The 57303-nt window shown below is 64.0% G+C and carries 55 protein-coding genes and 1 tRNA gene (2 of these 56 only partly in view); 50 read left to right on the top strand and 6 right to left on the bottom strand.

Going from position 1 to position 57303, the window contains the following annotated elements:
• From VIM12_RS17200 to dnaG, 7 genes are all read left to right on the top strand, one after another.
• Positions 1 to 1005: the final stretch of a molybdopterin-dependent oxidoreductase gene (locus VIM12_RS17200; RefSeq protein WP_331942893.1), read on the top strand. The gene continues 1776 nt to the left of window position 1, outside the view; 1005 of the gene's 2781 nt are visible here — the last part of the coding sequence; the start codon falls outside the window, past its left edge; it ends in the stop codon at positions 1003 to 1005.
• Between the two features lie 48 nt (positions 1006 to 1053).
• Complete coding sequence (gene ybiB, locus VIM12_RS17205; protein ID WP_331942894.1) at positions 1054 to 2055, top strand: DNA-binding protein YbiB; 1002 nt, start codon at positions 1054 to 1056, stop codon at positions 2053 to 2055.
• On the top strand, positions 2030 to 2806 hold the full coding sequence (cobA, locus tag VIM12_RS17210; RefSeq protein WP_331942895.1) for a uroporphyrinogen-III C-methyltransferase: 777 nt from the start codon (positions 2030 to 2032) through the stop codon (positions 2804 to 2806). Before ybiB ends, cobA begins: the two co-directional genes overlap by 26 nt.
• A gap of 112 nt (positions 2807 to 2918) precedes the next feature.
• Positions 2919 to 4115 (top strand): NAD(P)/FAD-dependent oxidoreductase, encoded by a 1197-nt coding sequence (locus VIM12_RS17215; RefSeq protein ID WP_331942896.1) that lies wholly within the window; start codon positions 2919 to 2921, stop codon positions 4113 to 4115.
• A gap of 104 nt (positions 4116 to 4219) precedes the next feature.
• On the top strand, positions 4220 to 4432 hold the full coding sequence (gene rpsU, locus VIM12_RS17220) for a 30S ribosomal protein S21 (RefSeq protein ID WP_005665410.1): 213 nt from the start codon (positions 4220 to 4222) through the stop codon (positions 4430 to 4432).
• A 119-nt stretch (positions 4433 to 4551) separates the two neighbouring features.
• Positions 4552 to 5004 carry a GatB/YqeY domain-containing protein gene (locus VIM12_RS17225; protein WP_331942948.1) on the top strand — a complete coding sequence of 151 codons (453 nt, stop codon included), beginning with the start codon at positions 4552 to 4554 and terminating at the stop codon, positions 5002 to 5004.
• A gap of 138 nt (positions 5005 to 5142) precedes the next feature.
• Entirely contained in the window at positions 5143 to 6936 is a 1794-nt protein-coding gene (gene dnaG, locus VIM12_RS17230) for a DNA primase (protein ID WP_331942950.1), read from the top strand.
• 72 nt (positions 6937 to 7008) lie between these two features.
• Here dnaG and VIM12_RS17235 read toward each other — a convergent pair whose 3' ends face one another.
• Positions 7009 to 7401, bottom strand: coding sequence for a hypothetical protein (locus VIM12_RS17235; RefSeq protein ID WP_331942952.1), 393 nt, complete (start codon positions 7399 to 7401; stop codon positions 7009 to 7011).
• Positions 7402 to 7429: 28 nt separating this feature from the next.
• On the opposite strand from VIM12_RS17235, the gene rpoD reads away from it, so the two are divergent.
• From rpoD to VIM12_RS17280, 9 genes are all read left to right on the top strand, one after another.
• Positions 7430 to 9655 (top strand): RNA polymerase sigma factor RpoD, encoded by a 2226-nt coding sequence (gene rpoD, locus VIM12_RS17240; RefSeq protein WP_331942954.1) that lies wholly within the window; start codon positions 7430 to 7432, stop codon positions 9653 to 9655.
• A gap of 96 nt (positions 9656 to 9751) precedes the next feature.
• Positions 9752 to 9830 (top strand) — tRNA-Ile (locus tag VIM12_RS17245).
• Positions 9831 to 9927: 97 nt separating this feature from the next.
• A complete protein-coding gene (locus VIM12_RS17250; RefSeq protein ID WP_331942956.1) occupies positions 9928 to 11289 on the top strand; it encodes a UDP-glucose/GDP-mannose dehydrogenase family protein in 1362 nt (453 codons plus the stop codon).
• Complete coding sequence (locus VIM12_RS17255) at positions 11286 to 12275, top strand: NAD-dependent epimerase/dehydratase family protein (RefSeq protein ID WP_331942958.1); 990 nt, start codon at positions 11286 to 11288, stop codon at positions 12273 to 12275. Before VIM12_RS17250 ends, VIM12_RS17255 begins: the two co-directional genes overlap by 4 nt.
• An 85-nt stretch (positions 12276 to 12360) precedes the next feature.
• Positions 12361 to 13404, top strand: coding sequence for a polysialyltransferase family glycosyltransferase (locus VIM12_RS17260; protein ID WP_331942960.1), 1044 nt, complete (start codon positions 12361 to 12363; stop codon positions 13402 to 13404).
• Positions 13401 to 14618 (top strand): O-antigen ligase family protein, encoded by a 1218-nt coding sequence (locus tag VIM12_RS17265; RefSeq protein WP_331942962.1) that lies wholly within the window; start codon positions 13401 to 13403, stop codon positions 14616 to 14618. The genes VIM12_RS17260 and VIM12_RS17265 overlap by 4 nt, the downstream gene beginning before the upstream one ends.
• Positions 14615 to 15655 carry a glycosyltransferase family 9 protein gene (locus tag VIM12_RS17270; protein ID WP_331942964.1) on the top strand — a complete coding sequence of 347 codons (1041 nt, stop codon included), beginning with the start codon at positions 14615 to 14617 and terminating at the stop codon, positions 15653 to 15655. Before VIM12_RS17265 ends, VIM12_RS17270 begins: the two co-directional genes overlap by 4 nt.
• Positions 15652 to 16740: a glycosyltransferase gene (locus VIM12_RS17275; RefSeq protein WP_331942966.1), complete on the top strand. Its 1089-nt coding sequence runs from the start codon at positions 15652 to 15654 to the stop codon at positions 16738 to 16740. Before VIM12_RS17270 ends, VIM12_RS17275 begins: the two co-directional genes overlap by 4 nt.
• Positions 16741 to 16915: 175 nt before the next feature.
• Positions 16916 to 18346 carry a DEAD/DEAH box helicase gene (locus VIM12_RS17280; RefSeq protein WP_414691802.1) on the top strand — a complete coding sequence of 477 codons (1431 nt, stop codon included), beginning with the start codon at positions 16916 to 16918 and terminating at the stop codon, positions 18344 to 18346.
• Between the two features lie 40 nt (positions 18347 to 18386).
• Here the strand turns inward: VIM12_RS17280 and gluQRS are convergent, their stop codons facing one another.
• Positions 18387 to 19268, bottom strand: coding sequence for a tRNA glutamyl-Q(34) synthetase GluQRS (gene gluQRS, locus VIM12_RS17285; RefSeq protein ID WP_331942970.1), 882 nt, complete (start codon positions 19266 to 19268; stop codon positions 18387 to 18389).
• A gap of 89 nt (positions 19269 to 19357) precedes the next feature.
• On the opposite strand from gluQRS, the gene VIM12_RS17290 reads away from it, so the two are divergent.
• Both VIM12_RS17290 and VIM12_RS17295 read left to right on the top strand, forming a co-directional pair.
• Positions 19358 to 20053 (top strand): pirin family protein, encoded by a 696-nt coding sequence (locus tag VIM12_RS17290; RefSeq protein WP_331942972.1) that lies wholly within the window; start codon positions 19358 to 19360, stop codon positions 20051 to 20053.
• Positions 20054 to 20623: 570 nt separating this feature from the next.
• The gene (locus VIM12_RS17295; protein ID WP_331942974.1) at positions 20624 to 22090 is read left to right on the top strand and encodes a hypothetical protein; all 1467 of its coding nucleotides are present in this window, start codon (positions 20624 to 20626) and stop codon (positions 22088 to 22090) included.
• Positions 22091 to 22214: 124 nt separating this feature from the next.
• On the opposite strand, the gene VIM12_RS17300 is transcribed toward VIM12_RS17295, so the two are convergent.
• Positions 22215 to 23393: a glycosyltransferase gene (locus VIM12_RS17300; protein WP_331942976.1), complete on the bottom strand. Its 1179-nt coding sequence runs from the start codon at positions 23391 to 23393 to the stop codon at positions 22215 to 22217.
• Between the two features lie 292 nt (positions 23394 to 23685).
• Positions 23686 to 23910 (bottom strand): hypothetical protein, encoded by a 225-nt coding sequence (locus VIM12_RS17305; protein WP_331942978.1) that lies wholly within the window; start codon positions 23908 to 23910, stop codon positions 23686 to 23688.
• Between the two features lie 217 nt (positions 23911 to 24127).
• Between VIM12_RS17305 and rfbB the strand changes: the two genes are divergently transcribed.
• From rfbB to VIM12_RS17460, 31 genes are all read left to right on the top strand, one after another.
• Positions 24128 to 25204 (top strand): dTDP-glucose 4,6-dehydratase, encoded by a 1077-nt coding sequence (gene rfbB, locus VIM12_RS17310; protein ID WP_331942980.1) that lies wholly within the window; start codon positions 24128 to 24130, stop codon positions 25202 to 25204.
• Positions 25201 to 26109 (top strand): dTDP-4-dehydrorhamnose reductase, encoded by a 909-nt coding sequence (rfbD, locus tag VIM12_RS17315; RefSeq protein ID WP_331942982.1) that lies wholly within the window; start codon positions 25201 to 25203, stop codon positions 26107 to 26109. Before rfbB ends, rfbD begins: the two co-directional genes overlap by 4 nt.
• A complete protein-coding gene (rfbA, locus tag VIM12_RS17320) occupies positions 26106 to 26990 on the top strand; it encodes a glucose-1-phosphate thymidylyltransferase RfbA (protein ID WP_331942984.1) in 885 nt (294 codons plus the stop codon). The genes rfbD and rfbA overlap by 4 nt, the downstream gene beginning before the upstream one ends.
• Positions 26990 to 27535 carry a dTDP-4-dehydrorhamnose 3,5-epimerase gene (gene rfbC / locus VIM12_RS17325; RefSeq protein WP_331942986.1) on the top strand — a complete coding sequence of 182 codons (546 nt, stop codon included), beginning with the start codon at positions 26990 to 26992 and terminating at the stop codon, positions 27533 to 27535. Before rfbA ends, rfbC begins: the two co-directional genes overlap by 1 nt.
• Before the next feature lie 189 nt (positions 27536 to 27724).
• Positions 27725 to 28084, top strand: a complete 360-nt coding sequence (locus VIM12_RS17330) for a MarR family EPS-associated transcriptional regulator (RefSeq protein ID WP_331942988.1) — start codon at positions 27725 to 27727, stop codon at positions 28082 to 28084.
• Positions 28081 to 29376, top strand: a complete 1296-nt coding sequence (locus VIM12_RS17335; protein ID WP_331942990.1) for a nucleotide sugar dehydrogenase — start codon at positions 28081 to 28083, stop codon at positions 29374 to 29376. Before VIM12_RS17330 ends, VIM12_RS17335 begins: the two co-directional genes overlap by 4 nt.
• 18 nt (positions 29377 to 29394) lie before the next feature.
• A complete protein-coding gene (locus VIM12_RS17340) occupies positions 29395 to 30453 on the top strand; it encodes a Gfo/Idh/MocA family oxidoreductase (protein ID WP_331942992.1) in 1059 nt (352 codons plus the stop codon).
• Positions 30454 to 30505: 52 nt separating this feature from the next.
• The gene (locus VIM12_RS17345; protein WP_331942994.1) at positions 30506 to 31087 is read left to right on the top strand and encodes an acyltransferase; all 582 of its coding nucleotides are present in this window, start codon (positions 30506 to 30508) and stop codon (positions 31085 to 31087) included.
• On the top strand, positions 31087 to 32190 hold the full coding sequence (locus VIM12_RS17350) for a DegT/DnrJ/EryC1/StrS family aminotransferase (protein ID WP_331943868.1): 1104 nt from the start codon (positions 31087 to 31089) through the stop codon (positions 32188 to 32190). The genes VIM12_RS17345 and VIM12_RS17350 overlap by 1 nt, the downstream gene beginning before the upstream one ends.
• A complete protein-coding gene (locus VIM12_RS17355) occupies positions 32187 to 33476 on the top strand; it encodes a lipopolysaccharide biosynthesis protein (RefSeq protein ID WP_331942996.1) in 1290 nt (429 codons plus the stop codon). Before VIM12_RS17350 ends, VIM12_RS17355 begins: the two co-directional genes overlap by 4 nt.
• Positions 33477 to 33489: 13 nt before the next feature.
• Positions 33490 to 34470 (top strand): NAD-dependent 4,6-dehydratase LegB, encoded by a 981-nt coding sequence (locus VIM12_RS17360; protein WP_331942998.1) that lies wholly within the window; start codon positions 33490 to 33492, stop codon positions 34468 to 34470.
• Between the two features lie 8 nt (positions 34471 to 34478).
• Positions 34479 to 35630, top strand: a complete 1152-nt coding sequence (locus VIM12_RS17365) for a LegC family aminotransferase (RefSeq protein ID WP_331943000.1) — start codon at positions 34479 to 34481, stop codon at positions 35628 to 35630.
• Positions 35627 to 36790, top strand: a complete 1164-nt coding sequence (neuC, locus tag VIM12_RS17370) for a UDP-N-acetylglucosamine 2-epimerase (protein WP_331943002.1) — start codon at positions 35627 to 35629, stop codon at positions 36788 to 36790. The genes VIM12_RS17365 and neuC overlap by 4 nt, the downstream gene beginning before the upstream one ends.
• Complete coding sequence (gene neuB / locus VIM12_RS17375) at positions 36787 to 37875, top strand: N-acetylneuraminate synthase (protein WP_331943004.1); 1089 nt, start codon at positions 36787 to 36789, stop codon at positions 37873 to 37875. The genes neuC and neuB overlap by 4 nt, the downstream gene beginning before the upstream one ends.
• A complete protein-coding gene (locus VIM12_RS17380; RefSeq protein ID WP_331943006.1) occupies positions 37872 to 38531 on the top strand; it encodes an acetyltransferase in 660 nt (219 codons plus the stop codon). The genes neuB and VIM12_RS17380 overlap by 4 nt, the downstream gene beginning before the upstream one ends.
• A gap of 41 nt (positions 38532 to 38572) precedes the next feature.
• Positions 38573 to 39628 (top strand): nucleotidyltransferase family protein, encoded by a 1056-nt coding sequence (locus VIM12_RS17385; RefSeq protein WP_331943008.1) that lies wholly within the window; start codon positions 38573 to 38575, stop codon positions 39626 to 39628.
• 3 nt (positions 39629 to 39631) lie between these two features.
• Positions 39632 to 40786 (top strand): N-acetyl sugar amidotransferase, encoded by a 1155-nt coding sequence (locus VIM12_RS17390; protein ID WP_331943010.1) that lies wholly within the window; start codon positions 39632 to 39634, stop codon positions 40784 to 40786.
• A gap of 11 nt (positions 40787 to 40797) precedes the next feature.
• On the top strand, positions 40798 to 41565 hold the full coding sequence (locus VIM12_RS17395) for an imidazole glycerol phosphate synthase cyclase subunit (protein WP_331943012.1): 768 nt from the start codon (positions 40798 to 40800) through the stop codon (positions 41563 to 41565).
• On the top strand, positions 41555 to 42202 hold the full coding sequence (gene hisH / locus VIM12_RS17400; protein WP_331943014.1) for an imidazole glycerol phosphate synthase subunit HisH: 648 nt from the start codon (positions 41555 to 41557) through the stop codon (positions 42200 to 42202). Before VIM12_RS17395 ends, hisH (VIM12_RS17400) begins: the two co-directional genes overlap by 11 nt.
• Positions 42199 to 42912, top strand: coding sequence for an acylneuraminate cytidylyltransferase family protein (locus VIM12_RS17405; protein ID WP_331943016.1), 714 nt, complete (start codon positions 42199 to 42201; stop codon positions 42910 to 42912). The genes hisH (VIM12_RS17400) and VIM12_RS17405 overlap by 4 nt, the downstream gene beginning before the upstream one ends.
• The gene (locus tag VIM12_RS17410) at positions 42909 to 44348 is read left to right on the top strand and encodes a hypothetical protein (RefSeq protein WP_331943018.1); all 1440 of its coding nucleotides are present in this window, start codon (positions 42909 to 42911) and stop codon (positions 44346 to 44348) included. The genes VIM12_RS17405 and VIM12_RS17410 overlap by 4 nt, the downstream gene beginning before the upstream one ends.
• A gap of 48 nt (positions 44349 to 44396) precedes the next feature.
• Positions 44397 to 45005 (top strand): imidazole glycerol phosphate synthase subunit HisH, encoded by a 609-nt coding sequence (gene hisH / locus VIM12_RS17415; RefSeq protein ID WP_331943020.1) that lies wholly within the window; start codon positions 44397 to 44399, stop codon positions 45003 to 45005.
• Complete coding sequence (locus tag VIM12_RS17420; protein ID WP_331943022.1) at positions 45006 to 45767, top strand: AglZ/HisF2 family acetamidino modification protein; 762 nt, start codon at positions 45006 to 45008, stop codon at positions 45765 to 45767.
• A gap of 51 nt (positions 45768 to 45818) precedes the next feature.
• Positions 45819 to 46919, top strand: coding sequence for an N-acetyl sugar amidotransferase (locus VIM12_RS17425; RefSeq protein ID WP_331943024.1), 1101 nt, complete (start codon positions 45819 to 45821; stop codon positions 46917 to 46919).
• Between the two features lie 52 nt (positions 46920 to 46971).
• On the top strand, positions 46972 to 48063 hold the full coding sequence (locus VIM12_RS17430) for a hypothetical protein (RefSeq protein ID WP_331943026.1): 1092 nt from the start codon (positions 46972 to 46974) through the stop codon (positions 48061 to 48063).
• On the top strand, positions 48056 to 49306 hold the full coding sequence (locus tag VIM12_RS17435; RefSeq protein ID WP_331943028.1) for a glycosyltransferase family 4 protein: 1251 nt from the start codon (positions 48056 to 48058) through the stop codon (positions 49304 to 49306). The genes VIM12_RS17430 and VIM12_RS17435 overlap by 8 nt, the downstream gene beginning before the upstream one ends.
• A gap of 54 nt (positions 49307 to 49360) precedes the next feature.
• Positions 49361 to 50233, top strand: coding sequence for an SDR family oxidoreductase (locus VIM12_RS17440; RefSeq protein WP_331943030.1), 873 nt, complete (start codon positions 49361 to 49363; stop codon positions 50231 to 50233).
• A 27-nt stretch (positions 50234 to 50260) separates the two neighbouring features.
• Positions 50261 to 51271, top strand: coding sequence for a polysaccharide biosynthesis protein (locus VIM12_RS17445; RefSeq protein WP_331943032.1), 1011 nt, complete (start codon positions 50261 to 50263; stop codon positions 51269 to 51271).
• 4 nt (positions 51272 to 51275) lie between these two features.
• Entirely contained in the window at positions 51276 to 52388 is a 1113-nt protein-coding gene (gene wecB, locus VIM12_RS17450; protein ID WP_331943870.1) for a non-hydrolyzing UDP-N-acetylglucosamine 2-epimerase, read from the top strand.
• Between the two features lie 22 nt (positions 52389 to 52410).
• Entirely contained in the window at positions 52411 to 53607 is a 1197-nt protein-coding gene (locus VIM12_RS17455) for a glycosyltransferase family 4 protein (RefSeq protein ID WP_331943034.1), read from the top strand.
• Positions 53608 to 53641: 34 nt separating this feature from the next.
• Complete coding sequence (locus VIM12_RS17460; protein ID WP_331943036.1) at positions 53642 to 54136, top strand: WbuC family cupin fold metalloprotein; 495 nt, start codon at positions 53642 to 53644, stop codon at positions 54134 to 54136.
• 34 nt (positions 54137 to 54170) lie between these two features.
• On the opposite strand, the gene VIM12_RS17465 is transcribed toward VIM12_RS17460, so the two are convergent.
• Both VIM12_RS17465 and VIM12_RS17470 read right to left on the bottom strand, forming a co-directional pair.
• On the bottom strand, positions 54171 to 55058 hold the full coding sequence (locus tag VIM12_RS17465) for a hypothetical protein (RefSeq protein ID WP_331943038.1): 888 nt from the start codon (positions 55056 to 55058) through the stop codon (positions 54171 to 54173).
• Positions 55059 to 55173: 115 nt separating this feature from the next.
• A complete protein-coding gene (locus VIM12_RS17470; protein ID WP_331943040.1) occupies positions 55174 to 56037 on the bottom strand; it encodes a sulfurtransferase in 864 nt (287 codons plus the stop codon).
• 162 nt (positions 56038 to 56199) lie between these two features.
• Between VIM12_RS17470 and dnaE the strand changes: the two genes are divergently transcribed.
• Positions 56200 to 57303, top strand: partial view of a DNA polymerase III subunit alpha gene (dnaE, locus tag VIM12_RS17475; RefSeq protein WP_331943042.1) — the 5' portion only. 2349 nt of this gene lie beyond the right edge of the window; the window shows 1104 of its 3453 coding nt (coding positions 1-1104); the start codon lies at positions 56200 to 56202; its stop codon lies off the right edge, out of view.

The raw sequence follows: 57303 nt of genomic DNA on the forward strand, positions 1-57303 counted from the left end.
CTGACCACGGGCCGGCTGCGCGACCATTGGCACGGGATGAGCCGCACCGGCACCGTTGCCCAGCTGTTCTCGCATGCAGCCGAGCCGGCGGTCATGCTTTCCGCCGACGACATGGCGCGGCGTTTTCTCGCCAACGGCGATCTGGCCCATGTCACCACGCGCCGCGGCTCGCAGATCCTGCCGGTACGCGCCAGCGACGAGATCCGCAGCGGGCAGGCGTTCATCGGCATGCACTGGGGCGAAGAACATGTTTCAGGACGGGGCAGCGACGGCAATGGCAGCTTCGGCGTCAATACGCTGACGCTGGGAACGTTCTGCCCCGATTCAAGGCAGCCGGAGCTCAAGCATGCCGCGGCGAAGATCCTGAGGGCCGAACTGCCCTGGCGCTTGCTTGTCTTCGGCTGGGTCGACCCGGCGCAGGCGATCGCGCTGCAGTCCGCACTGCGGCCGGCGATGCGGAAATTCGCCTATGCGTCGTGCACGCTCTTCGGCAGGGAGCGGACCGGCGTGCTGTTCCGCGCCGCGGACGACTACCCGGCCGACGCGGGGCTGGTGCAGGACATCGAGCAGCGCTTCGGCATTTCCGGTGCGGACGTGCTGCGCTACGACGATCGGCGGCGCGGCAATGCCCGCCATATTCTCCTGCGCGACGGCAGGCTGGCGGCGGTGGCGCTGGCCGGCGACACTGCCGCCGAGCACTGGCTGAAGGAATACCTGGAAAACCAGCAGCCGGTGGCCGACCTCGGCCGGCTGCTGCTGATGCCGTCCGCACGGGCACCGCAGGGATTCAAGGCCCGCGGACGTGTCGTCTGCAACTGCTTCAACGTCAGCGAATCCGAGATTGGCGAGGCGCTCGCCCGGCACGACTGGCGCAGCGACGATTCGCCCGATGCCGCGGTGGCCGCGTTGCAGGCCGGGCTGAAGTGCGGCACGAACTGCGGATCCTGCGTGCCGGAGCTGAAGAAGATTGCCGTGCTGCAGCGACCGGCGCGCGCGGCTGCCTGAGGGCGAGGGCCTGCACCTGCCGGTCGCTTCGTAGTACCCTCTCACCCCATGACTGCACAGACACCCGAACCCTTCCTCGCGGCCCGCTTTATCAAGGAGATCGGACGCGGACGCAAAGGCGCGCGCAGCATGACGCGCGACGACGCCTTCCAGTTGTACAGCGCCATGCTCGACGGCCGGGTATCCGACCTCGAACTCGGCGGCATCCTGCTTGCCATGCGCATCAAGGGCGAATCGGTCGAAGAGATCGCCGGCTTCCTCGACGCCGCCGAACTGTCGTTCGAACGTTTGCATGCGCCCGCGGCCGCATGCGCGCCCATCGTCATCCCCAGTTACAACGGCTCGCGCCAGATGCCGAACCTGACGCCGCTGCTGGCGCTGCTGCTTGCCCGCCGTGGCGCCCCGGTGTTCATCCACGGCGTCGAATCCGACCCCGGCCGCGTCACGACAGCCGAGATCCTGCGCGAGCTCGGGCACGCGCCCGCGGCGGACGTGCGCCAGGCGGAACAGGCCATGGGCGAGGGCCGCCCGGTATTCATGCCGATTGCGGCGCTGGCGCCGCGCATGGCGCGCCTGCTCGGGCTGCGCCGGGTGCTCGGTGTCCGCAACTCCACACATACGCTGGTGAAGATGCTGCAGCCTTTTCATGGCCCCGCATTGCGGCTCACCTCCTACACGCATCCGGAATACCTGGAGATGTTGGGCGAGTACTTCGCCACCGCCGTGCCGGCAGGCCGCGGCGCCGCCTTCCTGATGCGCGGCACGGAAGGCGAGACGGTCGCCAACGCCAAGCGGGCACAGCAGATCGAATGGTTCCATGACCACCAGCGCACGGTCCTGGTGCAGAAGCAGGAGCCGGTGGATGAACTTCCCCCGCTGCCGCACGAAAGCGATGCACGCACCACCGCCCGCTGGATTGAACGCGCGCTGCTGGGGCAGGAACCGGTACCCGCACCGATCGCGCAGCAGGTGGAACACTGCTTGCATGTGGCAGGGCATCTACAGGCAAAGCAGGCGGCATCGCATGGAAGCGAAAACCGAGGCGGGTAAGGTATACCTGGTGGGCGCCGGCCCCGGCGATCCCGAACTCCTCACCATCAAGGCGGCCAGGGCCATCGGCGCCGCGGACGTGCTGCTGGTGGACGATCTCGTCAACCCGGAAGTCCTCGCCCACGCACGCGCCGGCGCCCGCATCGTCCACGTCGGCAAGCGCGGCGGCTGCCGTTCGACCCCGCAGGCATTCATTGAGCGGCTGATGGTCGCGGAAGCGCGTGCCGGGCGATGCGTGGTCCGCCTCAAGGGCGGCGATCCCTTCATCTTCGGACGCGGCGGCGAAGAGCGGGCCCACCTGATGGCGAAGGGAATCGCGGTCGACGTCATCAATGGCATCAGCAGCGGCCTGGCGGCGCCGTCGTCGATCGGGGTGCCGCTCACCCACCGGGACTGGAGCCAGGGCGCCGTGTTCGTCACCGGCCACGGCAAGAGCAGCGAAGCCGAACCCGACTGGCACACGCTGGCAAAACTGGACATGACGCTGGTGGTCTACATGGGTGTCGCACGCTGCGCGCACATCCAGGCTGCGCTGCTCGCGGGGGGGAAGGCGCCGTCGACGCCGGTCGCACTGGTGCGCGCGGCCACCTCGCCTGAGCAGGCACACCGGCTGACCACGCTGGGAGAACTCCCGCTTGCGCTGGCAGCCTCCGGCTTCGGCAGTCCCGCCATCATCGTGATCGGCGAGGTGGTGCGTTGCGCCTCGCCGGCCCTGCTGCTGGCATCTCCGGCGGCGGCGCAGCTGTCGTAACGAATGCATTTCTCTCCTCCGATCCCCAAGGGATTTTTCCGGCCGTCCGCGTGACGGCCGTTTTTTTTGGCCCAGCGCTTACAATCACGGCTTCCCAGGATTCAGGCAAGCCATGAACAATCAGTTTGACGTAGCGGTGATCGGTGCCGGCGCCGCCGGCATGATGTGCGCTGCAGTCGCCGGGCAGCGGGGCAGGAGCGTCGTGCTGATCGACCACGCGACCCGCCTCGCCGAAAAGATCCGCATCTCGGGCGGCGGACGCTGCAATTTCACCAACCTGCAGGCCGGCCCCCAGAACTACGTATCGCAGAACCCGCATTTCTGTCGCAGCGCGCTGTCGCGCTACACCGCGCAGGATTTTCTTGCGCTGGTGAAGCGCTACCGCATCGGCTGGCATGAAAAGCACAAGGGCCAGCTGTTCTGCGACCAGTCCGCCGAGCAGATCATCGACATGCTCAAGGCAGAATGCGACGCCGGCCGCGTGTCCTGGCGCATGCCCTGCAAGGTGGCCGCTGTGGGCAGGGAAGGCGAGCACTACAGGCTGGAGACCGACGGCGGCGTCATCTCCGCAAGAAGTGTCGTCGTTGCAACCGGCGGCCTGTCGATACCCAAGATCGGTGCTACCGACTTCGGCTTCCGCCTGGCGAAGCAGTTCGGCCTCAAGCTGGTCGAACCCCGGCCGGCACTGGTGCCGCTGACGTTCGACACCGCAGCCTGGGCGCCTTTCGTTCCGCTGGCCGGGATAGCGCTGGAAGTCGACATCGAAACCGGCGAGAAGAAGTCGAAAGCCCAGTTCCGGGAGGATCTGCTGTTCACCCACCGTGGCCTTTCCGGACCGGCGGTACTCCAGATTTCCAGTTTCTGGGAGCCGGGCGCATCGCTGGCCCTGGACCTGGTGCCTGAAACCGATGTGGCGTCCGTCTTGATCGAAGGCAAAGCCACGCTGAAGAAGAACCTTGCAAACCTGCTCTCGCAGTGGCTGCCGGCCCGGCTGGCAGAGGGTTGGCTGGCGGCCAACGGCTTCCGCGCCGATACCCGCATCGCTGACATGCCGGACAAGCAGTTGCGCAGGCTCGGCGAATCGCTCAACCGCTGGAGCATCGTGCCCAACGGCTCCGAGGGATACCGCAAGGCGGAAGTGACGCGGGGCGGCGTCGACACGAGGGAGTTGTCGCAGCAAACCATGATGGCTGCCAAGGCGCCGGGCCTGCACTTCATCGGCGAAGCCGTCGATGTCACCGGCTGGCTGGGCGGCTACAACTTCCAGTGGGCATGGTCGTCGGGCGTGGCGGCTGGCTTGTCGGTCTGATAATCCTGCCCGGCATTGGCAACAGGGCGCGGTGAAGCTTTGCTTTCACTTGACTTGCTGGTATACTCGTCGACTTTCCCTAAAAACCCCTCGGTTGAGTTTACATGACCACAATTCGCCTTAAAGAAAACGAGCCGTTCGAAGTCGCCATGCGTCGCTTCAAGCGCACCATCGAAAAAACCGGTTTGCTGACCGAATTGCGTGCGCGTGAGTTCTACGAGAAGCCGACTGCAGAGCGCAAGCGCAAGCTCGCCGCTGCCGTGAAGCGCCACTACAAGCGCATCCGCAGCCAGCAGCTGCCGAAAAAGCTCTACTGATTTGTCTGCTGCCGCACACAGCGTGCGGCAATATGCGAACCCGCTCCGGTCTGTCCCCGCAGCGGGTTTTGGCATTTGACGTACAGCTGCGGCCAACACCGTCAATCCTGGAGAAAAGAATGGGCCTGAAAGAGCAAATCACCGAAGACATGAAGGCTGCAATGCGCGCGAAGGACAGCGCCAGGCTGGGCACGATCCGCCTGCTGACCGCCGCCATGAAGCAGAAGGAAGTGGACGAACGCATCGAACTCACCGATACCCATGTACTGGCCATCATTGAAAAGATGATCAAGCAGCGCAAGGATTCCATTTCGCAATTCGAAGCGGGCGGACGCCAGGACCTGGCCGACATCGAGAAGGCCGAGCTCGACGTGCTGTCAGCCTACATGCCGGCTGCGCTTTCCACCGACGAGATCTCCGCCGCCGTGGCCGAGGCGGTGGCCGAGACCGGTGCCGCGGGCGCGCAGGACATGGGCAAGGTCATGGCCGTGCTCAAGCCGAAGCTGGCCGGACGCGCAGACATGACCACGGTTTCCGCCCTGGTCAAGCGTGCGCTTACCGCCCAGGCGTGACCGAAAGGCGACGCGGGCGGGCGAACCCGGGGTCGCCTCCAAGCCCGCGCGCGGAATCCGTGGTAGGGTTGTTCCCAACAGCAATGCTGCCATGGTTTCATCGTCCGCATCCCGGGTAATCCGTTTTCAAGCGCCGCCGTGATTCCACAATCATTCATCCAGGACCTGCTCAACCGCGTCGATATCGTTGATATCGTTGGACGCTATGTGCAGCTGAAGAAGGGCGGCGCCAATTTCATGGGGCTGTGCCCCTTTCACAACGAAAAGTCCCCCAGCTTCACCGTCAGCCCGACCAAGCAGTTCTACCATTGCTTCGGTTGCGGCGCGCACGGCACCGCCATCGGATTCCTGATCGAATATTCGGGCGTCGGCTTCGTCGAGGCCGTCAAGGACCTGGCGCAGGGCGTCGGCATGACGGTCCCGGAGCAGGAAGACCGCATTCCCCCCGCGCTGCGCGCCGAGGCGCAGGCAAAGAGCGTCGCCCTGTCCGACGTCATGAGCAAGGCCTGCGACTACTACCGCCAGCAGTTGCGCCAGGCGCAGGGCGCCGTGACCTACCTGAAGAAGCGTGGCCTGACCGGCGAGATCGCCGCCCGTTTCGGGCTGGGCTACGCGCCAGGCGGCTGGGACAATCTCCGGATGGTATTTCCGGACTACGGCAACAATGCCCTGGTCGAATCCGGCCTCGTGATCGACCGCAGCGAGGAGGAGGGTGGCGGCAAGCGCTATGACCGTTTCCGCGACCGCATCATGTTCCCGATCCGGAATACCAAGGGGCAGGTGATCGGCTTCGGCGGTCGGGTAATGGAGACCGGCGAACCGAAGTACTTGAACTCGCCGGAAACACCCTTATTTCAGAAGGGTCATGAGCTGTACGGACTGTTCGAGGCCCGCCAAGCGATACGCGAGGCCGGCTACGTGCTGGTGACCGAGGGCTACATGGACGTCGTCGCGCTGGCCCAGCTTGGATTTCCGCAGGCCGTGGCGACACTGGGTACGGCGTGCACGCCGACCCACGTGCAGAAGCTGCTGCGGCAGACCGATCACGTGATTTTCAGTTTCGACGGCGACGCCGCCGGACGCCGTGCGGCTCGCCGCGCGCTCGACGCCTGCCTGCCGCATGCCGGGGACAACAAGACGCTGAAGTTCCTGTTCCTCCCCGCCGAGCATGACCCGGACAGCTACGTGCGCGAGTACGGGGCGGCTGCCTTCGAGCAGCAGGTGCGCGACGCCATGCCCTTGTCGCAATTCCTGCTGAAGGAAGTGTCGCAGGACTGCGACCTTGCAACGCCGGAAGGCCGTGCGCGGGCGCAGTTCGAGGCCAAGCCGATGCTGCAGGCAATGCCGCCGTCGGCGCTGCGCCTGCAGATCGTGCGCGGCCTGGCGCAGCTGACGCAGTCGACACCGGCCGAAATCGAGGCGCTGTTCGACCTGGCACAGCCGGTCGCGCGGACCAAGGTGGCGCCGCCCAAGGCGCGACGCACGCCGCCAATGGGCCTGGAGCGGCAGATGATGCGCCTGCTGGTCGCGCATCCCTCGCTGGCCGCCATGCTGGACGAGACTGCCCTCGGCGCGGTTGCCCAGCTTGCCCCGGATAATGCGGCGATGCTGATGCAGCTGCTCGATGCCTGTCATGCCCTGGGCGAACAGGCTGGATTTGCGAATCTCGCCGAGCAGCTGCGGGCAGCGGGTTCGGACTTCGACACCCTCATCGCGGAGATCGCCGCGGACGCGGAGTCGGACCCGGAAGTCGCCCGGCTGGAGCTTGCCGGCGCGGTACGCCAAACTAGAATGCAAGTATTGAAGGCTGAACTGGACCGTTTGGCAACAACCGGCCTCGCCACCGAGGAAGCGCAGGCAAGGTACCGCGAGTTGATGCAGCAACAGGAGCAACTCCGGCGGCAAGCTGAGGTCGAAACAACGACGCGTTGAATGGAGCGGCGGCCTTTAAATTGGAGAAACCTTGCTTGCTGTGGTATCATTAAAAGCTTTTGATTCAAGGTCTTAGAGAATTTCGCGGCGCTTCTGGCGCAGCGGGAGAATCGGGAAAACATGTCGCGCGGGCGAATGCCGGACCGGCTTCAGGCCAGTCCAGAACAAGCTGAATTCACTCGGCGCACGAGAGCAATCCTTTGGTATTGATTCCATGGCAAACGCAATGAAAAAATCCGCGAAACCGACTGTTGCTGCAAAAAAAGCGGCACCGGCTGCAACTAAACCGGCTCCGGCAAAGTCGATGGCAAAGCCTGCCGTCAAGAAGACGGCAGCTGCTCCCGCAAGCAAGGCCAAGGCGCCAGCCAAGGTGGCAAGCAAGCCTGCGACGAAATCAGTTGACGCCGTAGTGCGGAAGACGGCCGAGCCGTCCGCTGCGAAACCTTCATCCCGAGTGGCTGCCAAGCCGGCTCCCGAGAAACCGAAAGCACCCGTGACCAACAAGAAAACCGAATCGAAGACTGCAACGAAGCCCAAGGCGGCGCCGGCCGACAACCGGGCCGACACCAAGGTGATGGCGGTCAGCCAGACCACCGACGCTGCCGCCCTGGCGGCGATCGACACTTCCGGCTATGTCCTGCCGGCGGTCAAGGTGCCTGGCCGCCGCGGTCGCAAGCCCAAGGATTTCCAGCCCGAGAACGATGAAGTCGCCGCACTGAACGCGGTCGAGCGCGCCGAGCTGAAAGCCGCCGACAAGGCCAAGGCAAAGGACCGCAAGGCCAAGGAGAAGGCGCTGCTGAAGGACGCCTTCTCGTCCGACACGGAAGCTTCGGAAGAGGAGCTCGAGCAGCGCCGCCAGAAGCTCAAGACACTGATCAAGCTCGGCAAGGACCGCGGGTTCCTTACCTACGCCGAAATCAACGACCACCTGCCGGAGAACATCGTCGATCCCGAAGCGATCGACGGCATCATCGGCACGTTCAACGACATGGGCATCGCGGTCTACGAGCAGGCCCCGGATGCCGAGACGCTGCTGCTGTCCGACAGCGTCGCCACTGCCTCCAATGACGACGACGACGCCGAGGCCGCTGCCGAAGCGGCGCTGTCGACGGTCGACTCCGACTTCGGCCGCACCACCGACCCGGTCCGGATGTACATGCGCGAGATGGGCTCCGTCGAGCTGCTGACGCGCGAAGGCGAGATCGAGATCGCCAAGCGGATCGAGGAGGGCCTGAAGGACATGATCCAGGCGATCTCCGCCTGCCCGACCACGATCGCCGAGATCCTTGCCGCCGCCGACCGCATCGAGCGCGACGAGGCCAAGGTGGACGAGATCGTCGACGGCCTGGTCGATCCGAACGCCACCGAGGAAGTCGGCGCGCCGGTCGCTGTTGCCGCTGCCGCGGACGACGACGAGGACGACGAGGACGGCGAGGAGGGCGAAGAAGAGGAAGAGGACGGCAACGCCAACGGCGGCGCAGCCGGATTCTCCGCCGAACAGCTGGAGCAGCTCAAGCGCGATTCGCTCGCCAAGTTCGCCGAGATCGCTTCGCAGTTCGACAAGATGCGCAAGGCCTACGAGAAGGAAGGCTACAACTCCAAGCCCTACGTCAAGGCCCAGGAGACCATCTCCAACGAACTCCTCAGCATCCGCTTTACTGCCAAGTTCGTCGAGAAGCTGTGCGATACCCTGCGCGGACAGGTCGACGAGGTGCGCCATATCGAGAAGCAGATCCTGGATGTCGCGGTCAATCGCTGCAACATGCCGCGCGCCCATTTCATCAAGGTCTTCCCGGGCAATGAAACCAATCTCGATTGGATCGACGCCGAAGTCGCAGGCAACCACACCTACAGCGCCGTCCTCGGCCGCAACGTCCCGGCGATCAAGGAACTGCAGCAGAAGCTGATTGACCTCCAGGCGCGGGTCGTCCTGCCGCTGCCGGACCTGCGCAACATCAACAAGAAGATGGCTGCGGGCGAGATGAAGGCACGCAAGGCGAAGCGCGAGATGACCGAGGCCAACCTGCGTCTCGTGATCTCCATCGCGAAGAAGTACACCAACCGCGGCCTGCAATTCCTCGACCTGATCCAGGAAGGCAACATCGGCCTGATGAAAGCGGTCGACAAGTTCGAATACCGCCGCGGCTACAAATTCTCGACCTATGCAACCTGGTGGATCCGGCAGGCGATCACCCGCTCGATCGCCGACCAGGCACGCACCATCCGCATCCCGGTGCACATGATCGAGACTATCAACAAGATGAACCGCATCTCCCGCCAGATCCTGCAGGAGACCGGTGCGGAGCCGGATCCGGCGACGCTGGCAATCAAGATGGAAATGCCGGAAGACAAGATCCGCAAGATCATGAAGATCGCGAAGGAGCCGATTTCCATGGAAACGCCGATCGGCGACGACGACGATTCCCATCTTGGCGACTTCATCGAGGACAACAACACGCTCGCACCGTCCGACGCTGCGCTGCATGCCTCCATGCGCGGCGTGGTCAAGGATGTGCTCGACTCGCTGACGCCGCGTGAAGCCAAGGTGCTGCGCATGCGCTTTGGCATCGAGATGTCGACCGACCATACGCTGGAGGAAGTCGGCAAGCAGTTCGACGTCACCCGTGAACGCATCCGCCAGATCGAGGCGAAAGCGCTGCGCAAGCTGCGCCACCCGTCCCGCTCGGACAAGCTGAAGAGCTTCCTCGAGGGCAGCTGATCCTGCAGAAGCCGCGTCCGGCCTGCCGCCGGATGTCACCCGGCGGCAGGAGCAGCGACAAACGATGCTCGCTTGGAATAAAATAGGCGGCTTATCGGGCCTCTAGCTCATGCTTGGTTAGAGCAGCGGACTCATAATCCGTTGGTGCCGTGTTCGACTCACGGGAGGCCCACCAAAACACGATGCGATAGAGGGTCCAGGCTTCGGCTTGCGACCCTTTATTTTTTGCGACCGGCCGCCGGCCGCTGCTGCAGCAGGAAGGAAATCGTCAGATGAAAGTTACCGTTATCGGCACCGGGTATGTCGGGCTTGTTTCGGGCGCATGTTTTGCGGAAGCCGGCAACAAGGTGATGTGCCTCGATCTCGACAGCGCGAAGATCGCCACGCTCAACGGCGGCGGCATACCGATTCATGAGCCCGGCCTGGACGCCGTGGTGGCGCGCAACCGGGAGGCGGGACGCCTGCTGTTCTCCGACAGTTACGACGCGGCGATCGACCATGGCGACGTGATCTTCCTCGCAGTCGGCACCCCGCCGGACGAAGATGGCAGCGCCGACCTGCGCCATATCCTTTCCGCCGCCCGCAGCATCGGCCAGCGCATCACCCGCAGTGTGGTGGTGGTCGACAAGTCGACGGTTCCGGTCGGCACCGCGGATGCGGTACGTGCGGCAATTGCAGAGGAGCTCGCGCGGCGCCGGGCGGAAGTCCCGTTCCATGTCGTCAGCAACCCGGAGTTCCTGAAAGAGGGTGCCGCCGTCAATGACTTCATGCGGCCGGACCGCATCGTCATCGGCAGCGACGATGCGGAGGCGACCGCGGTGATGCGGCAGCTCTACAAGCCTTTCAACCGCAACCACAACAAGCTGATCGAGATGGACGTGCGCAGCGCCGAGCTGACCAAGTATGCGGCGAACGCGATGCTCGCAACGCGCATCAGTTTCATGAACGAGCTGGCGAACCTGGCGGAGGATCTCGGCGCCGATATCGAGGCGGTGCGCCATGGCATCGGCTCCGACCCGCGCATCGGGCCGAGCTTCCTGTATGCCGGCGTGGGTTACGGCGGCTCCTGTTTCCCCAAGGATGTGAAGGCCCTGCTGAAGACGGCGCAGGACCGCGGCCGCGCGCTGCGCATCCTGGAAGCGGTGGAGCAGGCGAACGAGGCGCAGAAGTCGGTCCTGTTCGACAAGATCCAAGCCCACTTCGGCGGCGCGTTGCGCGGCTTGCGCATTGCGCTGTGGGGCCTGTCGTTCAAGCCCAATACCGACGACATGCGCGAAGCGCCGAGCCTGGTGCTGATCGGCCAGTTGCTGGCAGCCGGGTGCAGCGTGCAGGCGTATGACCCCGTGGCTTTGGCCGAGGCGCGGCGCATCCTGGCTGTCAGCCATGGAGATGCGCTTGCGTCGGGCGTGCTTGCCCTGGTGCCGAGCGCCCGGGACGCGCTCCAGGATGCCGATGCCCTGGCGCTGGTCACCGAGTGGCAGGAGTTCCGCTCGCCGGACTTCGACGCACTGGCTGCGACGCTGCGCCGGAAGGTGATCTTCGATGGCCGGAACCAGTACGAGCCGGCTGACGTGCAGCGCGCCGGCCTTGCCTACCACGGCATCGGCCGGGGCAACGCAACGACGGCCGAATGAACGCCACCGCCGCCACCATCCTGGTCACGGGCGCCGCCGGCTTCATTGGCAGCCACGTCGCCGCGCGGCTGGCCGGCCTCGGTCACGTCGTGCTGGGTTGCGACAACTTCAACGACTACTACGATCCGGCATTGAAGCATGAACGCGTAGCGGCACTGCTTGCCCCGCGCGGCGTTCGCTGCGAGACGGTCGAGATCGCCGACGCGGCGCGACTGCAGGCGCTGTTCGACCAATGCAAGCCTACGCATGTCGTCCATCTCGCCGCGCAGGCCGGCGTGCGATACTCGCTGAGCAATCCCCAGGCCTACATCCAGTCGAACCTTGCCGGCTTCGCCAATATCCTGGAAGCCTGTCGCAGCGCCCGGGTCCGGCACCTGCTGTACGCCAGCAGCAGCAGCGTCTACGGCGCAAACAGCCAGACGCCGTTCCGCGAGGATGACCGCACCGACGAGCCGGTGTCGCTGTACGCCGCGACCAAGAAATCCAATGAGCTGATGGCCTATTGCTACAGCCATCTCTATGGTTTTCCTGCGAGCGGGTTGCGCTTCTTCACCGTCTACGGGCCGTGGGGCCGGCCGGACATGGCTTATTTCAGCTTCGCGGAGAAAATGCTGCGCGGCGAACCGATTCCGGTCTTTGCCAACGGCGAACTGTATCGCGATTTCACCTATGTGGACGACATCGTCGAGGGAGTGGTGCGCCTGCTTTTCAAGCCGGTGGAAGCAAAGGAAGGAGGCGCACCGCACACGGTGTTCAACATCGGCAATCACCAACCGGTACGCGTGATGGATTTCGTTGCAACCCTGGAACGGGTGCTGGGCGTGAAGGCACGCATCGATTTTCAGCCGATGCAGCCGGGCGACGTCCCGGCGACCTTCGCCGATACGTGGCGCCTGCGGCAGCATGTCGGGTTTTCTCCTTCGACCGCCCTCGAAGCCGGCCTGGAACAATTCCGCGACTGGTATCTTGCCTGGAAGGACGCCTGACTCATCCCGGCGCCGCTGTCGGGAATGCTCATATGCAACCTCGCTCTGTTATCCTCTCGAACCTTCCGGTCTCCGAACTCGTCCCATGTCCCGTGCGTCCAGAGTAGCCGTCTATTTCGTCGCCTCGCCGCTGCAGTACCTCGCGGCGCGGCAGATTGCCGCCCATGTCGAGAAGGATGCGCGGCAGGTGCTCGTGTGGTACCAGCCGGGCGTCGCGGGTGCAGTGGTCGAAGCCGACTGGGATGCCGCTGCCTACATGCCCTGGCCCCGCCACAAGCCGCTGCCGGGCCGGTTCGGCCGGCACCGGCGCCTGCGCGAGAACATCCGGCTGGTCGCCGGGCTCGCCGGACCATGCGACGAACTGGTCCTGCACAGTGCGGTGTTCGATACCGAGGCGATCAATTATTTTCTCAATGCGCTGCCGGCGCTGTGCGGTGCCCGGCGCATGCATGCGCGCATCCTGCCTGACGGCCTGATCAGTATCCGGCGCTACCCCCTGAGTCCGGCGAAGCAGATGCTGCAGCGGCTGCGCAAGCTGCGGCGGCTGTTTGCTCCCGAATTGGACTACCGCTGTTTCAGCGGCGACCGCATCGGCTCGGACGCGCCGTTCTGCGACCGGATCTACGTGCTGCCCGGCCTGCCGAACGAATACCCGAAGGACAAGGTGCACGTCCTTCCGCCGCTGGTTGCGCGCAGCAGCGCGCTCCGGCCGGAGGCGCGGGCCGCGAAGCGCGCGCTGGTGGTCGGGCAGCCGCTCGCCGGCGCCGGCATGCTCAGTGCGGAGGATGCGGCAGCGGTGACGGCACAGGTCCGGGACTGGCTGGCCCGCAACGGGGTGTCGGAGGTCGACTACAAGGCGCATCCAAAGGACCCGGCGCATGAACTGCGGCACCCGGACTACCGCCTCATCGATCCCGGCGGGGTGCTCGAGTCCTACCTGGCGTCGACGGATTACGATATCGTCATCGGCGTACGGTCCTCGGCATTGCTGTTCGCACGTTTCATCTATCAGGACAAGGTTCGCATCCTTTCATTTGGATGGAATCGCGTACGTTTCAAATCGGAGAAGGAGAAGCAGGACATGACCGACGTATTCAACACTTGCGGAGTGGAGCTGGTCGGCGAATGAAGCAATCCGTAGTCCGCCTGCAGCAGGCGCAGTCATGGCTGCTCGTGGCGCTGTTCTTCTGCATCCCGCTTTCCGTGGCGCCCGCCTACATCCTCTCCGCGGTACTGCTCGTGCTCTGCGTGGCCGAAGGGCGCTTCGGCGAGAAGTGCAGGATCCTGGTCCGCGAGCCGCTGGCGTGGATCTTCCTTGCGTATTTCCTGGTGTTCGTCGTATCCCTGCTATGGACCGAAAACATGGAATGGGGCCTGCGGATGGTGCGCCGGCAGATGTTCTTCCTGCTGTTTCCGATCTATCTGCTGGCGGCCCGGCGCGAGCATCTGATGCGGTACGTACTCGCGTTTCTGCTATCGATTGCGATGTGCGAAGTGTTCGCCTACTACAACTTCCTTCAGCTGCATGTCTGGCCCCATCTGCCCGAAGGCATCCGCGTCGACAAGGATCCGTACGATACAGCTCCCTTCGTCGACCGCATCATGTACGCGCCCGCGCTGGCGCTGGCGGGCTATCTGGCCCTGCACCAGCTGCTGTTCGCCGAGGGCACGCGCCGCGTGCGCCTGCTGTATGCCATTCTCTTTCTCACGACCGCGGGCAATCTGCTGATTTCGGGCGGCAGGGCGGGGATGGCCGGGTTTCTCGCCCTGGTGATGCTGGCGGCATTCCAGCGCTACGCCAGGCGCCCGGTTGTCGCGGCGCTCATCTCCGCGTTCGCGGCGATGGCCTTCCTCGGCGGCGGGTACCTGACGAACGATTATTTCCGGGACCGCGCCAATGCCGCGCTGACCGACATCCAAAACTACGATACGAACCCGAACACATCGCTAGGCCAGCGCGCCACATTCGCGATGAATGCAACGCGCATCTTTCTTGCTCATCCGATAGCCGGCGTGGGCGTGGGGGACTACCCGCAAGAGTATGAAAAAATGAACAGGCTGCATACGCCGAGCGTGATGCTGGCCTGGAACCCGCACAACCAGTATCTCTACGCGCTTACCGCCGCCGGCATTCCAGGGGGCGTGCTGCTGTTGCTGGTGCTGCTGGTACCGCTGTTCCGGCGGGGCGAGCGGGACGGCCGAGAATACCTGCGCAAGGCATTGCCGGTCCTGCTGGCCACGATCTGCCTGGTTGAATCGTACCTGCTGAGGTCGAACATCAGCCTGCTGTACATCCTCTTCACGGCTGCACTATGGTGCCAGCCGGGGAAGGCAAGAAAGTGAAACGCATCCTCATCGTCCGGACGTCGGCCATCGGCGACGTCGTATTCGCCTCGCCATTTGCGGCGGCCCTGCGCCGCACCCATCCCGACGCCCATATCGCCTGGCTGATCGAACCCGGCATCGACGGCCTGATCGCCCACGATCCTGCAGTCAACGAACGCATCCTCTGGCCAAAATCGGAGTGGCGCGCGCTCTGGAAGCAGGGCCGGCGCATGGAAGTGCTGCGGCGCGTTCTCGCCCTGCGCAAGCGCCTGCATGCGGGCCGGTTCGATACCGCGATCGATCTGCAGGGGCTGATGAAGAGCGGCTTCCTGGCCTGGCTGTCGGGCGCACCGCGGCGTATCGGCCTCGGTTCGCGCGAGGGCAGCCAATGGCTGATGACGGAGGCGATGCCGCGCGGCGGCGATCCGGCGCGCATCAGTTCGGAATACCTGCACCTGGCGCAGCAGCTCGGGCTCGACACCGGGGAGTTCATGCCGTCGCTGCACCTGGCGCCGGCGGCCGAGGCGCAGGCGCTGGAACGCCTCGCGTCGCTCGGACTGGCCCCGGGTGGCTACGCCGTGTTCGCGGCATTCACTACCCGTCCGCAAAAGCACTGGACGAATGCCGGGTGGCAGAGGCTTGCCCCGCTGGTACAGCAGCGGACCGGGCTGGTGCCGGTGCTCCTCGGCGGGCCGGCCGACCGCGAGGCCGCCGCCAGGATCGCGGAGGCCGCTCCCAATATCGTCAACCTTGCCGGCGCGACGGGGCTGGGCGAGGCCGCCGCCCTGGTGCGCCATGCCGGCGCGCTGGTCGGCGTCGACACCGGGCTGACCCACATGGGGATTGCGTTCTCCGTGCCGACCGTCGCGCTGTTCGGCTCCACCTGTCCCTATACCGTCACCGGGCGCGACAACGCGCGGGTACTTTGGCTCGATCTGGACTGTTCCCCCTGTCGCCGCAATCCCACCTGCGGCGGGCGGTTCAACTGCATGACGGACATCGGGGCGGAGCAGGCGATGGTGGAACTCGCGTACGTACTGGAGAAGAAGCCATGAAGATCCTGCATGTGGAAGCGGGCAAGCACTACTACGGGGGCGCCCGCCAGGTTGCCTACATCATTGAAGGCCTGCAGCGCCGCGGCGTCGCCAACGTCCTCGCCTGTCCGCCCGGGGCCGAGATCGGCAAGGCGGTCGGCAGCACGGCCGTGGTGCGCGAGACCGCCATGAAGGGCGACCTCGACGCCGGCATGGCCGGACGCCTGCTGCGACTGATCAGGAGCGAGCGGCCGGATGTCGTGCACCTGCACAGCCGCCGCGGCGCCGACCTGTGGGGCGGCGTTGCGGCACGCATGGCGGGTGTGCCGTGCGTCCTGTCGCGTCGGGTGGACAATCCGGAGGCGCGCTGGCAGGTGGCGCTCAAGTACCGGCTGTACAACCACGTCATCACCATCTCGGAAGGAATTCGCCAAGTGCTCCTGTCGGAGGGACTGCGGCCGGACAAGGTGACGTGCGTGCGCAGCGCAGTGGACGCCACGCCCTACCTGGCAGCGGTCGACCCGGCGGCATTCCGCCGCGAGTTCGGGCTGCCCGCCGACGCGCTGGTGATCGGCGTGGTCGCGCAGCTGATCCGCCGCAAGGGACACCGCTACATGCTCGACGCGGCGCAGGCGCTGCGTGACCGTCACCCGGCGATGCGGGTGCTGTTCTTCGGCAAGGGACCGCTGCGCGACGAGCTCGAGGCTGAGGTGAACCAGCGCGGCCTGTCGGAGGTAGTCCGGTTCGCCGGTTTCCGCGATGACCTTCCGCGATGGCTCGGCGGCATGGACATTCTTGCGCATCCGGCCGACATGGAAGGTCTCGGGGTGTCGCTGCTGCAGGCATCGGCGGCAGGCCTGCCGATCGTCACCTCGCGCGCCGGCGGACTGCCGGAAGCGGTCGCCGACCAGGTCAGCGGCATTCTGATTCCACCGGGAGATGTGCCGGCGCTGATCGCCGCCCTCGATGCACTGCTGCGCGATCCGGCGTTGCGCCAGCGCTTAGGCGGGGCAGGGCGGGACCGCATTCTGCGCGAATTCTCGGTCGATGCCATGGTGCAGGGCAACCTCGCCATCTATGAGAAGGTGCTCGGCGCGCGATCCTGATGCAATCTTTCCGGCAGCGCGCAGTCTGAACGGTTTCCCTTCCTTCCCGCATGTTTTGGCGCAAATCCACGCCCCGAAACATGCAGGCGTATAATGAAAGGTTGTTTTCCTACCGCAGCGCAAGGCTTCCAGCAATGCGCCTTAATTGAGCCGCCGCCGCGGCCAGAAACAGACTATGCCAGATACCCAGCCAGCAAGCATGCAGACTCCCGCGCCAGCGGTCCGATTCGAGGATTTTGGACTGGCGGAAGGCATCTTGCGCGCGCTTGCCGACCAAGGCTACGTACATCCGACCCCGATCCAGGCGGAAGCCATCCCGGTCGTGCTGCGCGGCCGGGACGTGATGGGCGCCGCCCAGACCGGCACCGGAAAAACCGCCGGTTTTTCCCTGCCGATCATCCAGTTGCTTCTCGCCCACGCCAACACCAGCGCCTCGCCTGCGCGTCACCCCGTTCGCGCGCTGATCCTGACCCCGACCCGCGAGCTGGCGGACCAGGTCGCCGACAACGTGAAGGCCTATTCGCGCCACACGCCCTTGCGCTCCACCGTCGTATTCGGCGGCGTCGACATGAATCCGCAGACGGCTGCGCTGCGTTCGGGCGTCGAGATCGTGATCGCGACACCGGGCCGCCTGCTCGACCATGTCCAGCAGAAGACGGTGAACCTCTCGCAGACCCAGATCCTGGTGATGGATGAGGCGGACCGGATGCTCGACATGGGCTTCCTGCCCGACCTGCAGCGCATCATCAACCTGTTGCCCCGGGAACGGCAGAACCTGATGTTCTCGGCAACCTTCTCGCCGGAAATCAAGAAACTGGCCAACAGTTTCCTCAAGAACCCGGTGACGATCGAGGTCGCGCGCAGCAATGCCACCGCCGACAACGTCACCCAGGTGCTGTACAAGGTCGACGAAGAGACCAAGCACGACGCCGTCGCCCACATCATCCGCGAGCGGAACCTGAAGCAGGTCATTGTTTTCTCGAATACCAAGATCGGCGCCTCGCGCCTGTCGCGCCACCTGGAGAAGGAGGGCGTGAAGGCCGCCGCGATCCATGGCGACAAGACCCAGGCCGAACGCATGGCGGCACTCGAGGCCTTCAAGCAGGGCAGCGTGGAAGTGCTGGTGGCGACCGACGTCGCGGCACGCGGACTCGACATTGCCGAACTGCCCTGCGTGATCAATTACGACCTGCCGTACAACCCGGAGGACTATGTCCACCGCATCGGCCGCACCGGACGCGCCGGCGCTTCGGGCGACGCCATCTCCCTGTACACCGACAAGGAGGCGCGCCAGTTGGCGGATATCGAGAAACTGATCAAGCACAACATCTCGCGCCTGCAGCTGCAGGGCTTTGTCGCACGGCGATCGAGCGAGCGGCGCAGTCGTCATGAGGCGCCGGAAGAAGGGGCCTCTTCCCATCGCGAGCGCGAGCGCGGCTCCGGCCGCGGTTTTGCACCGCGACGCGAGAAGGTCGATCCCTGGTTCCTGAAACCGTACGAGCCCTCGTCGGCCGACGTCAAGCAGGAGTCGGAAGCGGCAAGTCCTCCCGCCAAGCCGCAGAAGACCAAAGTGGCGGCACTGCTCGGCGGCACGCCGAAGCGCTGACGAATACGGGCCTGCGGGTCCGTTTCTGCGTCTTGCGCCGCTACTTCCCGAAGCGCCCCGCCCACGCGGTACAGGCGGCGGGCCAGAACGCTCCCATGCTTGCCGTCGCCGAGGGCGGCAATCCCAGTCCAAGAAAAACCGCAGCCTCCCGCAGTTCGCGCAGCGGATAAGCAAGGTCGAGCGCGGGCGCATCGGTCTGCTTCGACAATTTCTCCCCATTCGCATTGGTCACGACCGGTACATGCAGGTAGTGCGGCGTCGCATAACCGAGCAGGCCCTGGAGGAAGATCTGGCGCGGCGTCGATTCGAGCAGGTCGGCGCCGCGCACCACGTGCGTGACGCCCTGCTCGGCATCGTCGACCACCACCGCGAGCTGGTACGCCCAATACCCGTCCGCGCGCTTCAGGACGAAGTCGCCGACCTCGGTGGCCAGATCCTGTCGCACCGGGCCCATCCAGCGGTCGTTGAAATCGATGGCGGCAGGGCCGCCCTCGGGCACCTTCAGTCGCCAGGCGCGCGCCGTCTTTCCGTGCGCAAGGCCCTGGCGGCAGATGCCCGGATAGACTGCCGCGCCGTCGCTTGCCACCCCCAGTCGTGAATCGGCGATCTCCTTGCGCGTGCAGCCGCAGGGATAGACATGGCTGCCCAGGCGTTCGAAGGCTGCCTGGTACAGTGCCTTGCGGCGGCTTTGCCATACCACCTCGCCGTCGACATGCATGCCCAGCACCGCCAGGCTACGCAGGATGGATTCCGCCGCACCCGTGACGGTACGCCCTTCGTCGACGTCCTCGATGCGGACCCGCCAGCTGCCGCCATGGGTCCGGGCATCGAGATAGCTGGCGAGGGCCGCCACGAGCGAACCCTTATGCAGCGGCCCGGTCGGCGAAGGCGCGAAGCGCCCGGTATAAGAGGAAGTCTGCATGCTGTGATGATGGTCAGGCAGCGGCGCGCAACTGCGGTCGGCTTGCCAGGGTCAAATCGGCTGACGGAATTTCCGAGAGGATCGCCGACATGATCGAATTGCGCAAGAGCGGGGAGCGTGGCCATGCCGACCACGGCTGGCTTGATTCCTGGCACAGCTTCTCGTTTGGCGACTACTACGACCCGCAATACATGGGTTTCGGTCCGCTGCGCGTGATCAATGAAGATCGCGTCGCACCGGGCCGCGGCTTCGGCGCGCACGGGCACCGCGACATGGAAATCATCAGCTACGTCCTCGCCGGCGAACTCGCGCATCAGGACAGCATGGGCAACGGGAGCGTGCTGCGGCCTGGCGATGTGCAGCGGATGAGCGCGGGACGCGGCGTCATGCATGCCGAGTACAACCATTCCCGGGATCAGCCGACGCATTTCCTGCAGATATGGATCGAGCCGAACGTGCATGGCATTTCACCCGGCTACCAGGAGAAACATTTTCCCTCCAGCGAGAAGGAGGGGCGCCTGCGACTGATCGCAAGTCCCGACGGCGCGCAAGGCTCGGTCCTCATCCACCAGGATGCCCGCGTATTTGCGGGCCTGTTTGGCGACGGCCGTGCCGAATTTTCCTTCGTGCAAGGACGTCGGGGCTATCTTCATGTCGCCCGAGGGGCATTGACCGTGAACGGTGTCGCGCTGTCGGCGGGCGACGCGATACGCGTATCGGAAGAAGCCGGCCTCACCATCGGTCCCGGCGACGACGCGGAAATTCTTCTGTTCGACCTTCCCTGACAACACACCAACAGACGGGTGGCCGCCCGGCCTCGCCGCTCATCGCCATCATGCGTCTGCTTGAATGGGGCGCGGACACCGATCCTGCAACGGCAAGCGAAACGCCGACGCAGATGCTGCCGCAAGGCAAGCGAGATGCATGCAACCTCACCGTCTTTTCACGACTGGCTAATTGCACGCACGGCTGGAACGCAAAAGCGGCACACGCTGTAGTGAGCGCAGCGATGGCGCGGCGCGGGCAAACGCATGGGCGCGCGCGCAATGCGCGCCACCTTCCTACTGCGCATCGCCGCAGATAAATGAATCCTCTGAGCATTCGCAAGTGTTCCGGTGACGCACTTAGTTTGCGTCAAGAAGCACACGGCCTAACTTTTCGAGAATGGGTTTCCAGTCGTTACCTGTGTTCCACCGGCAGTGTCGCAGACGCTTTTTCCGATGCGAGGCAGCGACGACATGGTCAACACGTACCACCGGAGGAGGGGGATCGCGTTCTTGGAGGCCGAATAAAAAAAGCTGCTCCCCGGAGATCTGCCGACTTTAAACATGACACCATTTGAGGAAATAAAACCTATGTTCCGTGACTTCAATATCAAGCCGCTCGTCGCAGCAATGGCCGCTGCAAGTTTGCTCACGGCATGCGGCGGCGGCGGCGGCGGATCCGATCCGGCCCCCAGCACCAACAACCCGAGCCAGAACGGAGGAACGCCGGACACGAGCGGCGGAAACCCGAACCCGAACAACCCGGGCAACCAGCCCGACACCTCGATGACGATGACCTGCGCGGACGGCAGCGATGTCCAGTGCAGCGGTTCGACCGTCCTGCTGTCGGACAACGGCGTGACGCTGACCGATTCCGGCGTGCAGGTATTCTCGCGCACCACCAGCGACCTCGCCGATCCGATCGTCGACAAGACCACGCCGATCGGCATGGCGCTGTTCGATCGCCCTGCGGGCGAGCCGCAGCCGCTCGCCGACGTGCGCGTGCGCAAGGATGCGACCACCGGCCTCGCCACCGGCGCCGCACTCCTGCTCAGCAACCTCAACATGTCGTGGGATGGCACCACCGATCGTCCGCTGATCATCGAGACCTTCGCAACCGAAGCCGGCCGCGTCGAGCTCAACACCGCCGGCGCGCTTGCGCGCTCGTCACTGCGTCCGACCTCGGACGTCGCCTTCTACAACTTCGCCAGCCTCGGCCGCAATGCGACCCAGGCCAACTACGCCAACAACAGCTACTACCCGCGTAGTGCGACGTCCGACTGCACGCCTGTCTCGACCACCCCGGCCGACTGCGAGACCTCGGGCATCAGCGCCACTGCCGGCGACTGGAGCACCTCCGAGACCGGTCGCCTGCCGAGCTGGTTCGGCGGCAGCCGCCTGCACAACGATGGCGACATCCACGCCGGTGATATTCCGGGCGCCGTCGGTACCGGCGTGCCGTTCCCTGGCTCGAAGGGTTACCGTAGCCTCGACAGCTGGAACTACCAGTACGCCAACCTGAGCTCATGGGTCACGCAGGACACCATCCGCATGGCCGAGTGGACCGGCGGTTCGGGCTCCGACGAACACAACACCGGCCGTCGCGGCGTCGTCGCCTTTGGCGCCGTCACCGATCCGACGCTGGTGCCGACCTCCGGCACCGCGACCTACTCGGGCATCGTGTACGGCTACTACGCCACGAGCGCGAGCGTGGATCCGGACGTCGTGCGCGGCACAGCGACCGTCACCGTCGACTACGGCACCCGCAACGTCACGGTTTCGTTCACCAACGTCATCCGCTACGATGCCACCGGCGCCACCGTGCCGCTGGCGTTCGACACCGCCGTGGTGCAAGGCACCGGACGCAACGCCAACTACATGACCGGCCCGATCAATGCCGGCACGTTCACCGGCGGCCTGAGCGCCCGTTACTTCGGCCCGATCGTGAGCACCGGTAGCACCGGCGCAGGACCTGCTGAAATCGCCGGCGCAATGCGCTTTACGAGCGGCACCGGCGGTGCCGCGGTGATCGGCGGCTTCATCGCCCGCAAGGACTGATAGCGGACCGAAGCGAACCTGCAGCAGGAATGGCCGCTGCGACCCGAACTCTTGCGGTTCGGGTCGCAGCGGCCTTCTCTTTTTGCAGGAAGCGTGCCGCGCGTGCCGCGGGCAGCGCGGGATGTCAATCAGCCTTCATGGCCGAAGCGCGGGCAGCTGCAGCATCGGCATCTGCAGCGGCAACGGCAGCTTCGTCGCCTGCCGCGGCCGGCCGGCGCGGCAGCGGCAGCCAGGCCGGGCTCTGGAAGCGCACGATGCTGGCGTAGAGCCAGACGTAGCTGATGATGAAAAGGAGGATGAAACCGAGCAGGAACAGGTCGTCGTTCCAGAACATGACGGCAGGAACCACGGCCAGCAGATTGAGCGCCCACAGGTAGGGCGAGGTCATGGAATTGCCGCGCGCCCGGACCGGCGCATCCTGCCCGGCATCGCGCCAGCGCACCAGGCGCTTGTTGATCAGCTGATGAAGATGCATGGCGTCCGGCGCGCCCGGGGATTGTCCCCGGACGAACTTGCGCCGGTAGATGCTGAAGACGGTCTCGAATACCGGATAGATCACGAGCAGCAGCGGAAACAGCACCGACACCTCGGGATTGCGCTCGCGCAGCAGGACCGCAAGCTCGGCAATGACGAATCCGGTCAGATAGGCGCCGCCATCGCCTAGGAAGATCTTCGCCTTCGGGTAGTTCCAGACCAGGAAGCCGGCGACCGCCGCCGCGCAGATCAGCGCGGCGATCCGGATCACGTCGTCACCGACGAAATAGCCGACGGCGGCGAGCGCCAGCAGCGTCGTCACGCAGGTGAAACCCGAAAGTCCGTTGAAGCCGTCGATCAGATTGATGGCGTTCGCCACGCCGGCCACGGCGACAACGGTAAAGAAGAAGGCAACCAGGTTGACCTGGAACACCAGGTCGATCAGCGGGATGCCGAAGCTGCGCACGGTGGCGTCCAGCAGCAGGCAGCCGACCAGCGCCGCAATCATCGTCACGACCAGGCGGACGGCGACCGAGACGCGCTTGGTGAGATCCTCAAGCAGGCCGACTGCGAACACCAGCGAGCACGGCAGCATGAAGGCGAGCGCGAACTTGGCATGCTTGGCGTCGAGCAGGAACAGCAGCGCGGTGCTCAGGGCCAGGCCGAAGAATATCCCGATGCCTCCCACCCGCGGGACCGGAATCGCATGGACCTTCTGGACGCCGTTCAGATCGTGGTCGGCGCTGAGATGGGAATGCAGATGGCTGAACCGGACCACCAGGAAGGTGATCAGCAAGGAACCGAAGAGCGAAAAGATGGCGTACTTCATATAGTCGCAATGAGCGCAAGAACAGAGTCGATTTCAGTACTCCGGTCGCGGGTCGGGATCGTGCCGACAGCCTGGGCGAGGAGACTTTTGTAATATGCTGCGCTCGCAGGCGGTAGCCCGCGCAGAGGAGAAACTTCGGTCGGGGATTGTAACTGAAATGAGGTTTCTTTTAGGAAAAAATGTCGTTTTCCCTATTCAATTCAGGCAGTTACGTTGCTAAACCGTCGTCAATCCCATGTTCATGGTAGAGGCCGAAGCGCCAAGCGGGAAGGTCGGTGAGGAGGAGGAAGCGCTAGGGGCGATTGCGCGGTGAGCGCGCCAGTGCTGAGGCAAGCCAGAGGCTGAAGTGCATGGCGAGACCCGCCGCCAGAAGGCAGTCTGCCGGCCCTGCTCCGTCAGACCGGACACTCAGCCCGAGCTCCCGGACGGGATGGGACAGGGAGAGGCAGGCGCCAAGGCCGAGCAGCAGGTTGGCCGCCGCGCGGATCAGCCTGGCCTCCTGGAGATGCAGCTTCATCTTGCCTCCTGTTGACGGGGACGGCGATGCGACGCCGGGGGTGATCCGGCAAAAATAGCAGTTGCTTTCACCGCTGATCTTGGCGTTCGTCAACTGTCAAGGACCATGCCGGGGCGCGTCGCCGGCACCGCAGCGGACCCGGTTTGGTATTGGCGCCGCCGGAATGTTAAGCTCCGCGCTGCCGGCCGCCTGGCGGGCATGGAAGGAAAAAGTTCGGATGACCATACTCGTTACCGGCGGAGCCGGCTTCATAGGCAACAACTTCGTGCACGACTGGCTAGCGGCTGGCGATGAGCGCGTCGTCAATCTCGACAAGCTAACCTATGCGGGAAACCTGTCCAGCCTCGCTGATCTGCGCGGCGACGAGCGGCACGTGTTCGTGCACGGGGATATCGCCGACCGTGCGCTGATTGCGCGGCTGCTTGCGGCGCACCGGCCGCGGGCGGTACTCAACTTCGCGGCCGAATCGCATGTCGACCGCTCCATCCACGGTCCGTCCGAGTTCATCCAGACCAACATCATCGGCACCTTCCAGCTTCTCGAAGCTGTCCGCGACCACTGGTCGGGCCTGGGCGAGGCGGAGCGGGGCGCGTTCAGGTTCCTGCATGTGTCCACCGACGAAGTGTACGGATCGCTGGGAGAAAACGACCCGGCCTTCCGCGAGACCAACGCCTACCAGCCCAACAGTCCGTATTCCGCCAGCAAGGCGGCGTCCGACCACCTGGTCCGCGCCTGGCACCACACTTACGGACTCCCGGTGCTGACGACCAACTGCAGCAACAACTACGGCCCCTATCATTTTCCGGAAAAGCTGATCCCGCTCGTCATCGTCAATGCGCTGGCCGGCAAGCCGCTGCCGATCTACGGCGACGGCCGCCAGGTCCGGGACTGGCTCTACGTACGGGACCATTGCAGCGCGATCCGGCGGGTCCTCGACCGTGGCGTGCCGGGCGAGACCTACAACATCGGCGGCTGGAACGAAAAAACCAACCTGGAGGTCGTGCAAGTCCTGTGCAGGACGCTCGACGAACTCGCTCCCGCGGCGCACGGCAGCTCTTACGCAGCCCAGATCAGCTTCGTCGCCGATCGGCCGGGCCATGACAGGCGCTATGCGATCGACGCCGGCAGGATCGAGAAGGAACTCGGATGGCGGCCGGCGGAAACCTTCGACACCGGCATCCGCAAGACCGTGCGGTGGTACCTCGATAATCGCGCCTGGGTGGAAGAAGTGCAGTCCGGCGCGTATCGCGAATGGATCAGCCGGCAGTATGAACGCGGCGGGGCGGGCGGTTGAAGATCCTCCTGCTTGGCAAGGGCGGCCAGGTCGGCTGGGAGCTGCAGCGTTCCCTTGCCCCGCTTGGCGAGCTGGTCGCTCTCGCCACGGCGGACGCCGATTTCGATCGTCCCGATACGCTGCGGCCAGTGCTCGCCGCGGCGCGACCCGAGGTGATCGTCAATGCCGCAGCGTACACCGCGGTCGACCAGGCGGAATCGGAGCCGGACAAGGCCTGGCGGATCAATGCGGAATCGGTCGGCGTCCTTGCCGAGGAGGCAAGGGCGCTCGGCGCACTGCTGGTCCATTTTTCGACCGACTATGTGTTCGACGGCGCGAAGGCGACGCCCTATGTCGAGGATGACGCGACGCGCCCGCTCTCGGTCTACGGCAGGACGAAACTGGAAGGCGAGCAACGAATTCGTGCATCCGGCGCCCGGCATCTGGTGTTCCGCACCAGCTGGGTCTATTCGGCGCGGGGGACGAATTTCGCAAGGACCATCCTGCGGCTGGCGCGCGAGAGGGAGGTGCTGAGCGTGGTCGACGACCAGCTGGGGGCGCCGACCAGCGCCGAGCTGGTCGCCGACGTCACCGCGCTCGCGATCCATCGCCTGCGGGCCCGGGCAGGATGCGCTGTTCCGGACCACGGGATCTATCACCTCGCCGCGTCCGGCAGGACCAGCTGGCACGGCTTTGCCGCCCATGTCCTGCAACTGGTGGCGGCGCGCGGAATCGGACTCAGGCTGGCGCCTGAAAACCTGCGCGCCATCCCCAGCGCGCAATACCCGCTGCCTGCCGTCCGGCCGCGCAACTCGACGCTCGATACCCGCAAGCTCGCCGATGCATACGGCCTGTACCTGCCGGACTGGCGCAATCACCTGGAACGCACGATGGATGAAATTATCGCAAGGGGCGAACAACCGTGAAAAAACGCAAGGGCATCATACTGGCCGGCGGCTCCGGCACGCGCCTCTACCCGGCCACGACGGCGGTATCCAAGCAGCTGCTGCCGGTCTTCGACAAGCCGATGATCTACTATCCGCTCAGTACACTGATGCTCGCCGGGATCCGCGACGTGCTGATCATCTCGACCCCCCAGGACACGCCGCGCTTCGCGCAGCTGCTCGGCAGCGGTGCGCAATGGGGCATGAACCTGTCCTACGCCGTGCAGGCTTCCCCGGACGGCCTCGCCCAGGCCTTCCTGATCGGCGCCGATTTCATCGACGGCGCCCCGTCCGCCCTGGTCCTCGGCGACAATATCTTCCACGGCCACGATCTGCAGCGGCTGCTCGCCAACGCGATGGCGCGGACCGAAGGCGCAAGCGTCTTTGCCTATCATGTCAAGGATCCCGAGCGCTACGGGGTCGTCGAGTTCGGCGCCGACGGCCGGGCCACCAGCCTGGAGGAAAAGCCGGCGGCGCCGAAGTCCGGTTACGCCGTGACGGGCCTGTATTTCTATGACGAGCAGGCGGTCGGACTGGCGCGGACACTGAAGCCGTCAGCGCGGGGCGAACTGGAGATCACCGACCTGAATTGCCTGTACATGCGGCAGTCGCGCCTGTCGGTCGAAATCCTGGGCCGCGGCTACGCATGGCTCGATACGGGCACGCATGAATCCCTGCTCGACGCGAGCCAGTTCATCGCCACCCTCGAGGCGCGCCAGGGCCTGAAGGTCGCGTGCCCGGAGGAGATCGCGTTCCGGCAGAAGTGGATCGACGCGGGACAGCTCGAGATGCTTGCCCAGCCGCTGGCCAAGAGCGGCTACGGCCAGTATCTGCTGCGTCTGCTGAATGAGAAGGTGTTCTGATGAAAGCGACCCGGCTTGCCATTCCCGATGTCGTGCTGCTGGAGCCGACGGTGTACGGGGACGCGCGCGGCTTCTTCCTGGAGAGCTATAACCGGCGCGAGCTCGGGCAGGTCCTGGGCATGCAGCCGGAATTCGTCCAGGACAACCACAGCCGCTCGGCAAGAGGCGTGCTGCGCGGACTGCACTACCAGGTGGTGCGTCCCCAAGGCAAGCTGGTGAGGGTGGTGCGCGGCGCGGTCTTCGATGTGGTCGTGGATATCCGCCGCGGCTCCCCGACGTTCGGACAGTGGATCGGCACCGAGCTGAATGCGGACGCGCACACGCAGCTCTGGGTCCCGCCGGGGTTCGCGCACGGCTTCCTCGTCCTCAGCGAGTCTGCCGACTTCATGTACAAGACCACCGACTACTATGCGCCCGAGCACGAGCGGTGCATTGCCTGGGACGATCCCGACCTCGGGATCGCCTGGCCGGACGACGTCATCCCGGTCCTCTCCGAAAAGGACCGGCGGGGCGCGGCGTTCCGGAATGCGGAACTGATCGACTAGCGCGGACCCTGCCGACGCGGCCCGGCGATTGCCCCGTCGACCACCCGGCGCGCCCGGCACCGGGTGAGGCCGCGATTTTGGTTGCATTGGCGCATCACAGCCAGTAGAATTGTTCAATTTTGAACGAACCCCGTCCGCGGCCCGCGCCCACGTCGCCGGAAAGGGCGCCCCTCTCCTGAAAACAACGACATGAATCAGCAGGAAGACATACGGTTTCGCCTGCTGCGCATGCTGCAGGAGAATCCCAACCTGAGCCAGCGCGACCTCGCGGAGGCGCTCGGCGTCAGCCTCGGCAAGGCCAATTATTGCCTGCAGTCGCTGCTCGAGAAGGGGTTGATCAAGATTCAGAACTTCAAGAGCAGCAAACGCAAGCTGGCCTACGCCTACCTTCTTACGCCTGCCGGCCTGGCGGAAAAAACGTCCCTCGCGGCGCGCTTCCTGAGCAGGAAAATGGATGAGTACGAGCGCCTGAAAGCAGAAATCGAATCGCTGCAGAACGAGATTCAAGAGACGGCGAGAAGCAAAAGCAACCTTCCAGAAAATCTATGAGTGTTCACGACAAAAAAATTGCGGTCATCGGCCTCGGCTATGTGGGGCTGCCGCTCGCGGTCGAATTCGGCAAGCAGCGACCGGTGCTGGGCTTCGATATCAGCGCCGCGCGCATCGAGGAACTGAAATCCGGACGCGACCACACGCTGGAGGTGACCTCGGACGAGTTGCGGAAAGCGGAGTCGCTCTCCTATTCGTGCGATGCCGCGGCCCTGAAGGATTGCGGCATTTTTATCGTCACGGTGCCGACGCCGATCGACCAGGCGAACCGGCCCGACCTGACACCCCTGGTCAAGGCCAGCGAAACCGTCGGCAAGGCGCTGACGCACGGCGCCATCGTCATCTATGAGTCGACCGTCTATCCCGGCTGCACCGAAGAGGTATGCGTGCCGGTACTCGAGCGAGTGTCCGGCCTCAAATTCAACGTCGACTTCTTCTGCGGCTACAGCCCGGAGCGCATCAACCCCGGCGACAAGGTCAACACCCTGACGAAGATCAGGAAGATCACCAGCGGGTCGACGCCGGAAACGGCAGAGGTCGTCGACGCGCTCTACCGCAGCATCATCACCGCAGGCACCTATCCCGCGACCAGCCTGAAGGTCGCCGAGGCGGCCAAGGTGATCGAGAACACGCAGCGCGACCTCAACATCGCGCTCGTCAACGAGCTTTCGGTGATCTTCGACCGCCTCGGCATCGACACCATCGAGGTGCTCGAGGCGGCAGGCAGCAAGTGGAACTTCCTGCCGTTCCGCCCCGGCATGGTCGGCGGCCACTGCATCGGGGTCGATCCCTATTACCTCACGCACAAGGCGGAGGAAGTCGGGTATCACCCGCAGGTCATCCTGGCGGGGCGCCGCATCAACGACAACATGGCGCGCTATGCCGCGCGCAATGTCATCAAGCTGATGCTGCGCAACGGTATCGATGCTGCCCGCAGCACCGTCGGCGTGCTCGGCATGACCTTCAAGGAGAACTGCCCGGATATCCGCAATACCAAGGTGATCGACCTGGTGCGGGAACTGGAAGCATGGGGCGTACGGGCGGTTGTCGCCGATCCGTGGGCAGACCCGGCGGAAGTCGAGCACGAATACGGCCTGACCCTCGGGAAGGTGGATGCCGAGCATCCGGTGGATGCGCTGGTGGTCGCGGTAGGCCACAACGAATACCGCAGCCTGACGCCCGCCGCGCTGCGCCCGCTGTGCAAGGGCGAGGCGCCCGTCCTGGCCGATTTAAAGAGCCTGTATAACCGCCACGAAGCGGCGGCGGCAGGATTCACGGTCTTCCGTTTCTGATCCCGGCACAACAAGTCTATGCAAAACTACTCCACCATCACCGATCGCAAGATCCGCCTCGCGCTCGTCGGCTGCGGCCGCATCGCGGCCAACCATTTCGGCGCGATCGAAAAACATGCGGACCGCGTCGAGCTCGTCGACGTCTGCGACACGAACCCGCAGGCCCTGGAGCAGGCCATCGCGCGCACCGGCGCGCAGGGGCACAGGAGCCTGGATGACATGCTCAAGGCCACTACCGCCGATCTGGTGGTGCTGACGACGCCCAGCGGGCTGCATCCGCAGCAGGCCGTCGATGTCGCCCGCAGCGGGCGGCATGTCATGACCGAGAAGCCGATGGCGACGCGGTGGCACGACGGCGTGCGCATGGTGAAGGCCTGCGACGATGCCAACGTCCGCCTGTTCGTCGTCAAGCAGAACCGGCGCAACGCAACGCTGCGCCTGCTCAAGCAGGCCGTGGAGCAGGGCCGTTTCGGGCGCATCTATTCGGTCGCCGTCAACGTGTTCTGGACCCGCCCGCAGGACTACTACGACAGCGCGGCATGGCGCGGGACCTGGGAATTCGACGGCGGCGCCTTCATGAACCAGGCCAGCCACTACATCGATCTGCTCGACTGGCTGGTCGGTCCGGTGGAGAGCGTGATGACCTATACCGGCACCCTGGCGCGCAACATCGAGGTCGAGGATACCGGCGTCGCGGCGATCCGCTGGCGCAGCGGCGCGATGGGCACGCTCAACGTGACCATGCTGACCTACCCGAAAAACCTGGAAGGCAGCATCACCATCCTCGGCGAGAAGGGCACGGTGCGCATCGGCGGTGTCGCCGTCAACGAGATCCAGACCTGGGATTTCGCCGACGCGCGGCCGGAAGATGCGGATATCACCGCAGCGAGCTACGAGACGGGCTCCGTCTACGGCTTCGGCCACCCGTTGTACTACGACAACGTCATCAAGACGCTGCGCGGCGAGGCCGAGGCGGAAACCGACGGCCGCGAGGGTCTCAAGTCGCTGGAGCTGCTGATCGCCATGTACCTGTCCTCGCGCGACGGCAAGCGGATTGCGCTGCCGCTCGAGTACTGAGGCGCGTACGGCGGCAAGCGAAAGCGGCGGGATACACACTACGGGAGTTTCGATGAGCATCACTATTCATCCGTCGGCGATCGTCGACGAAGGCGCGCAGATCGGCGATGGAAGCCGGATCTGGCACTGGGTTCATGTGTGCGGCGGCGCGCGGATCGGCAGCGGCTGCTCGCTCGGCCAGAACGTGTTTGTCGGCAACCGCGTGGTGATCGGCAATAACGTCAAGATCCAGAACAACGTGTCGGTGTACGACAATGTGACGCTGGAAGACGACGTCTTCTGCGGTCCGAGCATGGTGTTCACGAACGTCTACAACCCGCGCTCCGCGGTCAGCCGCAAGGACGAGTATCGCAATACGCTGGTCAAGCGCGGCGCCACCCTCGGCGCCAACTCCACCATCGTGTGCGGCTCCACCATCGGCGAGTACGCCTTCGTCGCCGCCGGCGCGGTAGTCAACCGGGACGTCAAGCCCTACGCGCTGATGGCCGGTGTCCCGGCGCGCCAGATCGGCTGGATGAGCGAGTTCGGCGAACGCCTGGACCTGCCGCTGCAAGGGAACGGACAAACCACCTGCCCGCATACCGGGAAGACCTACCAACTCGTCGACGGCAACTGCACATGTCTCAACCCATGATCCCCTTTATCGACCTGAAGACCCAGTACCAGGCGCTCAAATCCGACATTGCGGAAAGGATCAATCGCGTCCTCGAGCACGGCCAGTACATCATGGGGCCGGAAGTCGCCGAGCTGGAAACGAAGCTTGCGGCGTACACCGGCAGCAAGCATTGCATTACCGTTGCCAGCGGCACCGAAGCGCTGCTGATCAGCCTGATGGCGCTCGGCATTGGTCCCGGCGACGAGATCGTCACCACGCCATTCACCTTCGTCGCCACGGCGGAAGTGATCGTTCTCCTCGGCGCCAAGCCCGTTTTCGTGGACGTCGAGCCTGACACCGGCAATATCGACCCGCGCCTGGTCGAGGCGGCGATCACCTCGCGCACCAAGGCCATCATGCCGGTCAGCCTGTACGGACAGCCGGCCGACATGGACGAACTCAATGCGATTGCCCAGCGGCATGGCGGCATTCCGGTCATCGAGGATGCCGCGCAGAGCTTCGGCGCGACCTACAAGGGACGCAAGAGCTGCAACCTGAGCACCATTGGCTGCACCAGCTTTTTCCCGAGCAAGCCGCTGGGGTGCTACGGCGACGGCGGCGCGATTTTCACGAACGACGATGCGATTGCGCAGGCCTGCCGCGAAATCCGCGTGCACGGGCAAAGCCGTCGTTACGTCCATACCCGCGTGGGGGTCGGCGGTCGCATGGATACGCTGCAATGCGCGATCGTGCTGGCCAAGCTGGAACGGTTCGAATGGGAGATCGCCCAGCGCATCGCGATCGGCAATGCCTATAACGCGATGATGGACGAAGCCGGCATTGCCCGCATTGCGCAGCGTCCGGACCGTACCAGCGTCTTCGCACAGTACACGGTCCTGCTCGACGACCGGGAAGCGGCGCAGGAGGAGCTGAAGCGCGAAGGCGTGCCGACGGCCGTCCACTACCCGGTGCCGCTCAACCGGCAGCCTGCTTACGAACACCTGTCGGACAAGGCCGACTGTCCGGTTGCGGACAAGCTGGCGGCAAGGGTGATGAGCCTGCCGATGGGCGCGGACCTGTTGCCGGCCGACCAGCAGCGCATCATGGCGGCACTGGCGGCGGAAAGGGTGTCCGCACGGTGAGCAACGGACGCAGCAGACTGGCGGGAGCCGCGGCGGTCTACCTGGGAGCGAATGTTCTCAACGCCGCGATTCCGTTTCTGCTTTTGCCCGTGCTGACGCGGGTGCTGACGCCGGCCGACTATGGAACGGTGGCGATGTTCGCGCTTGTGACCACGGTGCTCGGCGCCTTCACCGGACTGAGCGTCCAGGGCGCGGTTGCCGTGCGCTACTTCCAGCTCTCCAGGGAAGATTTCGCCGAGTTCGTCGCGACCTGCGCCGGCGTTCTGGTCGCCAGCACGGCGGCGGTCGCCTGCCTGGTCGCGGTCGCGGGAGCGCCACTGGAGACGTTCACCGGCGTGCCGAGGGACTGGTTGCTGGTCGCGGTGCTGGTGTCCGGGCTGCAGTTTGTATCGAACATCCGGCTGTCCTTGCTGCAGGTGCAGGGCGAGGCCCGGAAATACGGCGTGTTCCAGGTAGGGCAGAGCCTGCTGAACGGGGTCGCTTCCCTGGTGCTCGTCCTCGTGGTGCACATGGCCTGGGAAGGACGGGCGCTAGGGCAGGCCATCGCGGTGATGCTGTTTGGCGGCATCGCGGCGTGGTGGCTGAAGCTGGACGGCATGCTGCGATTCCCCCGGCGCTGGCGGCATCATCTCGGCGATGCGCTGAAATTCGGCGTTCCGCTGATTCCGCATGTCCTGGGCGGCCTGCTCGTGGTGGCCGTCGATCGTTTCGTCATCACCCGGGAGCTCGGGCTGGCGGAGGCGGGGATCTACATGGTGGCATTGCAGCTCGGACAGGGCCTTGGCCTGGTGACGGAAGCCTTCAACCGGGCTTACGCGCCGTGGCTGATGCACAGGCTGGCCGCGCCGGATCGCGCCCTGCGCCTGCTGGTCGTGCGCGGGACCTATCTGTACTTCGCGATCGTCATGGCGCTCGCCGCAATCGTCGGCCTCGCCGCGCCGCTGATACTCGACTTGCTGGTGGGCGACGCGTTCCGGGAAGCGGCGGGGATCGTGATCTACATCGCGCTTGGCTTCGCCTTCGGTGGGTGCTATTACATGGTGACGAACTACCTGTTCTACGAAAGCAAGACCGCGCCGTTGTCGGCAATTACGATCGGCTGCGGTCTCGCCAATGTGCCCCTGACTTACCTGCTGGTTCGCCACAACGGCCTTGCCGGGGCAGCCCAGGCCTTCATGCTGACCCAGGCAGCGAGCTTCCTGCTTACCTGGTGGCTGGCAAACAAATATCATCCGATGCCCTGGCTCAGCGCCCTGCGCACCGCAGGCGCGGAGAATCCGACATAAAGCGAAAATAAACATGGAAAAAATACTCGTTACCGGCGCCGACGGTTTCATCGGCTCCCACCTGGTCGAGCTGCTCGTCCGCGAGGGCTACCAGGTCAAGGCGCTGTCCCAGTACAACTCCTTCAACTACTGGGGCTGGCTTGAGGATATCGCTTGCCGCGACCAGGTCGAGGTGCTCAGCGGGGACGTGCGCGATCCCCACTACTGCAAGCACATCACCAAGGGTGTCGACACCGTATTCCACCTCGCCGCCCTGATTGCCATTCCCTATTCGTACGTGGCCCCCGACAGCTACGTGGACACCAACGTCAAGGGGACGCTGAACATCTGCCAGGCGGCGCTCGACAACGGCGTCAGGCGGGTCATTCATACTTCCACCAGCGAGGTGTACGGGACCGCGCGCTACGTGCCGATCGACGAGAAGCATCCGCTGCAGGCGCAGTCGCCTTACAGCGCTTCCAAGATCGGCGCCGACGCAATGGCCATGAGCTTCTTCAATGCGTTCAACCTGCCGCTGACGATCGCCCGGCCGTTCAATACCTACGGTCCGCGCCAGTCGGCCCGCGCCGTCATCCCGACGATCATCAGCCAGATTGCCGCCGGCAAGAAGCAGATCAAGCTCGGCGACGTCACGCCGACACGCGACTTCAATTATGTCGCCGACACCTGCCGCGGCTTCCTCGAACTGGCGCGCTGCGACGCGGCGGTCGGCGAGACGGTCAACATCGGGTCCAACTACGAAATTTCCGTGGGCGACACCCTGTCGCTGATTCGCGAGCTGATGAACAGCGACGTGGAGTTCCTGACCGACGAGCAGCGCATGCGGCCGGAAAAGTCGGAGGTGTTCCGCCTCTGGTGCGACAACAGCAAGATCAATTCCCTGACCGGCTTCAAGCCGCAATACAGCATCAGGGACGGCCTGAAGGCGACGATCGACTGGTTCGTCGAACCGGCCAACCTCGCCAAGTACAAGGCCGATATCTACAACGTCTGAGCGCGATCATGTTCGACAACCTCGTCCGATTCATCCGGGAACAGTACCGCACCGAGGAGTTCATCCCGCTCCACGCCCCCGTCTTCAAGGGCAATGAGCGCCGGTATGTGCTCGACACCATCGACTCTACCTTCGTGTCGAGCGTGGGCGCGTTCGTCGATCAGTTCGAACGGGAAATGGCCGCCTATACCGGAAGTCCCCGCGCGGTCGCCACCGTCAACGGCACCGCCGCACTGCACGTCGCGCTGCAGCTGGCCGGCGTGCGCACCGGCGAACTCGTCGTCACGCAGGCGCTGACCTTCGTCGCCACCTGCAATGCGATCGCCTATTGCGGGGCCGAGCCGGTCTTCGTCGACGTCGACCGCCACACGATGGGTCTCTCGCCCCGCGCACTGGACGCATGGCTGCAGGAAAACGCGCGGCGCGACGACGACGGCCTCTGCCGTACGCGCAAGGATGACAAGGTGGTGCGCGCCTGCCTGCCGATGCATACCTTCGGTCATCCGGTCGACATCGACGCCTTGCTCGAGGTGTGCGAACGCTGGAACCTGGCGCTGGTGGAAGACGCGGCCGAGTCGCTGGGCAGCCTGTACAAGGGCCGGCACACGGGCACCTTCGGCATGCTGGGCACCCTGAGTTTCAACGGCAACAAGATCATCACCACCGGCGGTGGCGGCATGATCCTCGCGGACGAGGCGATCGGCGCGCGGGCGAAGCACCTGACGACGACCGCCAAGAAGCCCCATCCGTACGAGTTCGTCCATGACGAGATCGGTTACAACTACCGCCTGCCCAACCTGAACGCCGCCCTCGGCTGCGCCCAGCTCGAAAGCCTCGACGGCTATGTCGCCGCCAAGCGCGTGCTGGCAGGTCGCTATGCGGATCTGCTGGAGGGAAGCGGACTCCTGTTCGTGCGGGAGCCGGAGGATTGCCGGTCGAACTACTGGCTCAACGCCGTCATCTGCGACGATGGCGCGCAGCGGGACGCGCTGCTGAAGGCGACCAACGACAAGGGCGTCATGACGCGGCCGATCTGGGCGCTGATGAACCGGCTACCCGCCTACGCCGGGTGCCGCCGGGACAGCCTGGCCAACGCGGAATGGCTGGAGGCCCGCGTAGTGAACCTGCCGAGCAGCGTCCTGCCGGAGTTCCTGCCGTGAAGCGCAAGGTCGCCGTATTCACCGGCACCCGTGCCGAGTACGGGCTGCTGTACTGGCTGATGAAGGATATCCAGGCCAGCGATGCGCTCGCGCTGCAGCTGATTGTCGGCGCGATGCATCTGTCGCCGGAGTTCGGCGACACCTGGAAGCAGATCGAACAGGACGGTTTTCGCATCGACTCCAAGGTCGAGATGCTGCTGTCGTCGGACACACCCGTCGGCGTCGTCAAGTCCATGGGGCTCGGCACCATCGGTTTCGCCGATGCGCTGGACCGCCTGCGGCCGGACGTGCTGCTGGTGCTCGGCGATCGCTTCGAGGCGCTTGCCGTCGTCCAGTCCGCGCTCATCCTGCAGATTCCGGTGGCGCACCTGCACGGCGGCGAGATCACCGAGGGGGCGTATGACGACGCTATCCGCCACGCGATCACGAAGATGGCCAGCCTGCACTTCGTCGCCGCCGAGCCGTACCGGCGTCGCGTGATCCAGATGGGCGAACGACCCGAGACCGTGTTCAACGTCGGGGCATGCGGCCTGGACCACCTCCGCCGCAGTCCCTTCATGGACCTCGATGCACTTTCCGCCAGCCTTGGTTTTGCGTTGAAACGGCCCTACCTGCTGGCAACCTATCATCCAGTGACTTCGCTGGACGAGGCGCCGGAGGCGACATTCCGGGCCATGCTCGACGCATTCGACAAGCACGCCGGGCACCAGGTGATCCTGACCTATCCCAACGCCGACAATGGCGGCCGGGCGATCATCCCGCTGCTCGAGGCATACGCCCGCGACAACGCCGGGCGCGTGCTGGCGATACCCTCGCTCGGCGCCAAGCGCTACCTGAGCGTTCTTGCTAACGCCGCGGCAGTGGTCGGTAATTCGTCCAGCGGCATCATCGAGGCACCGTCGGTCGGCATTCCTACCGTGAATATCGGCGTGCGGCAACTGGGCAGGCTGGCAGCCGAGTCGGTCCTGCATTGCGCCCCTGCCGCCCCGGCCATCGACGAAGCGCTGTCCAGGGCGCTGTCTCCCGCGTTCGCCGAAACCTGCCGGCATGTCGCCAACCCCTACGGGCAGGGGGACGCCGCGCAGCAGATCGTGCGCATCCTCGCCGCCCACGACGGCAATTTCCACAAGCAGTTCCACGACCTTGACGGGGCACCATGAAGCCATACGAAACCGAGGGCGTCTACATCATCGCCGAAGCAGGGGTGAACCATAACGGCGAGCGCGACAAGGCCATGGCCCTTGTCGATGCGGCAGCCGACGCCGGCGCGGACGCCGTCAAGTTCCAGACCTTCGACGCCGGAAAGCTCGCGGCCAAGAGCGCGCCGAAGGCCGCTTACCAGAAGCAGCATACCGACGCCGGGGAAAGCCAGTTGGCGATGCTCAGGAAACTCGAGCTGCCGCGTGAATGGCACCAGACGCTGCGTGAGCGCGCCCACGCGCGTGGCATTGAATTCCTGTCGACGGCTTTCGACAGCGACAGCCTGGTGTTCCTTGAAGGGCTCGGCATGCCGCTGTTCAAGGTGCCCTCCGGCGAACTGACGAACGGGCCGCTGCTCTGGCAGTTTGCCCGCACCCGGAGGCCGCTGATCCTGTCCACCGGCATGGCCACCCTGTCCGAGGTGGAGCAGGGCCTCGCGGTCGTCGCGCATGCGCTGCATGCGGAGCGGGAACCGGCCGACATCGACGAGGTATGGCGTGCCTGGAGCAGGCCCGACCACAGGGAAAGCCTGCGCGGCCATGTGACGCTGCTGCATTGCACTTCCCAGTACCCGACGGTATTCGGCGAAGTCAACCTGCGCGCCATGGATACGCTGGCCCGGGCCTTCGGCCTGCCGGTTGGCTATTCGGACCACACCGAGGGCACCCTGATTCCGGTCGCTGCCGTCGCCCGCGGTGCAAAAGTGATCGAAAAGCATTTCACGCTCGACCGCAACCTGCCCGGCCCCGACCACAAGGCCTCGCTGGAACCCGGCGAGCTTGCCAGGATGGTCAGCGACATCCGTGCATTGCAGCTTGCGCTCGGGGACGGCGGCAAATCGCCGCAGCCGAGCGAATGGGATACGCGCAAGGCAGCGCGCCAGCAGGTGATCGCGACGCGCGACCTGGCGGCGGGGGCGGTCATCCGCCGCGAAGACCTGAGCACCGCCCGCTGCGGCAGCGGACTGCCCCCCAGCGCGCTCTGGGGACTCGTCGGCAAGACCGCCGCAAGGGCCTATGCGGCCGGAGATATTGTCGAACAATGAACGGGTCGCCCGACATTGCGTCCATGCCGCTCGTCCTGCTGGGGGCGGGCGGCCACGCGCGCGTACTGCTCGCCCTGGCCAGGGCGGCGGGCATGCCGCTGTACGGCGTATGCGATCCCGGACTGGCGGCGCAGTCGGTCAAGCAGTGGGACGGCCTGCAGGTGTTGGGCGGCGACGACGCCCTCGACCGGCTGGACCCCGCACGGACTGGTCTGATCAACGGTGTCGGTCAGCTCGTAGGTGCGCAAGGACGGCGCAAGCTATATGATGCGTGCCGTGCGAAGGGCTTCGGCTTTCCGGTGCTGGTGCATCCGGCGGCATGGGTCGCGCCGAATGCCGAGCTCGCCCAGGGCGTCCAGGTGATGGCAGGCGCGGTGGTGCAGCCGGGCTCCCGCATCGGCGAAAACAGCGTCGTCAACACCAGGGCCGGGATCGATCACGACTGCGTGATCGGCGCGCATGTGCACATTGCTCCTGGAGCAATCCTTTGCGGCGGTGTCGGTGTCGGCGACCGGGCATTCGTCGGCGCCGGCGCGACCGTGATACAGGGCCTGCAGGTCGGCGAAGACGCCGTACTGGCCGCAGGTGCGGTGCTTGTGCGCAACCTCGACGCCGGCAGCAGGTACGTCGGGCCGCGCGAAAACCGCACCGACTGAATTCATACGAAAAGCAGGACAGACAAGAAACTATGACATCGATGGATAACCAATTCTGGCGCAAGGCGCTGCTGCCCGCCGGCGCAAGCATCCAGGACGCGATCCGCAATCTCGACGAGTCGGGCCTGCAGATCGCGCTGGTGGTGGCGGACACAGGAACGGGCGTGCTGCGCGGCACCGTGACCGACGGCGACGTGCGCCGCGGCCTGCTGCGCGGCGTCGACCTGCAGTCCAGCGTTGATGAAATCATGTACACCAACCCCATGGTCGTGCCGCCCGAGATGGGCCGGGACATGGTGCTGCACCTGATGCGCGCGAACAAGATCCATCAGCTCCCCGTCGTCGACGGCGAGCACCGGGTGGTCGGCCTGCATATCTGGGACGAGGTGATCGCGCCGACGGCGAGGCCGAATACGATCATCATCATGGCTGGCGGGCAGGGCAAGCGGCTGCGGCCGTTTACTGCAGACTGTCCGAAGCCGATGCTTCCGGTGGCAGGCAAGCCGATGCTTGAACACATTATCGAGCGGGCCAAGGATGACGGCTTCGTCAACTTCGTGCTGGCGGTGCATTACCTCGGGCACATGATCAAGGAGTATTTCGGCGACGGCGAACGCTGGGGAATACGGATCGACTACCTGGAGGAAGACGCGCCCTTGGGCACCGCCGGCGCGATGAGCCTTCTCAACCCGATTCCCGACCTGCCTTTCATGGTGACAAATGGCGACGTGCTAACGGACGTTCGCTACTCCGAAATGCTGGATTTTCATCTCCACCACCGTGCCGCCGCCACCATGGCCGTGCGTCAGCACGAATGGCAGCATCCTTTCGGTGTCGTCCAGACCGAGGGAGTGAACATCATCGGCTTTGAAGAAAAGCCGGTACACCGTACCCATGTGAATGCCGGTATCTATGTACTCGAGCCAGAGGCCCTGGCCGCGCTGAACAAGGGGGAGCCCTGCGACATGCCGACCCTCTTTGAACGGTTGGCACGACGCGGAAAGACGACCATCGCCTATCCGATGCATGAACCATGGCTTGACGTCGGGCGGCCCGACGATCTTGAAAAAGCGAATTCTATTAAACCTGGAGCCTGAATCATGAAGAGAAACCTACGCGAGATGTACAAACTGCCGGAGGAGATCAAGTACTGCAAGAAGTGCACGGTCTCCAACCAGCGCCCGCGCATCACCTTCGACGAACACGGCGTTTGTTCCGCCTGCAATTACGCGGAATACAAGCGGACGAAGATCAACTGGGATGATCGCGAAAAGGAACTGATCGAGCTCTGCAACAAGTACCGCAAGACGAACGGCGAGTACGACGTTATCGTTCCGTGCAGCGGCGGAAAGGACGGAAGCTTCGTTGCCCATCAGCTCAAATACAAGTATGGAATGAACCCGCTCGCAGTCACATGGGCGCCGCTGAAAGCGACGGAAATTGGTCGTCGCAATCTGGACGCATTTATCGCCTCCGGCTTCAATCACGTCCTCGGCACGCCCAACCCGAAGGTCACGCGTCGCCTTACACACCTGGCGTTCAAGCACCTCGGCGATCCGTTCCAGCCGTTCATCTACGGCCAGACCAACTATCCAATGCACATGGCGGTGAAGCACAACGTTCAGCTGATCATGTACGGCGAGAATGGCGAAGTCGAATACGGCGGCGACATGAAGAACGCGTTCCGCCCGACACGCGATATCGTCGACCACGACCGTCACTATTTCTCTGGCCTGCCCCCGGAGTTTTGGGCCGAACACGGCGTGTCGCTTGCCGACCTGCATCCGTTCGGTGCGCCTCCGCACGACCAGATCATGAGCAATGGAACGCAGATCCATTTCTTCGGCTACTACAAGTTCTGGGATCCACAGGAAAATTTCTACTACTGCCAGGAACATACTGGTTTCACTCCGAATACCGAACGTTCCGAAGGCACGTATTCGAAGTATGCAAGTCTGGACGACCAGATCGACGGCTACCACTACTACCTCGCGTACATCAAGTTCGGGATCGGCCGGACAACCTCGGACACCGCGCACGAGATCCGCGACGGGAAGATCACACGCGAAGAGGGCGCAGCCCTCGTCAAGCGTTACGACGGCGAGTTCCCCAGGAAGTACTTCAAGGAGTTCCTCGAATACTGCTCGATTACCGAGGAGGAATTCAACGAAGTGATCGACAGCTGGCGCTCCGACCACATCTGGGAGCGGGATGGCGAGGGCTGGAAGCTTCGCCGCGCGGTCTGGCAGGAGTAACAGCGAGCGCCATGAGGAAAATACGGCTTATCGCCCGGTTGGACATCAAGGGTCCAAACCTGATCAAAGGCGTGCATCTCGAGGGATTGCGGGTCATCGGGTCCCCGTCCGAGCACGCCTTGCGCTATTACGAGCAGGGCGCAGACGAGCTGATCTACATGGACTGCGTCGCCAGTCTCTACGGCCGCAACAACCTGAGCGACATTGTGCAGAGCACCGCCCGCGACATTTTTGTGCCCTTGACGGTAGGCGGCGGCATTCGTTCCGCTGACGACGTCCGCCATCTGCTGCGTTGTGGCGCGGACAAGGTCGCGGTAAATACGGCGGCGATCGCCAATCCCGGCCTCATCACCGAGATCGCGCGCCGGTTCGGCAGTCAGTGCATGGTGCTGTCCATCGAGGCAAAGCGGGTGGACGCCGGTCGCTGGGAGGCCTACACCGACAACGGTCGCGAGCGCACCGGCGTGGACGTGGTCGAATGGGCAAAGCGCGCCGTCGGCCTCGGCGCCGGGGAAATCCTGCTTACCTCCATCGACCAGGAAGGCACTCGCAAGGGCTTCGACGTGGCGCTTGTGAAGGCAGTGGCCTCCGAAGTGAGTGTGCCGGTGATTGCCAGCGGAGGCATGGGAAAGCCCGAGGATCTCGTCGATGTCGTTCTCGCAGGCGAAGCGGATGCCGTCGCCATGGCCGACATTCTTCACTACAAGCGCGCAGGGATCGGGGACATCCGGGCCTGCGCCGTGTCGGCAGGGTTGGAGGTACGGTCCTATGGCAACTGAAATCACCGTTGTCGACTATGACGCCGGAAATCTGTTCAGCGTAGCCAGGGCGCTTGAGCATTGCGGCGCGACAGTCACGCTTTCGGGCGATCCGGACGTGGTGCGGCAATCGTCGAAGATCCTGCTCCCCGGCGTTGGCGCTTTCGGCGACGGCATGGCGGCGCTGGCGCGCCGCGGGCTCGATACGGCAGTCAAGGAGGCCGTTGCGCGTGGAAATCTGCTGCTCGGCGTTTGCCTGGGCATGCAGTTCCTGCTTGATGGCAGCGAGGAATTCGGCGAGCACACGGGCCTGGGTCTCGTGCCAGGCCAGGTCGTGCAGATACCCGTCACGCGCCGTGACGGCGCACCGCAGAAGATCCCCCACATCGGCTGGAACGAACTCGCATTCCCCGAGGGGCGGGGCAGCTGGACTGGCACACCTCTGCAAGGTTTGCCGTCGGGCGCCGCGATGTATTTCGTCCATTCGTTCATGGCGGCGCCATTGCAGCCCGCGCATGTCACTGCAGAGTGCGTATACGGCGGGCACCGTATCACCGCCGTTGTCGGGCACGACAACGTCTGGGGTGCTCAGTTCCACCCGGAAAAAAGCGGCACGGACGGATTGCGCTTCCTGAAGAGTTTTGTGAATTTGCCGTGAAGATTCTCGCCCTCATTCCCGCACGCGGCGGTTCGAAACGGCTACCACGCAAGAACGTGAAGAGTCTCGGCGGGCTGCCGTTGATTGCGTGGACGATTCGCGCCGCCATGAAGAGCGGAGCCTGCTCTTCCATCATCGTGTCTACGGATGACGCCGAGATTGCCGCCATCGCGCGTGATCACGGCGTCGAGGTACCATGGACGCGTCCGCCAGAGCTGGCCTCCGATACGGCGAGCAGTGTCGACGTCGCCCTTCATGCGCTCGCCGCACACGAGGCGGAACATGGCGACGTCGACGGCCTGCTGCTATTGCAACCGACCTCGCCATTCAGGACGGCGGAAAGCATCCGTGCCGCGGTCCGCCTCTTCGTGGAGAATGCGGGAAGCCGGTCGGTAGTATCGTTGGCGCCCGCGCCTTGTCATCCGGCCTGGACATTCCAGGTCAGCGGCGGAGAAATGCGGCCGTTCCTTGGATGGGAACAGCTTTCGGTGCGATCGCAGGATCTGGAACCTGCGTTCACGCTCGATGGCTCACTCTATATTGTTCCGCCTCGCATGCTGCGGGAGCGGCGCGCGTTCATTGGGCCCGATACGCTTCCGTTCACTATCGCCAATGCGGTGGAGTCGATCGATATCGATACGCCAGAGGACTGGTCGGTCGCCGAGTCCTTGCTGGAACGGTCAACGGCACTGAACGTGAACATGTCATGACCGCCGCCATAACCCTGCACGACATCCTTCGTATCGAGGACAGCACGGAGGTTCTTGCCGTACGCTGCCCCGACACGGACATTCCGCTCTGGCCGGCAATCCGGGTTGCATTCCTGCGCACCATCATTGGCGACCTTGTTTATGGCACACCCATTGCGCAGCCGCCGTCGGGCGCCGCTTCGCGTGCCCGCCGTGCATCAGCAATCTCGCGAGCCTACCTCCATAATGCGGGACGCATGCTTCGAATGCGCCCGTGTTACCCGATCCTGACAATGGCTACGGGCGCTCGCTTGCTGCGGCAGGATGGCCGTTACTTCAATTGCCTGAGCGACTATTTCATTCGGGTTGAACCCAGCCGTACCCTGGCCGTCGAGGAAATGTTCGACTGGAAGTGGCCGTTTCCCAGAAAGCATGACAACACCCTGCTGCATACGCCGCTTCGCGTCAGCAGCGCGTTGAGGGCGAGGCCGCGAAGACCACGCTACCTCGCTAGATCGCAGGAATTGGTCGACCTCCTTCTCCAGCGCGCCGAACGTCTGCTTGATTGGCAAGCATCCGAGGCGCAACGAACCTGGATCGAAGCGTACTGCGTATCGTCCGCTGCATCGCTCCTGCCGCGTTACAAGGCTTACGAGAAACTGTTCAGGAAGGCCGGAATACGCCTGCTCCTCAAGGAGGAGGCAAGCTACGGTGGACCTGACAATGTTGCGGCGATCAGTGCCGCTAAGGACATGGGGATTGTGACCGCCGAGTATCAGCATGGTGCTATTTTTGCGGGGCACGACGCGTACAACATGGCCGGTGCCATGAGCGCTTCAGCCGACTTGTGCAGGACCTTGCCCGACCACCTCCTTACCTACGGCGAGTGGTGGGGCGAGCAGACTAATCTTCCGTTACGTACCCATGCGATCGGCAGCCCGCACAGGAGCGAAATCATCGGCGGACTCACACGATCGACGCCGCACAAATCCGAAATATTGGTCCTGGGCGACGGACTGAAGACGGATTTTTATTTGTCGCTATGCGCCGAACTGGCGGCCGTACTCTCCACCGACTACCGGGTCGTGTTTCGACCCCATCCGCTCGAACGCAGCAAGGTCTTCTCCGGTATTTCCGGAGGAATCGCTGACCGCGTCAAGATCGACTCCCGGCCTGATATCTACAGTTCTTTCGCCAGCGCGAGCGCGCTCGTCAGCGAGCTGTCGACGGGGCTGTTCGAGGCAATAGGCATAGTGCCGAGGATCTTCATCTGGGATACGCCGGTGGCTCGTTTCACCATACCTTCCCACTCCTTCCGCGGGTTCCAAAGCGCCGCCGAACTTATAACGCTGCTCTCATCCAGCGAGACCGGGAAAGTCGCAGAGGAACAGAAGGAACGGGTCTGGAAAACCCGCTGGCAGGAGAACTACCGGCACTTCCTTGCAAGCGTGCTGTAAGCCCGAAAATCGGGCGACGCGGGCACAACGTTACAAGCACATGACACGATGATCGTAATTGTCGACTACAACACCGGTAACCCCGGATCAATCAGGAACATGCTCCGCAAGATCGGTCACGATTCGGAGATCTCCTGCGACCCTGCACGCATTGCGGAAGCAAGCAAGCTGGTCCTTCCCGGCGTCGGCGCGTTCGACGCTGGAATGGAATGTCTCGAGCGGACCGGCCTCATCCCGCTGCTGAACGACCGGGTGATCAACGCCAAGGTTCCCGTCCTCGGCATCTGCCTTGGCATGCAGCTCATGACGCACGGAAGCGAGGAAGGGAAACGGCCGGGACTGGGGTGGATCGACGCGGAGACGGTCCGATTCAGGCCGCAGGATCCCTCGCTGAAGGTGCCCCACATGGGATGGAACCAGGTGCAGCCAGGGCGCCCGTCGCCCTTGCTCGAAGGGATGGAAAACGCGCGCTTCTATTTCGTCCATTCATACTTCGTGCGCTGCCGCAGCGAGGATGATGTCCTCCTGTCAGCAGTGTATGGCGGAGCGTTTCACGCAGCGTTCGAGCACGGCAATGTGCGCGGCGTGCAGTTCCATCCCGAGAAAAGCCACAAGTTTGGCATGCAACTGCTGTCCAACTTTGCGGAAAGGTGCTGAATGCTCAAGACCAGAGTCATCCCTTGCCTGCTTGTGTCGGAATCGCGCCTCGTGAAGACGGTGCAGTTCAAGAAGCCCAGGTATGTCGGCGATCCGGTGAACGCCGTCAAAATCTTCAATGACAAGGAAGTCGATGAGATCGTCGTGTTGGACATCGATGCCACGCGAAGCGGGCGCGAGCCCGACCTCGACCTGATTGGCGAGCTCGCGAGTGAATGCTTCATGCCGCTTGCATACGGCGGAGGAATCAACAAGCTGGAAACAGCACGCCGCATTCTCAAGCTGGGTGTCGAAAAGATCATACTGAATACGGCAGCCTGGAAGCAACCCGCGCTTGTGCGTGATGCCGCAAATGAGTTCGGCTCGCAGGCGGTCGCCGTTTCCATTGATGTCAAGCGCAAGCTGTTCGGACGATACGAAGTGTGCGTCGACAAGGCGAGCAAGGCGACAGGAGAAGATCCGGTTACGTACGCCCGAAGAATGCAGGCTCTGGGAGCCGGTGAAATCCTCCTGAATTCGGTTCAGCAGGATGGCACACTCGCTGGTTACGACCTCGAGCTTATCTCCCGCGTAGCGTCTGCCGTCAACGTCCCTGTCATTGCCAGCGGCGGAGCAGGGACTGTCGAGCATTTCAGGGAAGCGGTGCAGCGTGGTGGTGCAAGCGCGGTGGCAGCAGGCTCAATGTTCGTTTTCCATGGCCCGCACCGCGCCGTGCTGATCACCTACCCCGATCGTGCCGTGCTCGAAAGCACGCTTGCATGAGTAGGACTAAGAATGCGCAATGAAACAGAATTACTACTTCCACCGCAAAAAATGACCAAGCAAACAATCTGCAAGCGCTGCATCATGGATGCCACCGACCCGGACATCGTGTTCGATGCGGACGGCATCTGCAACCACTGCCACCGGTACGACTCGATCGCATCGAGCCGCCTGATACCGGAAAGCGACCGGCCGGCGCGGCTCGCCGCGCTGGTGGCGGAGATCAAGCGCCAGGGGGCGGGCAAGCCCTATGACTGCGTGATCGGCGTTTCCGGCGGTGTCGACAGCACTTACGTCGCGTACCTCACGAAGGAGCTCGGCCTGAGGCCGCTTGCCGTCCACTTCGACAACGGCTGGAACTCCGAGCTGGCGGTGGCCAACGTCGAAAAGACACTGAAGACCCTCGGCATCGACCTGTCCACCTATGTGGTCGACTGGCAGGAATTCCGGGACATCCAGCTGGCCTTTCTCGAGGCCTCGACGCCGGACGGCGAGGTGCCGACCGACCACGCGATCGCGGCGCTCCTGTACAGCACGGCGCACAAGCTGGGACTGAAGCACATCCTGCTCGGCCTCAACGTGATTTCGGAAAGCATCATGCCGCTGAAATGGGGCTATGGCTACGCCGACTTCCGCTACATCAGGGGTGTCCACCGCATGTTCGGCAAGCGGCCGATGAAAACCTATCCGCACTATTCCCTGCCGCAATTGTATTACTACATGTATTTGCGCAAGATCCGGATGGTGCCGATCCTCGATTTCGTCGACTACCAGAAGGAACAGGCGATGCAGATCATCCAGGACAAGCTGGGCTGGGTCTACTACGGCGGCAAGCACTACGAGTCGATCTATACGCGCTTCTACCAGGCCTACATCCTCCCCCGCAAGTTCAATATCGACAAGCGTCGCGCGCACTATTCGAATCTGGTGCTCTCCGGGCAGATGACCCGCGACGAGGCGCTGACAAAGATCACCGAGCCGGTGTTCCCGGAGCGCGGACTGGCCGAGGACAAGGAATACGTGATCAAGAAATTCGGCCTGTCAGTCGCCGAATTCGAGCGGCTGATGGCCCTGCCCACGAAAACCTTCCTCGATTATCCGAACAGCTACACGCGGATCGAGACCGCCAAGAAATACCTGCTCCGCAAATGAACGTGCAACTGAAGACAGCAACAGGAACCGCCGGCACGATGGGAGTGCCAGCGTGAGGACAAACGTGCAGATGCCGGTGGTGGTGGCTGCGCTGCTGCTGTATGCCGCCTTCGCGAGCGTGTTCTTCTTCTCCTACGGCCTGCCGTCGCTGAATGGGGAGATTCCGCAGCAAATGTACGCGGACACGCTGACCTACGAGACGGCGGCGCTCAACTGGGGCGAGGAGAACGAGCTCGTGGCCATCGACGGCAATTACCTGGGCCCGGTGACTGTCCTCGCCTTGTTCGACCATAACCGCATCCTGGTACACGCGTTCAACCTGATCCTGCTGGTCGTCTCGGTGGCAGTGGCGCTCAGCAGGCTGGAGGTGAACCGGACCGTATTCCTGCTTGCCTTCCTGTCCAGTCCGCTCCTCCTGTTCAGCACCATCGGCGTGAACAAGGAGATCTTCCTGGTCCCGCTGTCGTTGTTCCTGGCCGTGTACATGCGGGAGCAACGCCTCCGCTGGCTGCTGTTGTCCCTGGTGTTCGCGGTGCTCGCGCGCTGGCAGCTCATGGTGTTCGTCGTCGCGCTGTACATGGTCAACCTGCCATTCAACCCGCTGCGCGGCAGGCGCTTCCGGCTGCTGATCATGCTGCTGGCGGCCATCACCGTTGCATATCCCATCCTTGCGTCCGGGTTGCTGGAGGCGGTGGAGGCAATCTCCATCGAAGGCGGCATGCAGGAGAGCGGCTCCGCATCAGGCATCTACCCCTTGATGCAGTCGATACAGCGCTCCTATGGCTACTTCCTCGTGGTGGTGCCGAAAGCGCTGCAGCTGTTGTTCGGCTACCTCACGCGCTTCAGCCTGGAGGGAATCAGCGAGGATTTCTGGAATGCCTTCGTCATCATGTCGCAGTCCGCGCACAACCTGCTGCTGCTGGTCCTGTGCCTGGTGCTGCGCAAACGCCGGCTCGCCAACGACATGTTCTTCCTGATCTGCATGTTCTCCATCATTTTCGCGACGACCCCGGTGTTCGGACCGCGCTACTTCTTCCCGGTGGGAATCTGGCTGGCGCTCTGGCTCGCGCAGACCACGGAAGCGAAGGCGGACGGTGCGCGGACCATGCAGCCGCCGCTTGGCACGGGAGCAAGCCATGCGTGAGCGCGGAAAATTGCGGGTCCTGTACATCCACCCGTTCGGCGTATATGGCGGTGCCACCAAGAGCCTGTCGGAGCTGATCGCCGCGCTGCCGCACGACAGGCTCGACGCGGTCGTGCTGACGCCGATCGGCCAGGCATCGGAGTCGCTTGCCGCCGCCGGTGCGCGCCCGGTCGGGGTGAGCGGCATCTCTCAGTGGGACGACACCCGGTTCGGACACTATCGCGGTTTCAGGTGGCTGATCCTGCTGCGGGAAATCGCGCGCCTTCCAGCAACGCTGCGGGCGTTGTGGAAGATGCGCGGCGAAGGACCGTTCGATCTCATCCATTGCAACGAGATCACGGCCCTGCCTGTTGCCATCATTGCCAGGCGCCTGCTGCAGGCCCCGCTGCTCGTGCATGTGCGTTCGCTGCAGCGGGGCGCGGAGGGAGGTGCGATCACGAGGCGCCTGATGGGTCTCCTGCGCCGTCATGCCAATGGCATAGTGGCAATCGACGAGGCAGTGCGCCGCACCTTGCCGTCCGATCTGCACGTGGAGGTTGTCCATAATTCGATGCGCATCCCGGCTTCGTTGCCCGAACCCGAGCCGACTGCTGTATATACTGTCGCCCTGATTGGCGTGCTGCACCGGTCGAAGGGAGCGTACGAATTCGTGGAGGCGGCCCGCCTGCTGCGCGACCGCGGTGTGCCGGTAAAGCTGCTGATCGTCGGTGAAAACGCCCGGAAGCTCTCGGGGGTGACCGGTTGGATGATGCGCAAGCTCGACTTCGCGCGCGACGTGCGCAAGGAACTTGAGGACTACGTGGCAGCGCATCGGCTCGGCGCCTACGTCGAATTCACCGGCTTCGTGCGCGACATTCGTACGGTGTACTCCCGGATCAACGCAGTGTGCTTCCCATCGCATCTGGATGCACCGGGACGTCCGGTGTTCGAGGCTGCGCTGTACGGCCTGCCGACCATCGTGGCGATGCGCAATCCGACCCGCGACGTCGTCGTCCATGGCGAGAGCGGGCTGTGCATCGACACGCCGCGACCGGAAGCGATTGCCGATGCCATCGGGACGCTGTTTGCCGATCCGGCAAGCGCGCAGGCGATGGGCGCCCGGGCACGCCAGGCAGCGCTCACCCGGTTCGACAGCGGGGTCGCCGCCGCGAAGATGTGGGAGCTCTACCTGCGCACCGCGGCGCCCGGCCATGGTCTTCGCGCAGTGTCGAAGCCGCAGCCACTGGACGTCGAGACCGAGTAATATCCCGGCGGGCAGAATCCGCTGTTTGCAACGATAGGATTGATGAGAATGACAATGCCAGAACAGGAAACCGTCAGCGTGCTGGTCCTTGGCGCCTCCGGGATGCTGGGCAATGCGGTCATGCGCGTACTGGCAGAAAGCACGGGCTTCGAGGTCACGGGGTCGGTTCGTTCGGCCGAATCGCTGCGCCTGCTCCCGGAGTCCCTGCGCACGTCGGTCAGGACCGGGGTGGACGTCGAGCACATTGACAACCTCACCCGGCTTTTCGCTTCGGTGCGACCCGATGTCGTCGTCAACGCGATCGGCCTCGTGAAGCAACTGGCGGAGGCGGACGATCCGCTCGCCGCCATTCCGGTAAACGCGCTCCTTCCGCACCGGCTGGCGCGCCTGTGCGAGATCGCCGGCGCGCGGCTGATTCATATGAGCACGGATTGCGTTTTCTCGGGCAGCAAGGGCATGTACAAGGAAAGCGACGTGCCCGATGCCGCCGACCTCTACGGCCGCAGCAAGCATATGGGTGAGGTGGACTATCCGCATGCGGTGACGCTGCGGACATCGATCATCGGTCACGAACTTGCCGGCGCCCGGAGCCTGATCGGCTGGTTCCTTGCGCAGCAGGGCAGCACGCGCGGCTTCAGGAGAGCCGTCTTCTCCGGCTTGCCCACGGTGGAGATCGCCCGCATCATCAGGGATCATGTCATCCCCAATCCGGCTCTGCGCGGCGTGTACCACGTGTCGGCGGAGCCCATCAACAAATTCGACCTGCTGTCGCTCGTCGCCGAGACCTACGGCAAGGAGATCAGGATCGTTCCCGACGACGGCCTGGTGATCGACCGTTCGCTCGACTCGTCGCGCTTCCGGCAAGCCACAGGCTTCCAGCCGGCGCCCTGGCCAGCGCTCGTCAAGACGATGCACGCATTCGGCTGAATAGTTCAATTTTCAGGATAAGCAAGCATGTTCAAGAACAAGGTACTTCTCATTACGGGCGGCACGGGCTCCTTCGGCAACGCCGTGCTCCAGCGCTTCCTGCACACCGATTTCTCCGAGATCCGGATCTTCAGCCGGGACGAGAAAAAGCAGGAGGACATGCGCATTGCGCTGAACAACCCCAAGCTCAAGTTCTATATCGGCGATGTGCGCAACTACGACAGCGTGCGCGACGCGATGCACGGCGTGAACTACGTGTTTCATGCGGCAGCGCTGAAACAGGTGCCCTCCTGCGAGTTCTATCCGATGGAGGCGGTGCGGACCAACGTCCTCGGCGCCGAAAACGTGCTGAATGCGGCGGTGGCAAGCAAGGTGGAGCGCGTGGTCGTCCTCAGTACGGACAAGGCCGTGTATCCGATCAACGCCATGGGCTTGTCCAAGGCGATGATGGAGAAGCTGATGGTCGCAAAGTCGCGCATGCGCAGCGAGGGCGAGACCGTCATGTGCGCGACGCGCTACGGCAACGTGATGGCCTCCCGTGGCTCCGTGATCCCGCTGTTTGTCAGCCAGATCAAGGAAGGAAAACCGCTGACGATCACCGACCCGAGCATGACGCGTTTCCTGATGTCGCTTGAGGACTCCGTCGACCTGGTGATCCACGCTTTTCAGCACGCCCAGCAGGGAGACATCTTCGTGCAGAAGGCGCCGGCGTCGACCGTCGAGGTGCTTGCGCTCGCGCTCAAGGATCTGTTCAGGAGCGAAGCGGCGATCCGCGTCATCGGAACCCGTCACGGCGAGAAGCTGTACGAGTCGCTGATCTCCAGGGAGGAAATGGCGAAGGCCGAAGACATGGACCGCTACTACCGCATTCCGGCCGACAACCGCGACCTGAACTACAACAAGTATTTCGTCGAGGGCGAAACAAAGATATCGGCACTGGACGACTACACGTCGCACAACACCGAGCGGCTTGACATTGAGGGCGTCAAGAAGCTGCTGCTGAAGCTGGACTTCATCAAGGAGCAGCTCAGTGCTTAAGGTAATGACCATCGTCGGCACGCGTCCGGAAATCATCCGGCTGTCGCGCGTGATCGAGAAGCTGGACCGCCACTGCGACCACGTCCTGCTGCACACCGGCCAGAACTACGACTATGAGCTGAACGAGGTTTTTTTCCAGCAATTGGGTATCCGCCGGCCCGACGACTTCATGGAGGCGGCGGGCGCGAGCGCCGCGGAGACGATCGGCCAGGTCATCATGGCCGCGGACAAGGCGATCGAGAAGTATCAGCCTGAAGCACTGCTCCTTCTCGGAGACACCAACAGTGCGCTGGCCGCCATCGCCGCCAAGCGCCGCAAGGTGCCGATCTTCCACATGGAAGCGGGCAACCGCTGTTTTGATTTCCGGGTCCCGGAGGAGATCAACCGTCGCATCGTCGACCATATCTCCGATATCAATCTGACCTACAGCGAGATTGCGCGCGAATACCTGCTGAGAGAGGGCCTGCCCCCGGACCAGGTGATCAAGACCGGCAGCCCGATGCGCGAGGTGATCGAACATTACAAAGACGGCATCGACGCATCGGACGTGCTGTCTCAGCTTGGCCTGCAGGAGCATGCCTACTTCGTCGTGAGCTCGCACCGTGAAGAGAACGTGGATTCACCCGAGAGCCTGCGCAAGCTGTTCGGCATTCTCAACGCGCTGGCCGAGCGCTACCGCATGCCTGTGATTGTGTCGACCCACCCGCGCACCCGCAAGCGGATGGATGCGCTCGGTCTGTCGGCCGACCCGCTGGTACAGTTCCACAAGCCTTTCGGCTTCCTTGACTATGTCAAGCTTCAGGTGTCCGCGAAGGTGGTACTTTCCGACAGCGGGACCATCACCGAGGAATCCTCGATCTTGAATTTCCCCGCGCTGAATCTCCGTGAGGTGCATGAGAGGCCGGAAGGATTCGAAGAGGCGGCTGTGATGTTTGTCGGGTTGAGCACGGAACGCGTGATGCAGGGCATCGGAATCCTGGAGAGCCAGCCGCGCGGCGCAAGCAGGGCGCTGCGGATGGTCGAGGACTATGCGCCGCAGAACGTCTCCGACAAGGTGCTTCGCATCATCCAGAGCTATACCGATTTCGTGAACCGGCGCGTCTGGAAAAAGGGATGATCGTGCGGTATCGGGAAGCGGCATGAAACGTATTGCCATCATTGCGGATGCCTATCCGCCCATGAGGACGTCTGCTGCCGTCCAGTTGCGCGACCTGTCGCAGGAGCTGGTGCGCCAGGGGCATTTTCCGACCGTCCTCGTGCCGTCCGCCGAACTCGGCCAGCCCTGGTCGCTGGAGGAAATGGAGGGCGTGCAGGTGCTGCGACTGCAGGGGCCGCGCACCAAGGACATTGGCTACGTGCGGCGCACCGCCGGCGAATTCCTGTTGCCCTTCCAGATGCTGCGCAACCTGCGCAGGAGCCCCCTCGCCAGCCAGCGCTGGGACGGCGTCGCCTGGTACTCGCCGACAATCTTCCTCGGTCCGATGGTGCAGGCATTGAAGCGGCAATCGGGATGTCGCAGTTACCTTATCCTGCGCGACATCTTCCCGGAATGGGCGGTCGACATGGGATTGCTCAGGCGGGGAGCCGCCTATCGGGTCTTCAAGCAGGTCGAGCGGTACCAGTACTCCGTGGCGGATACCATCGGCGTGCAGACACCGGCCAATCTCCGATACTTCGACGGCTGGCGCCGTCCGCCCGTCGCGCGCGTAGAAGTCCTGCAGAACTGGCTGGCGGACGCGCCAGCAGCCGGCTGCAGCATCTCCGTCGCTTCGAGCCGCCTCGCCGGCCGTCGCGTTTTTGTCTACGCGGGCAATATGGGAATCGCCCAGGGGATGGACATACTGCTCGACCTTGCGGAACGCCTGCGGGGCCGGAAGGACGTCGGCTTCCTGTTTGTTGGCCGTGGCAGCGATGCGGCGCGGTTAAGCGACGATGCCAAGCGCAGGGGCCTGGACAATGTACTGTTCAACGAGGAGATCGACCCGCGCGAAATCCCCGGCTTGTACTCGCAATGTCATGTCGGCCTGATCGCACTCGATCCCCGTCACAAAACCCATAACATTCCCGGCAAGTTCCTTTCATACATGCAGAGTGGCCTGCCCGTGCTCGCCGCCATCAATCCAGGCAATGACCTGAAGCAGCTGATCGAAAGCGAGGGCGTGGGAAGGGTCTGCTGCGACAATTCAGCGGCGAGCCTCCATCACCTGGCCGAGGCCTTGCTCACCGATCTGGCACAGGAGGATCTTGCCGCCCGGTGCCGTGCGCTTGCCGCAAGAACGTTCTCCTCCGCGACCGCTGCAAGGCAGATCGTGACGGCGCTGGAGCAGCCGACATGAAATCGTACCTTGCATCAGCACCTTCCCCAGCAACATGAAATTCTTTTCCCGCTCCTGGCTGGATGACCTTGCGGCGGAAGCCGCACGCTCTCCGCGTCTCAGGCAATCCAGGAACCTGCATGAGAGCTATGGCGAACCGTGCCAGCGGCTTTTCAATGCAATATGCGAAAGCAGTTATATCCGCCCGCACCGGCATTCGTTGGATCCGAAGACGGAATGCCTGGTCGCGGTGCGCGGGTGCATGACGCTGGTACTGTTCGATGATGCCGGTGAACTCGTCGAGGCAGTGCGTTTCGGTGTTTCCGGCTGCGACGGGGCAGCGCACGTCGGCGTGGAGCTTCCGCCTGGTGCATGGCACACCGTCCTGGCCGACACACCCGACGCGATTCTGTTCGAGGTGAAGGCAGGACCCTTCGATCCCTCGCAAGCGAAGGAACTGGCATCCTGGGCCCCGGAGGAGGGAAGCGATGGGGCCGCGCCATACCTGAGTGATCTCAAGCGGCGCGTCGCGCAACGTCTTGCACGCTAGGCGGCGCTGCCGGACGGGACTGCAGTACCCCTGCTCAGGACGAATGCGAGGCGAGGCGTCTCTCGCGGTCGTGGCGCATGCTGGCAGCGGCAAGCAGCAACAGCACGCCTGCCACGAAACCGGCGCCTGCGCTGACTGCGACCAGCATTGCCTGCTTCCTGAGGGAGTGCGTGCTCTCGACGTAAATCGGCGCCGCAAGCCCGACCCGGCGTGTCTGCGTCGAGCTTAGCGCCAGTTCGACCTTGCCGATGTCCGTGATGAGCTGTTGGATGGCGAAGTTGGTCGACGACAACGCGTTGAGCACCGACTCGGATGCTTCAGCCTTGCTTTCGTTGCTGAGGAACGCACTCATCCTGGCGTCCAGGCCCGCCTTCAGTTTTTCCAACTCCGCCAGGCGGCTTCTCAGGGCTTTCAGTTCCGCAGTGCGCGCGGAAACCGCCGAACTGGCAAGGGCGTCCTGGTCGGCGCGCACGTGGAGCATCACCGCGGTAAGGCACTCCTCGGCCGCTTTTGCGGAAGTGCTCTCGAAGCGCAGGCTGACCATTGGTGCACTGCGGTTCACCGCCGGCTTGAGCGCCTTTGCCAGGTCCACGCCGGGCCGCTTCGATCCGGACAGTCCGCAGAGGTTGATGAGTTCATCCGAGTAGTAGCGCGGCAACTTGAGTTTCTCCGCCAGCACGGCGGGCGCTTCAATGGCCTCATTTGCCATCGTAGCGATCTGAATGTTGGCGGACGCCTCGAACTTCTCGACTTCCATCATGGTTGCACCAAGGCCGATGCCGGCACCGATGGCGGTGGTCGCCACCAGCGGCTTCCAGCTGCGCTTCAGGAAGAGCAGGATGTCGTACAGACCAATGCTGCCGGCGTCGGAGGCAGGCATGCGTCGCTCTTCAATCGGGGTGGTGGTGCGGTGGTCAAGCATGCTGAACTGTTTCTTCGTTGGTTGAATAGGGGAACGCATTTTTGCACAGCACCTTCCCGGTGTACAGCGCGGCGGCCTGGAAGGTAAACGCCACGCCTAGCGCGAAGACCGCGCGCTAGGCGGCCTTGTGTGCGTGCTCGGCCTTTCCACAATGCGGACAAGACACCCCCGCCACATACAGAGGCGACAACTGCTCCCGCGGCGTCACCACCGCGCGGCACGCGAAACACTGCTTGGTGTCGGTCGCCTCCAGCTTCGGATTCAGTGCCGTCCGGTAGTCAAACACGAAGCAGTCCCCCGTGTAGTGATCCCCGCCGACTTCCTCGAAATACTTCAGTATCCCGCCTTCGAGCTGGTACACGCTGTCGTAGCCGACGTTCTGCATATGGATCGCGGCCTTCTCGCAACGGATGCCGCCGGTGCAGAAGGTCACGACGGTCTTCCCTTGCAGCGCGTCCTTGTGCTTTTCGACGACTTCGGGGAATTCGCTGAATTTCTCGATCCGGTAGTCGATGGTGTTGTTGAAGGTGCCGACGTCGACCTCGAACGCATTGCGCGTGTCCATCATCACCACCGGCTTGCCGTTGTCGTCATGGCCCCGGTCGAGCCAGCGCTTCAGGGTCTTGGCGTCGACCGCCGGCGCGCGGCCTTCCTCGGGCTTGATCAGCGGGTTCTTCATCGTGATGATCTCGCGCTTCAGCTTGACCAGCATCTTGGTGAAGGGCTGACGGTCGGAATAGCTCTCCTTGACCTCGATGTCGGCAAAGCGCGGATCGTCCCTCAGCCAGGCGAGGAAGCGGTCGATCGGCTCGCGCAGGCCGGCGAGGAACAGGTTGATGCCTTCCGGGCTGAGCAGGATGGTGCCTTTCAGTCCGAGTTCCTCGCACAACGCGCGGAACGCGGGACGCTTTTCGGCGGTGTCGTTGAAACTGATGAATTTGTACGCGGCGATGTTGACGTAGGGGGTGGCGGACGACATGGCTTTCTGTAAGTCTTTGATTCGGCGACATTATATACGGCATGGCGGGGTCGCGGGCGTTTGCCGCGACGGCGGCGTTGCCGCAAGCGGCGGCCCTTGGCAAGTTCTTTTTTGCCATCCAGCGCACCCCCGCGCTGCCGGTCCGGCTTGTAAAATACCCCGATGACTTCCCCGCAATTCATCCACCTCCGCGTTCATTCCGAGTATTCGATCGTCGACGGCCTGGTGCGCATCGACGACATCGTCAAGGCGGCCGCCAAGGACAAGCAGCCGGCAATGGCGGTCACCGACCTCGCCAACCTGTTCGGCATGGTCAAGTTCTACAAGGCGGCGCGCGGCAAGGGCATCAAGCCGATCGCCGGCTGCGATGCCTGGATCACCAACGAGGATGACCGTGACAAGCCGTCGCGCGTGCTGCTGTTGTGCAAAAATCGCAACGGCTACCTGCAGTTGTGCGAACTGCTGAGCAAGGCGTGGCTGACCAACGTCCACCGCGGCCGGGCCGAGATCCGGATGGCGTGGCTGGAGAACGGGCAGTCCAGCGACCTGATCGCCCTGTCCGGCGCCCATGGCGGCGACGTCGGGATGGCGCTGGACAACGGCAACCCGGCGGCGGCCGAGCGCTGCGCGCAGCGCTGGGCCGGGATCTTCCCTAACCGGTACTACCTGGAGGTGCAGCGCTACGGCCAGCCGAACATGGACAGCCATGTGCGACAGACGGTGGCGCTGGCGGGCCGGCTGCGGCTGCCGGTGGTGGCCACGCATCCGGTCCAGTTCCTCAGCCCGGACGAATTCATTGCGCACGAGGCGCGCACCTGCATCGCCGAAGGCGAGATCCTCGCGAATTCGCGCAGGGTCAAGCGCTTCAACGACCAGCAGTGCTTCCGTACGCAGGCCGAGATGGTGGAGGCGTTCGCCGACCTGCCGGGCGCGCTGCAGAACTCCGTGGAGATCGCCCGGCGCTGCAACCTGGAGCTGGAGCTGGGCAAGCCGAAGCTGCCGCTGTTCCCGACGCCGGATGGCGTGACGATCGACCAGTTCCTGGTGATCCAGGCGAAGGCCGGGCTGGAGGAGCGGCTGCAGATGCTGTTTCCCGACCCGGACAAGCGCGAGCAGCAGCGGCCGCGCTATGAGGACCGGCTGAAGTTCGAGACCGACACCATCATCAAGATGGGCTTTCCCGGCTACTTCCTGATCGTGGCCGACTTCATCCAGTGGGGCAAGAACAATGGCGTGCCCGTGGGGCCGGGACGGGGCTCTGGCGCG

Source organism: Noviherbaspirillum sp. (assembly GCF_036563305.1).
Taxonomy (GTDB): Bacteria; Pseudomonadota; Gammaproteobacteria; order Burkholderiales; family Burkholderiaceae_D; genus Noviherbaspirillum.

What these genes read in the sequence shown, in the direction of transcription:
- VIM12_RS17280 (WP_414691802.1), top strand. Translation starts at nt 16,916, where the DNA reads ATGCCAGATACCCAGCCAGCAAGCATGCAGACTCCCGCGCCAGCGGTC.
- VIM12_RS17420 (WP_331943022.1), top strand. Translation starts at nt 45,006, where the DNA reads ATGCTCAAGACCAGAGTCATCCCTTGCCTGCTTGTGTCGGAATCGCGC.
- VIM12_RS17250 (WP_331942956.1), top strand. Translation starts at nt 9,928, where the DNA reads ATGAAAGTTACCGTTATCGGCACCGGGTATGTCGGGCTTGTTTCGGGC.
- VIM12_RS17435 (WP_331943028.1), top strand. Translation starts at nt 48,056, where the DNA reads ATGCGTGAGCGCGGAAAATTGCGGGTCCTGTACATCCACCCGTTCGGC.
- gluQRS (WP_331942970.1), bottom strand. Translation starts at nt 19,268, where the DNA reads ATGCAGACTTCCTCTTATACCGGGCGCTTCGCGCCTTCGCCGACCGGG.
- VIM12_RS17440 (WP_331943030.1), top strand. Translation starts at nt 49,361, where the DNA reads ATGCCAGAACAGGAAACCGTCAGCGTGCTGGTCCTTGGCGCCTCCGGG.
- neuB (WP_331943004.1), top strand. Translation starts at nt 36,787, where the DNA reads ATGAAGCCATACGAAACCGAGGGCGTCTACATCATCGCCGAAGCAGGG.
- VIM12_RS17215 (WP_331942896.1), top strand. Translation starts at nt 2,919, where the DNA reads ATGAACAATCAGTTTGACGTAGCGGTGATCGGTGCCGGCGCCGCCGGC.
- VIM12_RS17425 (WP_331943024.1), top strand. Translation starts at nt 45,819, where the DNA reads ATGACCAAGCAAACAATCTGCAAGCGCTGCATCATGGATGCCACCGAC.
- VIM12_RS17275 (WP_331942966.1), top strand. Translation starts at nt 15,652, where the DNA reads ATGAAGATCCTGCATGTGGAAGCGGGCAAGCACTACTACGGGGGCGCC.
- VIM12_RS17470 (WP_331943040.1), bottom strand. Translation starts at nt 56,037, where the DNA reads ATGTCGTCCGCCACCCCCTACGTCAACATCGCCGCGTACAAATTCATC.
- rfbC (WP_331942986.1), top strand. Translation starts at nt 26,990, where the DNA reads ATGAAAGCGACCCGGCTTGCCATTCCCGATGTCGTGCTGCTGGAGCCG.
- VIM12_RS17410 (WP_331943018.1), top strand. Translation starts at nt 42,909, where the DNA reads ATGACCGCCGCCATAACCCTGCACGACATCCTTCGTATCGAGGACAGC.
- VIM12_RS17345 (WP_331942994.1), top strand. Translation starts at nt 30,506, where the DNA reads ATGAGCATCACTATTCATCCGTCGGCGATCGTCGACGAAGGCGCGCAG.
- rpsU (WP_005665410.1), top strand. Translation starts at nt 4,220, where the DNA reads ATGACCACAATTCGCCTTAAAGAAAACGAGCCGTTCGAAGTCGCCATG.
- VIM12_RS17305 (WP_331942978.1), bottom strand. Translation starts at nt 23,910, where the DNA reads ATGAAGCTGCATCTCCAGGAGGCCAGGCTGATCCGCGCGGCGGCCAAC.
- VIM12_RS17255 (WP_331942958.1), top strand. Translation starts at nt 11,286, where the DNA reads ATGAACGCCACCGCCGCCACCATCCTGGTCACGGGCGCCGCCGGCTTC.
- VIM12_RS17460 (WP_331943036.1), top strand. Translation starts at nt 53,642, where the DNA reads ATGAAATTCTTTTCCCGCTCCTGGCTGGATGACCTTGCGGCGGAAGCC.
- hisH (WP_331943014.1), top strand. Translation starts at nt 41,555, where the DNA reads ATGGCAACTGAAATCACCGTTGTCGACTATGACGCCGGAAATCTGTTC.
- VIM12_RS17455 (WP_331943034.1), top strand. Translation starts at nt 52,411, where the DNA reads ATGAAACGTATTGCCATCATTGCGGATGCCTATCCGCCCATGAGGACG.
- VIM12_RS17300 (WP_331942976.1), bottom strand. Translation starts at nt 23,393, where the DNA reads ATGAAGTACGCCATCTTTTCGCTCTTCGGTTCCTTGCTGATCACCTTC.
- ybiB (WP_331942894.1), top strand. Translation starts at nt 1,054, where the DNA reads ATGACTGCACAGACACCCGAACCCTTCCTCGCGGCCCGCTTTATCAAG.
- VIM12_RS17340 (WP_331942992.1), top strand. Translation starts at nt 29,395, where the DNA reads ATGCAAAACTACTCCACCATCACCGATCGCAAGATCCGCCTCGCGCTC.
- rfbB (WP_331942980.1), top strand. Translation starts at nt 24,128, where the DNA reads ATGACCATACTCGTTACCGGCGGAGCCGGCTTCATAGGCAACAACTTC.
- VIM12_RS17380 (WP_331943006.1), top strand. Translation starts at nt 37,872, where the DNA reads ATGAACGGGTCGCCCGACATTGCGTCCATGCCGCTCGTCCTGCTGGGG.
- wecB (WP_331943870.1), top strand. Translation starts at nt 51,276, where the DNA reads ATGACCATCGTCGGCACGCGTCCGGAAATCATCCGGCTGTCGCGCGTG.
- VIM12_RS17465 (WP_331943038.1), bottom strand. Translation starts at nt 55,058, where the DNA reads ATGCTTGACCACCGCACCACCACCCCGATTGAAGAGCGACGCATGCCT.
- VIM12_RS17265 (WP_331942962.1), top strand. Translation starts at nt 13,401, where the DNA reads ATGAAGCAATCCGTAGTCCGCCTGCAGCAGGCGCAGTCATGGCTGCTC.
- VIM12_RS17360 (WP_331942998.1), top strand. Translation starts at nt 33,490, where the DNA reads ATGGAAAAAATACTCGTTACCGGCGCCGACGGTTTCATCGGCTCCCAC.
- VIM12_RS17395 (WP_331943012.1), top strand. Translation starts at nt 40,798, where the DNA reads ATGAGGAAAATACGGCTTATCGCCCGGTTGGACATCAAGGGTCCAAAC.
- VIM12_RS17295 (WP_331942974.1), top strand. Translation starts at nt 20,624, where the DNA reads ATGTTCCGTGACTTCAATATCAAGCCGCTCGTCGCAGCAATGGCCGCT.
- VIM12_RS17335 (WP_331942990.1), top strand. Translation starts at nt 28,081, where the DNA reads ATGAGTGTTCACGACAAAAAAATTGCGGTCATCGGCCTCGGCTATGTG.
- VIM12_RS17365 (WP_331943000.1), top strand. Translation starts at nt 34,479, where the DNA reads ATGTTCGACAACCTCGTCCGATTCATCCGGGAACAGTACCGCACCGAG.
- cobA (WP_331942895.1), top strand. Translation starts at nt 2,030, where the DNA reads ATGGAAGCGAAAACCGAGGCGGGTAAGGTATACCTGGTGGGCGCCGGC.
- VIM12_RS17445 (WP_331943032.1), top strand. Translation starts at nt 50,261, where the DNA reads ATGTTCAAGAACAAGGTACTTCTCATTACGGGCGGCACGGGCTCCTTC.
- VIM12_RS17330 (WP_331942988.1), top strand. Translation starts at nt 27,725, where the DNA reads ATGAATCAGCAGGAAGACATACGGTTTCGCCTGCTGCGCATGCTGCAG.
- VIM12_RS17225 (WP_331942948.1), top strand. Translation starts at nt 4,552, where the DNA reads ATGGGCCTGAAAGAGCAAATCACCGAAGACATGAAGGCTGCAATGCGC.
- hisH (WP_331943020.1), top strand. Translation starts at nt 44,397, where the DNA reads ATGATCGTAATTGTCGACTACAACACCGGTAACCCCGGATCAATCAGG.
- VIM12_RS17390 (WP_331943010.1), top strand. Translation starts at nt 39,632, where the DNA reads ATGAAGAGAAACCTACGCGAGATGTACAAACTGCCGGAGGAGATCAAG.
- VIM12_RS17260 (WP_331942960.1), top strand. Translation starts at nt 12,361, where the DNA reads ATGTCCCGTGCGTCCAGAGTAGCCGTCTATTTCGTCGCCTCGCCGCTG.
- VIM12_RS17290 (WP_331942972.1), top strand. Translation starts at nt 19,358, where the DNA reads ATGATCGAATTGCGCAAGAGCGGGGAGCGTGGCCATGCCGACCACGGC.
- VIM12_RS17385 (WP_331943008.1), top strand. Translation starts at nt 38,573, where the DNA reads ATGGATAACCAATTCTGGCGCAAGGCGCTGCTGCCCGCCGGCGCAAGC.